The organism is Vibrio sp. B1REV9 (genome assembly GCF_905175395.2).
Lineage (GTDB): Bacteria > Pseudomonadota > Gammaproteobacteria > Enterobacterales > Vibrionaceae > Vibrio > Vibrio alfacsensis.
In genome coordinates this window covers 1,036,607-1,094,277 of sequence record NZ_HG992745.1, presented here as the reverse complement: position 1 = coordinate 1,094,277, position 57,671 = coordinate 1,036,607, and the positions used below count along the sequence as shown (strand labels likewise).

Genomic DNA, 57,671 nt, shown 5'->3' with positions numbered 1-57,671 from the left:
CGCAAGGGGAAGTGAAATAATGGCCGTTGTCACACCGCCAAATACATCCCCTTTCAAATTGATATCCTTAAAGCGATGACCGAACATCCCGCTTGCTCCCTGCAATAAAAACAAAATACGTTCAATTTACCAAATATTTCGATAAAGAAAAAAACCAAAAAGGCTCTTATAACTTTAGGATTATTCAGTTTGCGAATGATGTCAGCACAATTTATGATTTTAACAGCGAGAACTCGTCAGATGAGTCATCTTGGACAAATATTTAACGAGATTGAATTTGTAACATTGTGTATAGTTACGGCGCTGATCGCTTTATTGGCAAGAGGTTGGTTTTTTCATTTTTAGGGAAGTAGATTGTCAGATGCCGGAAATTAAACAGTTATTCGAAAACAATTCGAAATGGTCAGAAGAGATCAAATCTGATCGTCCAGAATATTTTGCTAAACTCGCAGAGGGCCAAAAACCCGATTTTCTTTGGATTGGATGTTCCGACAGTCGCGTACCTGCTGAGCGATTAACCGGACTATTCTCAGGTGAATTATTTGTTCATCGTAATGTCGCTAACCAAGTTATTCACACCGATCTTAACTGCCTTTCCGTTGTCCAATATGCTGTCGACGTTCTTAAAGTAAAGCATATTATTGTTTGTGGTCACTATGGCTGTGGAGGTGTAAACGCTGCGATCGATAACCCTCAACTTGGCCTCATCAACAACTGGTTACTACACATTCGTGATATCTACTTTAAACATCGTACGTACCTTGACCAAATGCCTCCTGAAGATCGCGCCGACAAACTTGGTGAAATCAACGTCGCAGAACAAGTCTATAACCTTGGCAATTCAACCATTATGCAAAACGCGTGGGAGCGCGGCCAAGAAGTCGAAATCCATGGTGTTGTATATGGTATAGAAGACGGGCGACTAGAATACTTAGGCGTTCGTTCTCACTCACAAGAAACCGTTGAAGCGTCGTATCAAAAAGCATTATTTGCCATATTAAATGACGACAAGAAATTGCTTTGTCGATAAATAAATCATTAAAAAAGCGCCGCTTGAAATCAAGCGGCGCTTTTTATTGTCTGTTTGTTATGTCGACGATATCGGCATTTATTCTTGTGGTACAACCTTACCGATGAATGGTAGATGACGGTATTTTTGAGCGTAATCAATACCCACACCAACAACAAATTCATCAGGGATAGCGAAGCCAAACCAATCAACTGGTACTTCGACTTCACGGCGAGATGGCTTATCTAAAAGCGTACAAATCGCGATAGATTTTGGCTCACGTAGTGAAAGAATTTCACGAATTTTATTTAGCGTATTACCAGTATCAATGATGTCTTCAACGATCAGTACGTCCTTACCTTTAATATCATCATCAAGATCTTTCAAAATACGTACATCACGAGAGCTTTCCATGGTGTTACCATAACTAGAAGCTGTCATAAAATCGACTTGGTGAGTCAGTTCGATTGCGCGAGCCAAATCGGCCATAAATACAAATGAACCACGCAGCAAACCTACCATTACAAGATCTTCACTGCCTTGGTAATGCTCTGTGATTTGTTTGCCTAATTCACGAATACGATCCTGAACTTCTTGCTCAGAAATCATTACTTCTATTGTATGTTTCATACTGTGCTCAATTATTTTGTGGGTTGAGGTTGGTCGTACGCAAACGATCACCTTGTCTTACAACATCTAGTGTAACACCCTGCACAAAAGGTGGAAAGAGCCATCCAAGTTCTGAGAATTGTGGGGCAAACGTCTTATTTTTGAAACTTTCATCCGCAAATTAAGCATCCACAATGACATTATTGTCTATAAAGTAACCACAAGATATTGACCTTAACCATATGCACCATTACACTCATTGTCGGTTTAAGTAACTATTATAACAATTAATTAGGGGTAAACCCCTGAGACAAATATCAACTCAAATGGCAAGGATAATGGATATGGATTCAATCGCGAAGAGACCTCGCACTAGGCTTTCCCCTCTAAAACGTAAACAGCAACTTATGGAAATTGCGTTAGAAGTATTCGCACGCCGTGGTATTGGCCGCGGTGGCCATGCAGATATCGCAGACATCGCTCAAGTTTCTGTTGCAACAGTTTTCAATTACTTCCCAACTCGAGAAGACTTGGTTGATGAAGTTCTAAATCATGTTGTTCGTCAATACTCTAACTTCTTATCTGACAATATCGATTTAGATCTGCATGCTCGCGAAAATATCTCAAATATTACCAACGCGATGCTTGAGCTAGTGAGTCAAGACTGTCATTGGCAGAAAGTATGGTTTGAATGGAGCGCATCGACACGTGATGAGGTTTGGCCTCTATTTGTCTCTACAAATAGAACGAACCAACTGCTAGTTCAAAACATGTTCATTAAGGCCATTGAGCGAGGTGAAGTCTGCGATCAGCATGAGCCAGAACACTTGGCAAACCTGTTCAATGGTATTTGTTACTCGTTGTTCGTCCAAGCTAATCGAACTAGTAATGATAGCGAGCTAGCGACGCTTACCGCCTCTTACTTAAATATGCTTTGTATTTATAAGCATGAGCACTAAGCACGAACGCTAAACATCCGTTAATCACGAAACGAAGCTCATCAATATGGTGAGCTTTTTTCTTCTCCAATGATCGATTCATAAATATTAAAAACAAAAAAAACCGCTGATGAATCAGCGGCCTTTATCATTAATTCTTCAAGACATCAGGTCTTTAAGCGAAGTTACTTTTTCTTTTTCACTGCTTTTTTGTTTGGCAGGTCAGTAATTGAACCTTCAAACACTTCAGCTGCTAGCCCCACAGACTCATGCAGAGTTGGGTGAGCGTGAATAGTTAGTGCGATATCTTCAGCATCACAACCCATTTCGATTGCTAGGCCAATTTCACCAAGCAGTTCACCACCGTTAGTACCAACGATAGCACCACCAATTACTCGATGAGTTTCTTTATCGAAAATTAGCTTAGTCATACCATCAGCACAGTCAGATGCGATTGCACGACCTGATGCTGCCCATGGGAATGTTGCCACTTCGTAGTTGATGCCCTCAGCTTTCGCTTCTTTCTCAGTCTTACCAACCCATGCCACTTCTGGCTCAGTGTAAGCGATTGATGGGATAACTTTAGGGTCGAAGTAGTGCTTCTTACCAGAAATAACTTCTGCAGCAACGTGACCTTCATGCACACCTTTGTGAGCAAGCATTGGTTGACCAACGATGTCACCGATAGCGAAGATGTGAGGTACGTTCGTACGCATTTGCTTATCAACGTTGATGAAGCCACGGTCATCAATTTCAAGACCTGCTTTTTCACCGTCAATTAGCTTACCGTTTGGCACTCGGCCGATAGCAACGAGAACAGCGTCGTAGCGCTCAGCTTCTGCTGGTGCTTTCTTGCCTTCCATCGAAACGTAGATGCCGTCTTCTTTCGCTTCAACTGCTGTTACTTTCGTTTCTAGCATTAGGTTGAATTTGTTCTTGATACGCTTAGTGTAAACTTTAACGATATCTTTATCCGCAGCTGGGATAACTTGATCGAACATTTCAACTACGTCTACTTGAGAACCTAGAGAGTGGTAAACCGTACCCATTTCTAGACCGATGATACCACCGCCCATAATAAGCAGTTTTCCTGGTACTTCTTTCAGCTCTAGTGCGTCAGTTGAGTCCCAAATGCGAGGATCTTCATGCGGGATAAATGGCAGTTTGATTGGGCGAGAACCGGCCGCTACGATCGCATTGTCGAAGTTAACGGTTGTTGCTTCACCCTCGCCCTCTACAAGAATAGAGTTAGGACCTGTAAATTTACCGTAGCCGTTTACGACAGTCACATTACGCATCTTAGCCATACCGCTAAGACCACCAGTCAGTTGATTAACAACTTTCTCTTTCCAAATGCGGATCTTGTTGATGTCTGTTTGTGGTTCGCCAAAAACGACACCGTGATCAGCCATCGCTTTCGCTTCTTCAATAACTTTTGAAACGTGAAGAAGCGCTTTAGATGGGATACAACCCACGTTAAGACATACACCACCTAGAGTGCTGTAGCGCTCGATAAGTACTGTTTCAAGACCTAAGTCCGCACAGCGGAATGCAGCGGAGTAACCGGCAGGACCAGAACCAAGTACAACAACTTGGGCTTTAATTTCTTTGCTCATTTTGACCTCTTGTAGTCATTATCCCTAACAGGCTGAGTGAGTATCGATTCTTTATATTTAAAGTCAGTTCGTTATAAACCGTTATTTTCAGACCGTCATCAGTTTACAGAGATGTTAATGGTGTGAAAAGTAAATCAATTTAGCCTGTGAGCTAGACAACAATTCGACAGTGAAACAATGCTGCTCCAGCATCCAATTGTTCGATAATTCTATTAACAGAGGCGGCAAAATTGCCGCCTCTCTAGTGTCTATTCTTAATTAAAGAACTAGACGACGGATATCTGATAGACACTCGTTTAGGTAAGTGATGAAACGCGCACCTTCAGCACCATCGATCACACGGTGGTCGTATGATAGAGACAGTGGAAGCTGTAGGCGTGGTTCGAACTCTTTACCGTTCCATACTGGCTTCATTTCAGACTTAGATACACCAAGGATACCCACTTCTGGCGCATTCACGATTGGCGTAAACGCCGTACCGCCGATACCGCCAAGGCTAGAGATTGTGAAACAACCGCCTTGCATATCAGCAGCTGTTAGCTTACCAGCACGTGCTTTCTTCGATACTACCATCAATTCTTCAGATAACTCGTAGATGCCTTTCTTGTTCACGTCTTTAAATACAGGAACAACCAGGCCGTTTGGCGTATCGACTGCGATACCTACGTTTACGTACTTCTTAAGAATGATGCTTTCACCATCTTCAGAAAGTGAAGAGTTAAACGCTGGGAATGCTTCAAGTGCTTTAGCAACAGCTTTCATGATGAACACAAGAGGGGTGATCTTCATGCCAGTGTCTTTCTTCGCTTCGATAGCATTCTGCTCTTTACGGAATGCTTCTAACTCAGTGATGTCAGCGTTGTCCCACTGTGTAACGTGAGGGATCATTACCCAGTTACGGTGTAGGTTAGCACCTGAGATCTTCTTGATCTTAGAAAGCTTCTGAACTTCAGTCTCACCGAACTTGCTGAAATCAACTTTTGGCCAAGGTAGTAGACCAAGCGCTGCGCCGTCGCCTTTACCAGATGCTGCTGCACCTGCGCCAGACTCAAGACGCTTAAGCGCATCTTTAACGTAAGACTGAACGTCTTCTTTAAGGATACGGCTCTTACGACCAGTACCTTTAACCTTAGATAGGTTAACGCCAAATTCGCGAGCTAGACGACGAACAACTGGAGACGCGTGTGCGTAGTCGTTGTTCTCTTGGAAGTCACCCGTTGCTGCTGGTGCTGCCGCTGGAGCTTCTGCTTTAGGAGCTGGCGCTGCCGCTGGTGCCGCCGCTTGAGCTTGTGCTGCAACTGGAGCTGCTGCTGGAGCCGCGCCTGCAACTTCGCCTTCCGTTGTAGAGAAAATCATGATTAGAGAACCAGTCGTTACTTTGTCGCCTTCAGCAATCTTGATCTCTTTAACCGTGCCAGCGAATGGAGCTGGTACTTCCATTGAAGCTTTGTCGCCTTCTACAGTGATCAAAGATTGCTCTTCTTCCACTGTATCGCCAACTTTAACCATGATCTCAGTAACTTCTACTTCGTCACCGCCGATGTCTGGTACGTTTACTTCTTTGTCAGCTGCTGCCGCCGCAGATGCAGCTGGCGCTTCTACTGCTGCTGGAGCTGGAGCCGCTGCGCCTGAGCCAGCAACCGGAGTGCCGGCCACTTCGAATACCATCACTAGAGAACCAGTTGTTACTGAATCACCTTCAGCAATCTTGATCTCTTTAACCGTACCTGCAAATGGTGCTGGTACTTCCATAGAAGCTTTGTCGCCTTCTACAGTTAGAAGTGATTGCTCTTCTTCTACTTCATCGCCAACTTTAACCATGATCTCAGTAACTTCTACTTCGTCGCCACCGATATCAGGTACGTTAACTTCTTTTAGTTCTGCCGCTGCAGGAGCTGAAACTGGTGCAGCTTCAACTGCTGGAGCTGCCGCAGGAGCCGCTTCTGCAGCGGCACCCTCAGCTTCGAAAATCATGATAAGAGAACCCGTTGTTACAGAATCGCCTTCCGCAACTTTGATTTCTTTTACGATACCTGCTTGAGACGCTGGAACTTCCATAGAAGCTTTGTCGCCTTCAACAGTGATTAGAGATTGTTCTTCTTCAACCTTGTCGCCAACGCTTACAAGAATCTCAGTAACTTCAACCTCATCCGCACCGATGTCTGGTACATTAATTTCGATTGCCATTGCTTATCTACCTTTTACTTAAGCGTTGTCTTATGCGTATAGCGGGTTAGTTTTTTCAGTGTCGATGTCGAATTTCTTAATCGCTTCAACAACTACTGATTTCTCAACTTCACCACGTTTCATTAGTTCAGTTAGGGCTGCAACTACGACGTAACCTGCATTCACTTCGAAGTGACGACGTAGGTTGTCGCGGCTGTCTGAGCGACCAAAACCGTCAGTACCCAGTACTTTGTAAGACTCAGCAGGAACGAACGCGCGTACTTGCTCTGCGTAGTTCTTCATGTAGTCAGTCGCTGCGATTGCAGGCTCTTTACCAAGTACAGTTGTGATGTAAGGTACTTTCGCTTCCGCTTCTGGGTGAAGCATATTGAAGCGCTCTGCATCTTGGCCGTCACGAGTTAGTTCGTTGAATGATGTTACTGAGTAAACATCAGACGCTACGCCGTAATCTTCGCTTAGGATTTGAGCTGCTTTACGTACTTCATTCATAATAGTACCAGAGCTCATTAGCTGAACTTTCGCATTTGAACCTGCGTAAGTTTCTAGCTTGTAAATACCCTTACGGATGCCTTCTTCAGCGCCTTCTGGCATTGCTGGCATTGCGTAGTTTTCGTTCATTAGCGTTAGGTAGTAGAACACGTTCTCTTGGTTCTCACCGTACATGCGACGGATACCGTCTTGCATGATTACTGCTAGCTCGTAAGCGAATGTTGGGTCGTAAGAAATACAGTTAGGGATAGTGTTCGCTTGAATGTGCGAATGACCATCTTCGTGCTGTAGACCCTCACCGTTCAGTGTTGTACGACCAGCTGTAGCACCTAGTAGGAAGCCACGAGCTTGTTGGTCACCTGCTAGCCATGCCATGTCGCCAATACGTTGGAAACCGAACATTGAGTAGTAGATGTAGAACGGGATCATTGGCAGATCGTTTGTGCTGTAAGAAGTAGCAGCAGCAACCCAAGATGCCATTGAACCTAGTTCGTTGATACCTTCTTGAAGAACTTGACCAGATGTCGCTTCTTTGTAGTAAGAAACGATGCCTTTATCTTCAGGCGTGTACTCTTGACCGTGTGGGTTGTAGATACCCACTTGACGGAATAGACCTTCCATACCGAACGTACGCGCTTCATCACAGATGATAGGAACGATGTTCTTACCGATGTTCTTGTCTTTAAGTAGGATGTTCAACGTACGTACGTAAGCCATCGTCGTTGAGATTTCACGCTTCTGAGCACCAAGTAGAGGAGCAAACTCTTCTAGCTCAGGTACTTTGAACTCTTGTGTGAACTTAGGCAGACGCTGTGGCGTGTAACCTTTCAGTGCTTTACGACGAGCATGTAGGTATTCGTATTCAGCAGAACCTTCTTCCAATTTCAGGTAAGGCAGTTCAGCCACTTTCTCATCAGATAGAAGATCTTGTAGGCCTAGACGGTCACGTAGGTATTGTACGTGAGTCATGTCCATCTTCTTAACACCGTGAGCAATGTTCTTACCTTCAGCCGCTTCACCCATGCCGTAACCTTTAACAGTCTTAGCTAGGATTACTGTTGGCTTGCCGTTTGTTTCTTTTGCATTGTTAAATGCAGCAAACAGCTTAGAAGAATCGTGACCACCACGCTTCAATTCGAAGATTTGGTCGTCAGTCATGTCTGCAACGAGTGCTGCCGTCTCAGGGTACTTACCAAAGAAGTGCTCACGTACGTATGCGCCATCTTTAGATTTGAATGTTTGGTAGTCGCCATCGATCGTTTCGTTCATAAGCTGCAGTAGCTTACCAGTCGTGTCTTTAGCTAGTAGTGCATCCCAGTTGTTACCCCAGATAACTTTAACTACGTTCCAACCTGCACCTTTGAATAGACCTTCAAGCTCTTGAATGATCTTACCGTTACCCATTACAGGGCCATCTAGACGCTGTAGGTTACAGTTGATTAGGAAACATAGGTTGTCTAGCTTCTCACGAGCAGCGAAAGAAATTGCACCACGTGATTCTGGCTCATCCATCTCACCGTCACCTAGGAACGCGTATACACGTTGAGCAGAAGTATCTTTAAGACCACGACCTTCTAGGTACTTAAGGAAACGCGCTTGGTAGATCGCAGAGATCGGACCAAGACCCATAGATACAGTAGGGAACTGCCAGAATTCAGGCATCAGTTTAGGGTGCGGGTAAGAAGGGATACCTTTACCATCCACTTCTTGGCGGAAGTTATCTAACTGCTCTTCAGTTAGACGCCCCTCAACGAATGCACGAGAGTAGATACCAGGAGAGATGTGACCTTGGTAGTAAACTAGATCGCCACCGTCCGTCTCATTTGGAGCACGGAAAAAGTGGTTGAAACATACTTCGTAGAACGCTGCCGCTGACTGGTAAGAAGCCATGTGACCACCTAGGTCTAGGTCTTTCTTAGAAGCACGCAATACGATCATGATTGCGTTCCAGCGAATGATTGAGCGAATACGACGTTCAAGCGTTGTGTCACCAGGGTAAGCTGGCTCTTGCGCTGCAGGAATCGTATTGATGTAGTTTGTGTTGATGCCAGTTGGCATATCAACGCCGTCTAGACGTGCTTTTTCTAGAACAGTTTCTAGCAAAAACTGTGCACGCTCTACACCTTCTTCACGAACAACGGATTCAAGAGCTTGTAGCCAGTCTTGAGTTTCCAATGCGTCTACGTCATGCTTCATGTCAGACATGGCGATCTATCCTTCTGTTGGTTGGATCTACTTATTAAGTAACCGTTTCTTGTTTAAGATTCGTTACCTTGCTGGATTCGACGCAGAGAACGCTCTCGTCGAGACTCTTCTCGAGTCAAATCCAACAATGTTTCTTCGATATAAGCCAAATGTGAGTGAGACATTTCTCGCGCCTTTTCCGGCTGACCAGAAACAATCGCATCCACAATATTGGCTCGGTGCTTACTTACTTTCTCCACCACTTCTTCACGGCGGTGTAGTAATTTCAAATTTTGTAGAACATTTTGCTCTAATAAAGGCGCAAGGCTACGAACGATATGAAGTAACACAACATTGTGTGCAGCTTCTGTTAGAGCAATAAGGAACTGCATAACTGCCGCCGCTTCTGCTTCAACGTTGTCGTCTTTTTGCTCTTCACTGATCTGATTCAAGCAAGCCTGAATACGAACAAAATCTTCATCGGTACCACGCAATGCTGCAAAGTACGCAGAAATCCCTTCCATCGCGTGGCGCGACTCAAGTAGGTCTAACTGCGTCTCTGAGTGGCTAGACAATAAATTCAGCAGCGGATCTGAAAAACTTTTCCAGATGTTTTCGCTAACGAATGTTCCACCGCCTTGACGGCGAGTCAACAAGCGCTTCGCTTCCAAACGCTGAATGGCTTCACGGACAGATGGACGGGACACATCGAACTGTTTGGCGAGTTCGCGCTCTGGTGGCAATTGTTGCCCCGGAGAGAGTGTTCCTTCCACAATCAACCTTTCCAACTCTTGTTCTATAACATCAGAGAGTTTTGGCTGACGAATCCTTTGATAAGCCATATTTATCGTTCTTCTACTCTTGCAGGTAATTGGTCATACCAATTTTAAGTTGATGCAGAAATTAACATAATTAAAACGCAACTGTCCAGCCAAAAGTTGACCTAAATCATAGAACATGGCACGAACCAACACCCTGATAACAAATGGACATTAAAACAGCAATAAAATTGGTCTTACCAATTACAAAAAAAGAACAGCCACAGTGAGGTTCATGAGACTTTTTTGATCAATTAATTCAGAAAAAGACGAAATTTCTGTGCTTCATTTGCACCAAACCGACACAATCACAAAAATGTGTTGTTATTTATTAACAAATGAAATTTTTTGTCCGATTCAAAAAAGGCATACCTAAATGTATGCCTTATTAATAATCATGAGCGTCACTTACAATTTTGCTACAAACCGTGTTTTAACTGCCCTCGGTACTTTATCCAGTCAAAGCTTAGACCAGGATCGGCTTTTCTCAAGGGAGCAATATACTGATGCCCAGTGATTCTAGGTAAGGTGATTCGGGGATAATAGTGCATAATGGCTTGAGTCAATGCAGTAAGTGATTGATACTGCTCTTCTGTATAAGCAACAAATTCAGTACCTTCTAACTCCACACCTATCGAATAATCATTACAGCGCTCACGCCCTGCGAAGCTCGATTGGCCTGCATGCCATGCTCGATCTAGAAAAGAGACAAACTGAACAATCTCGCCATCACGCTTGATCAAACAATGTGCAGAAACGCCCATTTTGTGAATTACCTCAAAAAATGGGTGCGCATTAGGATCCAAATTGCCAGTAAAAAAGTCCTCTATATAAGAGCCACCAAATTGGCCTGGCGGTAAACTGATGTTATGGACCACCAGCAGAGAGATATCTTCTTTATTCAAACGCGCATCAAAAAATGGTGATGGCATATGCTTCGCTTGCATTAACCATCCATTGTCAATTTTTAGGCCCATACCAACCTCTCTACTTTGCAAATTAACTGCTGAAATTATTGCCACCGGAGAGTATCATTCGTTGCCATCTCCCTTTCAAGACAAGATTTGCGATGAAGAACACACACAACAGCCAAGAACGCCTAGAATACCTGAAACAACAACTTCCGCTAGAAATCACTCGTGCCGTAGCCGATACCCTAAAAGAAGATTTAGGTGGCACTTTGGATGCCGATAAAGACATCACCGCATCGCTTATCCCAGCTGACGCTATTAATACTGCAACCATCATCACGCGCGAGTACGGTGTGTTCTGTGGTCAAGCATGGGCAGATGAAGTATTCAAGCAACTAGGTGGCAAAGTCACCATTGAGTGGCATGTGAACGATGGCGACAAGGTAGAACCAAACCAAACACTTTGCACGCTGACGGGACCTGCTCGTGATCTGTTAACAGGCGAGCGCAACGCAATGAACTTTATCCAAACCCTTTCAGGTTGCGCGACCATCACAGCAGAATACGCAGAAAAAATTGCTCACACTGAGTGTCGTCTATTAGATACGCGTAAGACTATTCCAGGTCTACGTAGCGCACTTAAATATGCAGTGGCATGTGGTGGTGGTTTTAACCACCGTATTGGTGTCTTCGACGCTTACTTAATTAAAGAGAACCACATCATTGCATGTGGTGGCATCACTCAAGCTATCTCGACGGCAAAAGAGTTAAATCCTGGAAAGCCTGTTGAAGTCGAAACAGAAAGCCTAGATGAATTAAAAGAAGCTATCGAAGCTGGTGCAGATATCATCATGTTAGATAATTTTACTACCGATATGATGCGTGAAGCGGTAGCAATCAACGCAGGTCGTGCCGCATTAGAGAACTCGGGTAATGTGACGCTAGAAACCATCGCAGAGTACGCTGAAACCGGCGTCGACTATATCTCTGTAGGCGCGCTAACAAAACACTTGAAAGCCTTAGACCTTTCAATGCGTTTTAAATAGACCGCCCTGCAAAGCAAGAAGAAAGAGAGCCTCATCGCTCTCTTTTTTAATTCTCCGCGATCAACACCCCTCGCAAAACCTTGTGTATTTATTGCAATAGCTTATTAAAGACTATTAGTTCCCTCGTACCCACCTACCCTTATCATTTTTAATCCTGTCTGCGTCCATTACTTTTTCCCACCGATTACATGCAAGATCTTTCACTTGTACTTAAGGAAAAGTAATGAGAACGAATAAACATATGAAACAAAAAGGCTTTACGCTTATTGAGCTAATGATGGTTGTCGCTGTAATTGGTGTATTGGCTATGGTCGCGATACCTCAATATCAAAAATATGTCGCAAAAGCTGAAGTAGCCGCTGCGTTATCGTTAATGACCGGAGTAAAAACCAATGTTGAAGCGTATACCGCTGAGTATGGTGCATTTCCAGCAGCATCAGAATCCTCAGCTTTAGGAGTACCAAGTATCATCCCCCAAGGCACTATCGCATTTGAGCCAGATGCATCATCCGCGTCTGGCTCAATCAGGTTTACTTTTGCCACAGACTCCAGTCCCAAATTAGTCGGCAGCGACTTTGCGTTGGTAAGAAGCATCAATGGAGGATGGACTTGCACTGCGTCTGGAGCGACCTCTGCCGTTGAGAGTGCTTTACTTCCTAAAACCTGCAAATCTTAGTGAAAATATTGTCTCACGATATGCAAACCAACCTCTTAACGATTCTTCGCCAATCTGGAATCATCACATTGACTCAAGAAGAATCCTTAACCCAACAGACCATCGCTTCCGGTATATCTGTATCAGAAGCTTTGATCACCAGTGATTTATTTCAAGCAGACGAAATAACGGAGCAGTTGAGTCTAATATTTGGTTTATCGCGCACTGCTCTTCACCAATACGATTATGCTGCACTGTGTCAGCAATTGGGGCTTCGCGATCTAATCACTCGACACAATGCACTACCACTTAGCCAAAATAACAATACACTCATGTTGGCGGTTTCTGATCCCACCAACTTTCAAGCTGAAGATGACTTTCGTTTTGCTACAGGTTTGCAAATCGAATTGGTTCTTGCTGATTTTAGAGAACTCACTTCTGCGATTCGACGCTTATATGGCCGCGCCATTATTGAAGAGAAGTCTGGATTAAAGGAGATCAATCAGGAAGAACTCGCCAATCTCGTCGACATCAGCCAAGAAGAAGTTGAGCATATTGAAGACCTGAGCCAAGACAATTCTCCAGTGAGTCGCTATATCCACCAGATCTTGTTGGACGCCGTACGAAAATCTGCCTCTGATATACATTTCGAACCCTATGAGAATCTATATCGAGTTCGCTTACGCTGTGATGGCATCTTAGTCGAAAGCCAACAACCCCCTAGCCACCTGAGCCGCAGGCTTTCTGCCCGTATAAAAATCCTATCAAGACTCGATATATCTGAACGGCGCTTACCTCAAGATGGACGGATCAAGCTCAAACTCAACCAAGAAACGGCAATCGATATACGCGTATCCACACTGCCAACCTTGTTTGGTGAAAAGCTCGTCTTGCGTCTACTTCATAGTAATGCCAGCGATTTAAACATTGATAAGCTCGGTTATAACAAACACCAAAAACAACTGTATCTAAATGCGCTGCAACGGCCTCAAGGGATGATCCTCATGACGGGACCGACTGGCAGCGGAAAAACGGTATCGCTTTACACTGGCCTCAACATTCTCAACAAGCCAGAAATCAATATCGCGACAGCAGAAGATCCGGTTGAAATTAACTTACCCGGCATTAATCAGGTTCAAGTTCAGCCCCAAATCGGCTTTGGGTTCTCCGAGGCTCTGCGTGCTTTTTTACGACAAGATCCTGACGTCATCATGCTTGGGGAGATCCGAGATCTCAATACAGCTCAGAATGCGATCAAGGCCTCTCAGACTGGCCACTTAGTGTTATCAACCCTTCATACAAACTCAACGGCTGAAACAATTATACGGCTATCGAACATGGGCGTTGAACGATTTAATCTCGCAGGATCACTGAGTTTAATCATTGCTCAGCGTCTTGTGAGAATACTGTGTTCCCATTGTAAAACCCCTCAACCACTCGATGTTCAACTACGGCACATTGGCATCGTTGCGACCGATCTTATTTATCAAGCAAACCGAGATGGCTGCAATGAATGCACACAAGGTTATGTAGGACGTACAGGGATCTACGAGATGATGCATTTTGACGAGTCATTATCTGAGGCACTCATGACAGGCGCATCAATACACGAAATAGAAAAGCTCGCTATCGCAAATGGTATGCAAACACTACAAATGTCAGGAGTAGAAAAGCTTCGACAAGGGGTTACCAGCTTGAGTGAGTTAAAACGTGTCCTCCACTTTTAACGTGTAAAGCATAAACCAACCGCTACCTAACTTATGAAAAACAAAGATTTACAACTGAGCAACTATTTCTGGAAAGGCATTAATAGCTCCGGAAAGAGAACCTCTGGCCATACTCTGGCTCTCAGTGAATTCGAAGTTCGTGAACGCTTAGCTGCGCAACATATAAAAGTCAGAAAACTAAAAAAGCGTCGTATCTCTTTGCTTAAGAAATTTACCCAGCGTGTAAAAGGTAAAGATATCACAGCTTTTACCCGTCAGATTTCGACCATGCTAATAACAGGGGTTCCCATTGTTCAAGCATTACATCTTGTCGCTGAAAGCCATAAAAAAGCAGAAATGAAGTCGATTCTGCTCAGTGTTACTCGAGCGATAGAAGCCGGAACCCCAATATCAAAAGCCATGCATAACACCAACAAGCATTTTGATCCGTTTTATACCGATCTAATCGCCACAGGTGAACAATCGGGTAACTTACCTCTTGTTTTCGAACGTCTCGCCACTTATCGAGAAAAAAGCGAACAGTTGCGCTCAAAAGTCATCAAAGCCTTAATTTATCCAGCGATGGTCGTATTCGCAGCGCTTGCTGTCTCTTATTTGATGTTGACGCAAGTGATTCCCGAATTTGAAAAGATGTTTGCAGGCTTTGGCGAAGAGTTACCGCTATTTACTCAGATAGTACTATTGGTGTCTGCTTGGACGCAAAAATGGGGAGCGTATATTAGTTTCGGATTCTCGAGCTTAGCTATCACTTCACGTTTTGTAAGCCAGCGCTCTCAATCATTCCGGCTAATGATTGCGCGTATCAGTATAATGCTTCCCATTTTAGGTCCCGTGTTATCTAAAGCCGCCATTGCTAAATTCAGCCGAACGCTTGCGACGAGCTTTAGTTCAGGGATCCCTATTCTGCTCTGTCTAAAAACCACCGCAAAAACCTCAGGTAACCTTCATTATCAACTCGCCATTAATGACATTTATCACGATACAGCAGCAGGAATGCCCTTGTATATTGCTATGCGAAATAGCGGAGTCTTTCCTGAATTGGTACTACAAATGGTGATGATTGGTGAAGAATCCGGACGCTTGGATGATATGCTAAACAAAGTCGCGACCATTTATGAGTTTGAAGTCGACAGTACCGTCGATAATTTGAGTAAAATTTTAGAGCCTCTACTCATTGTTTTTCTCGGGGTTGTCGTAGGCAGTCTTGTTACTGCAATGTACCTCCCTATCTTTAACTTAATGAGCGTATTGGGATAGAATGCAGCTTTAATCCCATCAAAACAGCATCCTGCTAATTTGGTCAATTGTTCAAGAGAAAGATATGGAAGTATTCCTGTACTACCCATGGCTATTCGTTGTATTTGCCACGATTTTCGGTTTAATCGTGGGAAGTTTCCTCAACGTTGTTATTTATCGCCTACCAAAAATCATGGAAATCGAATGGCGACACGAGTGTGCGGAATCTTTTCCTGAATGCAAAATAGAACCACCAAAAGAGAAGCTGACACTTAGTGTTCCACGCTCTTCTTGTCAACAATGCGGCACGCCTATTCGTGTTCGAGACAACATTCCCGTGATTAGCTGGTTATTATTGAAAGGAAAATGCCACAACTGCCAATCTTCGATTAGTGTTCGCTACCCTCTCATTGAACTTCTCACCGCGCTCTGTTCGGGTTTTCTCGCGTTTTACTTCGGTTTTAGCTACTTCACCATCGCATTAATTTTCTTTACCTTTGTACTTATTGCCGCCACATTTATCGATCTTGATACCATGTTGCTGCCAGATCAACTGACCTTGCCTTTAATGTGGTCAGGCATTGCGCTTGCGCTCACTGGTATTAGTCCTATTAGTTTACAAGATGCCGTCATTGGTGCGATCGCCGGCTACCTCTGCCTTTGGAGTGTCTATTGGGGGTTCAAACTCCTAACAGGTAAAGAGGGAATGGGATATGGTGATTTCAAGTTACTCGCCGCGTTAGGAGCTTGGTTAGGTTGGCAATCACTCCCAATGATCATTTTGCTTTCATCAATCGTCGGCATCATTTTTGGTCTTATTCAATTACGTTTGCAAAAACAAGGTATCGAAAAAGCTTTTCCATTCGGACCATACCTAGCAATAGCAGGTTGGGTAAGCCTAATTTGGGGTGAACAAATTCTAAACTGGTACTTTACGTCAATTTTAGGAGTGTAAATGACTTTTGTTATTGGGTTAACTGGTGGTATTGCCAGCGGTAAAACCACCGTTGCAAACTTGTTTAAGCAGCAGTTCAGCATTGATATTGTCGATGCTGATATCGTTGCCCGAGAAGTCGTTGAACCCGGGACTCCTGGTCTCAATGCGATTATTCATCACTTTGGTCAAGACATCGTTAGAAGCGATCAAACTCTCGATAGATCGAAGCTACGCGAGCGTATCTTTTCCAATCCAGAAGAAAAAGCTTGGCTTAATGCTTTATTACACCCAATTATTCGTGAAAAGATGATCGAGGATTTGCAACAGGTCACATCAGAATACGCACTTTTAGTCGTGCCTTTACTCATTGAAAACAAATTAGATAGTTTGTGTGATCGTGTACTTGTGGTAGATGTAGCCGCCGAAACACAGATTTCAAGAACCGTTAAACGCGACAACGTTAGTGAAGAACAAGCTTGTGCGATCTTAGCCTCTCAAGCATCTCGTGAACAAAGGCTCGCGCTGGCTGACGATGTGGTTAAGAACAACCCAAATGACCCTAATCTTTTGCTTCAAATCACAGATTTACACCAAAAGTACCTAGCCATATGTAAGAAAAATCTGTCAGAATAGAGGGGATTCTAACCAAGGCTTATGTCGATGACCACGCACAAATTTGAACATCCTTTAAATGAAAAAACTCGCATCTATTTGCGAGTTGAGTCTTTGTTGCGTCAGGCTCACTTAGCCTCTGGCTTTACCGATAACCATCAGTATCAGCTATTCTTTCGTGCCCTTTTCGATATGGTCGAGATCTTTGAGCAAATTCAACTCAAAAGTGAACTAGCTAAAGATCTAGAAAAGCAACGCCTCACTTACCGTAATTGGTTCAATGTCGAGGGTGTAGATCAAGAAGCACTGACTGCCTTACTGCGTGATATTGATGCTATTCATAGCCAATTAATGAATGCAGAGCGATTTGGTCAGTCACTCAAAGAAGATCGCTTCTTGAGTTCTATTCGCCAACGTTTTAACCTACCTGGTGGTTCTTGCTGTTTCGATTTACCAGCGCTGCATTATTGGTTACACCTACCAATCGAGCGGAAAAAGCATGATGCCGCGAAGTGGCAAGGGAGTTTGAAACCACTCTCTGATGCGCTAAACCTTTGGTTGAAGCTCACGCGTGAAACTGGCCATTTTAAAGCCCAAATCGCTCGTGCTGGTTTTTTTCAAAGTGATGCTGACGAAGCCAATATACTTCGCTTACATATCCCAATGGAATACGGTGTCTACCCAATGATCTCCGGTCATAAAAACCGCTTTGCGATTAAATTTATCGCTTTTGAAAGTGGCCAAGCGTGCAGCCAAGATATTGAATTTGAACTTGCCGTTTGTAGCTAAACGATAATCGCACTACTATTTCCATACTGTCTTTATACACCTTAACAAACAGGACGATTGACGATGTCTAAAATTACTGTCGTTCCATGCCCACAATGTGGTGCTGATGTAGAATGGGGAGAGCAAAGTCCTCATCGCCCTTTCTGTAGTAAAAAGTGCCAAATGATTGATTTTGGTGAATGGGCAGATGAAGAAAACACCATTGCTGGCGCACCCGACATGTCAGATAGTGATGGCTGGTCTGAAGACCCATATTAATGCGCTAGATGTGGCACATTTATAATGAGAGAAAGGTTGATGTATACACATCAGCCTTTTTTATTGCTCGTTAATCGAGAAATATAGCATTCAAAGCGTTGCTGATGGTTTAGACCATGAAAATCGCGCGGAATATTGATATTACAAATGGAAATTACAAACAAAAAAACGGGGTCGATTGCTCGACCCCGTTATTTACTATGAGAACGCTAGTTATAGCATTACTTCTTAGCAAGTTTCTCTTTAATACGAGCTGACTTACCAGAACGCTCACGTAGGTAGTACAACTTGGCACGACGTACTGCACCGCGGCGTTTAACTTCGATGCTATCAACAACTGGAGAGTGAGTTTGGAATACACGCTCAACACCTTCACCGTTAGAGATCTTACGTACAGTGAAAGCAGAGTGAAGACCACGGTTACGGATTGCGATTACAACGCCTTCGAAAGCCTGTAGACGCTCACGTTCACCTTCTTTTACCTTAACTTGAACTACAACAGTGTCACCTGGTGCAAATTTAGGTAGGTCTTGCTTCATTTGCTCTTCTTCAAGAGCCTTGATGATGTTACTCATTTTATAAATTCCTAGAATAAACTGATACTAAATAAATTAGGTTACTTTGCGTTATGTTCACTGATGAACTCAGCAAGTAATTGTTCCTGTTCGTCAGTCAGAGCTAGGTTTTCCAGGAGCTCTGGTCTTCTTAGCCAAGTACGGCCTAACGACTGTTTTAGTCGCCAGTGACGAATATCCTTATGGTTACCTGACATCAGTACCGCTGGTACTTCTTTGCCATCTAACACTTCAGGACGCGTATAGTGAGGGCAATCTAACAAGCCATTTGCAAAAGAATCTTCTTCTGCTGACGCGAAATCCCCTAGTACCCCCGGAATAAACCGCGAGACAGAATCGATTAACGTCATGGCTGGTATCTCACCACCCGTCATCACAAAATCCCCAATCGACCATTCTTCGTCGACTTCAGATTGAATGATGCGCTCATCTACCCCTTCATAACGACCACAAATAAGAAGTAAATTCTCATTCGTTGCCAGTTCTTCAACCCCTTTCTGGTCGAGCTTGCGACCTTGAGGAGAGAGGTAAATGACTTTCGTCTTACCCGGTGAGGCTTCTTTCGCGGTATGAATGGCATCGCGCAAAGGCTGAACCATCATTAACATACCAGGACCACCACCGTAAGGTCGGTCATCGACAGTGCGATGTTTGTCATGAGTGAAATCTCGAGGATTCCAAGTCTCAATAGACAAAAGACCTTTTTTAACCGCTTGACCTGTTACCCCAAAATCAGTAACAGAACGGAACATTTCAGGAAAAAGGCTAATTACGCCAACCCACATGTTTATCTCGCTCTGTAATTTTGGAGATTAGAATCCAGGATCCCAGTCAACTTCGATCCGTTGAGCTTCGCGATCAACTTTGATGATCACTTGCTCTTCAAGGAACGGAATTAATCGTTCCTTCTGCCCGAAAGCATCTTTAAGATTTGCTTTAACCACCAAAACATCGTTTGAGCCAGTTTCTAGAATGTCAGAAACGACACCCAGATCGTAACCTTTATTGGTTACCACTTGCATCCCAAACAATTCGCGCCAGTAGAATTCATCTTCTGACAATTCAGGTAGTACCGCAGGGTCAATAGCAATTTCAAAGTTTGTCATCAGTTGTGCGTCTTCACGAACATCTAATTCAGCTAGTTTACAGACATAACCTTGGCCATGACGTTTCCAGCTTTCAACTTTGTACTCAACCCACGAACCCTTTTGGTTAACAAACCAAGGGCTGTAATCGAAAATGCTCTCAGCATTGTCTGTGTAGGAAAAAACCTTGAGCCAACCACGAATGCCGTAAGTAGCACCAAACTTGCCTACAACAATTCTATTGTCACTCATTGTTTCTTTACCTTTCATCGACATAAGCTAATTTCTACTTCTTAGTAAGAATTAAGCCGCTTTTTGAGCGTCTTTAACTAGCTTAGCAACGCGGTCAGATAGAGACGCGCCTTGACCAACCCAATGGTTAACGCGGTCTAGGTCTAGACGTAGACCTTCTTCTTGACCTTGTGCAGTTGGGTTAAAGAAACCAACTTTCTCGATGAAACGGCCAGTTGCTGCGTTACGGCTATCCGCAACTACGATTTGATAAAATGGACGCTTCTTCGCGCCGTGACGTGCCAAACGAATGGTTACCATGTCGTCCTCTTTGCTTTCTCAAAAATAAAATTAACCCCAAAAACCATTTATGAATGAAACAGTCTGGGGTCTCGTGCCAAAATAAAGCTCCGGAATTTTACTCTTATCCCGGTTCAATGCAAGGGGTTTAGCTACTTTTTCGCCAACATAAATTAAAATTTAAGTTTGTGATGCAGCTAACAGCCTGAAACTAAAGTCTAGGCAATCGATTAACGACCAAATGGATTGAAGCCACCGCCACCCATTCCGCCCATCATGCCTTGCATATTGCGCATCATGCCTTTCATGCCGCCTTTCTGCATTTTCTTCATCATCTTCTGCATTTGGGTAAACTGTTTCAGTAGACGGTTAACATCTTGAACCTGAACACCAGAACCCGCAGCGATACGCTTTTTGCGCGAACCTTTGATGATTTCTGGGCGTTGACGCTCTTTCATTGTCATGGAGCTGATGATTGCTTCCATTTGCTTGAACATCTTATCGTCAACTTTATCTTTTACATCCGATGGCAGCTGAGACATACCTGGTAGCTTGTCTAGCATGCCCATCATGCCGCCCATGTTTTGCATTTGACCTAGCTGTTCACGGAAGTCTTCAAGGTCGAAGCCTTTCTTCTCTTTGAACTTCTTCGCTAGCTTCTCTGCTTTTTCATGGTCAACATTGCGCTGTAGGTCTTCAATCAGTGACAGTACGTCACCCATGCCCAGAATGCGCGATGCAACACGATCTGGATGGAATGGTTCTAATGCGTCGGTCTTTTCACCCACACCCAAGAATTTAATTGGTTTGCCTGTAATATGACGTACCGATAGCGCCGCACCACCACGTGCATCACCATCCACTTTCGTCAGAATCACACCGGTTAGCGGTAGCGCATCACCGAACGCTTTTGCTGTGTTCGCCGCATCTTGACCCGTCATTGCATCAACAACGAACAGTGTCTCTACAGGGTTAATCGCTGAGTGAAGATCTTTAATTTCACCCATCATCTCTTCATCGATAGCCAAACGACCCGCTGTATCGACAATCAATACGTCATAGAATTTCTTCTTCGCGTGGTCGATTGCCGCATTCGCAATATCAATTGGCTTTTGATCTGGTGAAGATGGGAAGAAATCCACACCAATGTCTGATGCGAGTGTTTCGAGCTGTTTGATCGCAGCTGGACGGTAAACGTCGGCAGACACAACCAAAACTTTCTTCTTATCACGCTCTTTAAGCAGCTTAGATAATTTACCTACCGATGTGGTTTTACCCGCACCTTGTAGACCCGCCATTAATAGTACTGCTGGCGGCTGAGCAGCTAGGTTAAGCGCCTCGTTAGATTCACCCATTACCGCTTCAAGTTCTGCTTGAACGATCTTGATGAACTCTTGACCAGGCGTCAGTGATTTAGATACCTCTACGCCGACCGCTTTTTCTTTTACGCGATTAACGAATTCGCGTACAACAGGAAGCGCAACGTCAGCCTCAAGTAGGGCCATGCGAACTTCGCGTAGGGTTTCTTTAATGTTGTCTTCAGTCAGACGACCTTTGCCACTGATATTCTTCAGCGTTTTGGATAATCGATCCGTTAAATTCTCAAACATCTTTGTCTCTTCGCTAGAATGGCGATTAATTAGTATGAGTATACCTTAGCCAACGTCACAGTCATACCCGTTGAGCTTGTCTATTGTTATATCGTGGGCAAGCTTATGAATTTCAATATCTCATCTCTCATGATTGTTGAGGCATTCGGCATAGCCCCAACGTCCAATGCAAGGTATAATTTTCACCACAGAGCACAACTACCTTTAGGATTCATGGATAGCTTAATTGCCATCGCAGCGGCCATTCTTTACGTCTTGGCGATTGCGACCATTATACCCGGACTCTCTCAGCAGTCTGGCATCAAAGTAAAAACCGTGTTTGCCAGTGCGGCATGCGCGCTTGTCTTTCATGCTTGGATTTTGGGTGATTTGATTTTTCACGGCTATGGACAGAACCTCAGCATTCTTAATGTCGCATCACTCATTAGCTTTATTATCTCGCTAGTGATGAGCGTAGCGATGTTAAAGAACCGCTTATGGTTTTTATTACCCGTCGTTTATAGCTTTGCCGCGATTAACTTAACCGCAGCGACATTTTTGCCAAGTACTTTCATCAAGCACTTAGAAAACGATCCTAAACTGCTCATCCACATATCTTTTGCGCTGTTCTCATATGCCACACTAACGATTGGCGCGTTGTATGCACTGCAACTCGCTTGGCTTGATCACAAACTGAAAACAAAGCAATCTCTTGCAATCAATCCCAATTTGCCCCCTCTCATGATGGTAGAACGTCAGTTATTTAAAATCATTATGATCGGGAACCTGTTGCTCACTGCAACACTCATTACGGGATTTGGTTTTGTTCATGATATGTTTGCTCAAGGCAAGGCTCATAAAGGCGTATTGTCTTTCATTGCTTGGATTGTCTACTCTGTTTTGCTTTGGGGCCATTACCGCAAAGGTTGGCGAGGCAAAAAGGTAACATGGTTTGCCGTTGCCGGAGCTACCCTGCTCACATTAGCCTACTTCGGCAGTCGATTTGTGAAAGAGATCATTTTAAGCTGATGCTCTATCGGCTAAATAGAATAAGTAAGGAGCCTTGTGCTCCTTATCCTTTATATTGGCCTGCAAATAAAATAGAGTAACGCTTACTTATCTCTGTGATTTTGATAAACGGCTCTCTTGAGAGCACCTAACTCGACACTTAGCTCGATAGCACTTAGATAGACAATACTTGAATAAAGCTCATTGACGAAGTGACCATGGTCGGTCATAAATTAAATAAACACATACAAGGAACTGCAGCGTTTTGGACGACATATCTACGGGTATCTTATTTGCGCTACTCGCGTGTCTGATCGTCATATCAGGTTACTTCTCAGGTTCAGAAACAGGGATGATGTCTTTGAACCGCTACCGCTTAAAGCACTTAGCCAATAATGGGCATAAAGGGGCAAGGCGAGTCGAAAAGCTTCTCGACCGGCCCGATCGCCTTATTGGTCTCATTCTTATCGGCAACAACCTCGTTAATATTCTTGCTTCTGCTATCGCAACCATCTTAGGCATGCGTTTGTATGGTGATTTAGGTGTGGCGATAGCAACAGGTGCACTGACCATGGTGGTTTTAGTCTTCGCAGAAGTCACACCAAAAACGATCGCATCCCTTTATCCCGAACGCGTATCCTATGCGAGTAGTATCCTCCTGACGATACTGATGAAAGTGCTGTCACCACTGGTAATGCTCGTCAACTTCATTACCAACGGTTTTATCCGTTTAATTGGTGTAAAAGCCGATCACACCACGGAAGATCACTTGAGCTCGGAAGAGCTGCGTACCGTCGTTAATGAAGCCGGAGGTCTTATTCCTCGACGCCACCAAGACATGCTGGTATCTATTCTCGACTTAGAACACGTCACTGTAAATGACATCATGGTGCCTCGAAATGAGATAACTGGCATTGATATAAACGATGATTGGAAATCGATCGTTCGTCAGCTAACTCACTCTCCACACGGCCGCATTGTTCTCTATCGTGATCAAATTGACGAAGTCGTCGGCATGCTACGATTACGTGAATCCTATCGTTTGATGTTAGAAAAAAACGAGTTCACTAAAGAGACCTTATTGCGAGCGGCGGATGAGGTTTACTACATTCCAGAGGGAACACCTCTCAATGTTCAGATGTTGAAGTTCCAGCGCAACAAACAACGTATCGGCCTCATTGTTGATGAATATGGTGACATCAATGGTCTCGTCACATTAGAAGATATCTTGGAAGAAATTATTGGCGAGTTCACTACCTCTATCGCACCAAGTCTTTCTGAGGAAATTACTCCCCAAGGTGATGGGAGCTTTTTGATAGAGGGGAGTACGAATATCCGTGACATCAACAAAGGCTTGAAGTGGAAACTGCCTACTGACGGCCCAAGAACTCTCAATGGCCTGATCCTTGAGCATTTAGAAGATATACCCGAAAGCCACCTGAGTGTGCATGTTGCCGGCCACCCGATGGAGATCGTCAACATCGAGGAAAACCGTATAAAGCTTGTCAAAGTTTTTCCGAAACTTAAAAAGAGCAGCTAGCTTGACTAAGCAAAGAACAAAACCAAGCAAAGAACAAAAAGAGCCTGGCAATGTGTCAGGCTCTTTGTTATCCAAACTTTTTGTTATTAAAACCTGTCTCTAAGCAAACCTGGTATTAAGCAAGCCTGGTATTAAGCAAACTTGACACTAAACAAACCGATAGAGCTTAATCAATACGAAGTTCTTTCAACATCGATTCTGGTAAGGCAAGTTCATCGTTCTTGTTGACTAAAATTCCCGCATCAAGAATATTTTTCGCGATTAGCTTTGCTTCATCTAATGAATGCATCGCAGCCGTACCACATTGGTATTCATTCAGCTCTGGGATTTTATTTTGACTCTCAACCTTTAGCACATCTTCCATTGCTGCAACCCAAGCCTCAGCCACTTGTTGCTCTGAAGGCGTACCAATTAGGCTCATGTAAAAACCTGTACGGCAGCCCATTGGCGAAATATCAATGATTTCAACGCGGTCACCATTTAGGTGATTGCGCATAAAGCCAGCATACAAGTGCTCTAACGTATGAATCCCTTTCTCAGAAAGAATGTCTTTGTTTGGGGCGGTAAAACGTAAATCAAAGACTGTGATCGTATCCCCTTTTGGAGTTTGCATTGTTTTTGCCACGCGAACCGCTGGGGCATGCATACGAGTGTGATCTACGGTAAAACTGTCTAATAAAGGCATTACGTCTCTCCTGGTTGTAACCACCAACACTCAACATATTGAGGCATTGGCATTGCTTTCCATTTATTCCCCAACTCGACTATTAGGGGTTAAAAGAACCAGCTACTGCTGTTTTCTAATTCTTGGCGGCACTGCTTAAGCTGCCAGCCATACGTTTTTGCGGTTTGTTCAACTCGCCTTGCGACCTTTACCAAACTCGGCTTACTCTTATATGTTCCTCGTTTATAACCACCTCGCCCCTCATGATAAGCAAGGTATTGGTTATATGGGTCCCACAAAGAGATACCTAATTGGCGACGCGTTTCGTGGGTATACCAACCAACAAACATCATTGAATCATCGAAGTTGGTACGTGAACCACCTTGACCTGTTGCTTTCTGAAAGTCTTCCCAAGCAGGGTCTTGAGCTTGTGCATAGCCATATGCACTACTTACGCGCCCCCAAGGGATAAAGCCAAGGATATAATCTTTGGGTGGTTTGGCATCATGACGGAAGCTACTCTCTTGCTTAATAATCGCCATGGCGACATTAATTGGGGTTCCCCATTCTTCTTCCATGTCTTTGGCATCGTCATACCAACCCGATTTTTCGCGGAATATTTCACATAGGTTGTCCTGTTGTTTTGGGGGCGCAGTAGCGCAACCAGCTAACAATACGCTCCCAAGCACAGACACCACTAACGGCTTAATGTCCAATCCCTGTCCTTATTATGTTTATACCTATTTAGGTAAGCATTGGTGTTATTTTTTCAGGTACGCGAAGTAGTCTTCAAGAAACTCATCAAATGACAATGTGTCACTCAGCTCGGCTTGTTGCTGTTTCTCAACTGAAGCGCTCACTTCCGCTTCCATCATGGCTTCTGAATATTGCTCATAACCGTGAGCTAAATTTTCCTCACGGACTTTCATGCCTAACGCACAACCTACTTTGCCTAAACCACCATACTCTTTTGTTAGTTCTAAAATTTGACCAGAGATGGTTAATTCAGGATTATCAATCCACTCTTCTAATTTTTCACATACAGCTTGGTAGGCACTTCCGCCTGTTGCCGCATCCATCTCGACCGCAATTTGACGTAATTCAGCAAACACTCGATGCGCCCAGTCTTGCAGAGACAAACGCTCACCTTGACAACCAATTTGCAGCATTAAGCCTTTCTCACGACCAGATACAATGACCTTGTTCCAGTTATCACGCCAGCACTCAAGTTCGCAACCATCCATTGGGTCTGAATCTGACAATGCTGCCCATGTTAAGAACAGATCGAGGAAGCGAACTTGTTCTTCACTTACGCCAACAGCACTAAATGGGTTAACGTCAAGAGAACGAACTTCAATGTATTCCACACCGCCACGCTGTAATGCTTCAGAAGGTTTTTCACCGCTCTTCGTTACGCGTTTTGGACGAATTGGGGCGTAAAGTTCATTCTCAATTTGCAGAATATTTGAGTTAAGCTGACGATATTCACCATTCTCTTTCACTCCAATCTTTGCAAACTCTTCAGATGGACGACGAATCGCATCACTCAAACCATCAAGATACTGCTCGATGCTGTTAAAGCCAATCTTAAGTACACTTTGCGCACTATTGGTGTAACCGAGATCACTCAAGCGTAACGAGGTCGCTTTTGGGAGGTATAATGTGCCACCTACGCTCTCGAATGGCAGATCTGTCTCACGACCTTGAATGAAAGAACCACACAGCGCCGGAGATGCACCAAAGAAGTATGGAATCATCCAACCAAAGCGGTAGTAGTTACGAATCAAAGCAAAGTAAGCCGCCGATCTTGTCTCTTGACGCGTCTCTTCATCTTGCTCACCATGCAGCGCGTCCCAGAATGTTTCCGGGAAAGAAAAGTTAAAGTGCACACCAGAGATAATTTGCATCAAACTACCGTAACGGCGTTTTAGCCCCTCACGGTAAAGCGTTTTCATTTTGGCTGAATTTGATGAGCCGTATTGAGCAAGCTGAATATCATCTTCGCTTCCCACAAAACATGGCATGGAAAGTGGCCACATTTTTTCTTCACCCATTTTAGTTTGTGTGAAGTGGTGGATATCTTTTAATTGCCCCATCAGTTCAGGGATCTCATGCGACACCGGCGTAATAAACTCCAGTAGAGACTCAGAAAAGTCTGTCGTGATCCATTTATTTGTGAACGCTGAACCCAACCCCTCAGGATGAGGCGTGGTTGCTAGGTGTCCATCCTGACGATAGCGCAAAGTTTCTCGCTCAACACCGCGTCCAAACTGCGTAAATACTTCCGGGTTTGATGCAACTTGTTTTAGTCGCGCAGCAAAATCAGTCAAAATGAGGTTCGCTTATATTGGGAGCAGGTCACTTACATCATGGCAAGTGAAAGCTAAGTTATTGATATGTAATCCATCTAGATAAATAACCCATCAAAAAGTCATTTATCTAGTCAGAAACGAATAGCGGAGAGTCTCCTCTCCGCTATTAAATGTGTGCTCTATCGAATGATTTCAAGCTCTTCCACATCTTTCCCTAACTTTTCTAGTTGAGGACGAAGTGATTTCGCATCCCCGACAACAATGATTTGATAGTCGTTCGGGTCAAACCATTTTTGCGCAAGCGCATCCAGTGTCCGTTTATCAACGGTATCGACGATGGCATTTCGTTGCTGCAAATAGTCTTGGTCTAAATCGTATTTCAAAATATCACTGATAAGTTTGCCTTTCTGTGTTGGCGTCTCATATTTCAGCGCATCTTTTTGACCGACTGCTTGTCGCATAAATTTCAATTCATCATCCGTCATACCAGCTTGGGAGTACTCATTAAGCTCATTTTCGAACTCAATAATGGACTCAACGGTTGAATCTGCACGCACTTGAGCAGTAAAGACAACAGAGCCAGTTTCCACATTTCCTGAGAAGTAACCAAAGGCTCCATAAGTGTAGCCTTTATCTTCACGAAGGTTTTGGTTGATGCGGCTATTGAAGTTACCAGACAAGTTAAAGTTCGCTAATTGAGCAAGATAGAAATCACCTGTTGCATCGTAAGGCATTCCCTGACGCACCAACATCACCACACTCTGCGGCGCTCCTGGTTTATCAACCAAATGAATTTTTTGCTCACCTAAAGAGGCAATACTTTGAGGCTCATAGCTTGGATTCGCCTCATCTTCCCAATTCGCCCAAAACGTCAGTTGTTTTTCAAGTTCGACTTTGCTTACATCACCAACGACAATGATCTGAGCATTTTGCGGCGTGTAGTGCTGAGTATAAAACTCACGAACATCATCTAACGTCAGTGCAGTTAAACCTGCTTGCGTACCGTCTTGAGGACGAGCAAATACAGAATCCCCATAAAGCACTTGTCGACTTGCTTGTGCAGCCATCCAACTCGGATTTTGTTGTTCATAAACAAGCCCTTCTAGCGCTTGCACTTTCACACGGTCAAAATCTTCTTGCTTAAATGCTGGTGATAATAGCATCTCTTCAACAATGTTAAGTGTGGGAGCTAGATTCTTCTCTAGCGCCGATACGCTAATGTCTGTCGTGTAACCTGAAGCATCAACAGAAATAACGCTGCCAAGCTTATCTAATTCTGCTTGAATTTGCTCTACGCTGCGCTTAGTCGTCCCTTCTTGAAGCATCGCGGCAGTCAGCTGAGCAAGCCCTTCTTTACCTTTATCGACATAACGAGTACCCGCTGGTAGGCTAAATTGCATCATCACGGTTGGCGTTTCATCACTCACTGTACCGAGTAATTTAGAGCCATTGCCAAATTGAATGTCATACAGTTTAGGCATTGTCGCTTCGACTGGTTCGCCAACTGGTGGCTGTACTGAACGATCAAAGTTGTCCGTGGCACGGCGGTAGGCTAACTGATCATCGGTGATTTTTTCGTATTCCGGTAATGTCCGTTTTGGTGTAACGAAAGTGGCAGGTTTAACCGCGAGATCCGTTTTCCCCTTAGGGACCACGCTCAACGTAACTTTATTTTTTCCTTGGATAAAATCACGATACGCTTTCTCGACAGATTCCGGTGTCACAGCACGAATTTGCTCAAGTTGCTTTTCAATTAAGTCTGGTTGGCCGAAGAAAGTTTGGTTCGATGCCAACTGAGTGACTTTTCCTTTGACACTCTCTAGCGCAAAAATGGCATCCGCTTCTTCTTGCCCTTTTAATTGCTCTAAACGATCTTTGGTCACGCCGTCTTGAGCAAATTTATTAAGCGATGACATTAACTCGTCATATAGCTTAGCGAGATCGCCTTTATCGCCAGAATCACCCATGGCGTACACGTAGAAATTACACGACAACTCTGCACAGTCATGAAAAGAACCGGCATCTACCGCTTTTTGTGTTTTCACCAAGTCTTGATATAGCACACTATTCGTACCACTACCCAGCACACTTGATAGAGTATCAAGTGACGTTTGGTTAGCTTCACCGCTGTAGGTGGTTGGCCATGCGATCATGACCATAGGCTGTTGGATTCGATCTTCCAGCGTAATGTACTTACTCTCTTCTAGCTTCGCAGGTTGTTTCGGTGCATTTTCAACTTCAGGACCACGAGGGATAGATCCAAAATATTTATTTACCCAATCAAGCGTTTGTTTAACGTCGATATCACCACCAATGGTGATGACCGCGTTATTTGGACCATACCAACGTAAGAAGAATGCTTTCAAATCGTTGACATCGACACGATCGAGATCGTCAACATAGCCGATGGTTTGCCATGAATATGGGTGCCCTTCTGGGTATAAGGCCTCTGCCATGCGCTCCCAAATCAAACCATATGGACGGTTATCGTAACGTTGAGCGCGTTCATTCTTAACGGTTGAACGTTGAATTTCAAACTTATGTTGCGATACGGCATCAAGCAAAAAGCCCATGCGATCAGACTCAAGCCACAACATTTTTTCTAACTGGTTCGCCGGCACAGTTTCAAAGTAGTTAGTGCGGTCACGGTTAGTGGTACCGTTAAGTGTGCCACCCGCTTCAGTGATAATTTTAAAGTGCTGTTGATCACCGACATTTTCAGAACCTTGGAACATCATATGCTCAAAGAAGTGAGCAAAGCCTGATTTTCCGATATCCTCACGCGCAGAGCCTACATGGTAGGTGACATCAACGTGTACAAGTGGGTCTGAACTTTCTGGTGCCAGAATCACCGTGAGACCATTATCCAGTAGATATTTCTGGTATGGGATTTTAACTTTCCCATCTTCTGCTTTCGACGATTCGACAAAAGTAACACCATCCGGTAATGATACCGGAGCGTTTGATGCACAGCCCGTGATCACTAACAGTGAACACGCACCAACCCAAAACATTCTCATGCGCTTTCCTTAAAATAATCCGAGATAGATGGCCGCTAACAAGCTATATCTTGCCGCTTTGCCTAAAAATATAAGTACTAAACACGGCAGAAATTTCATCCTTAACCATCCTGCCGCTAACATAGCGGGTCACCAATCACAGGCAACCAGCTAAAAAATAAACCCCAGTAACCGTATTTCGATAGCCACTTCAACGCTGTATGGCCGTGCTTCTCATCTTGCGTTTTGTTCGGAATCCACAAACCGAGCCAATAATTAGTTAAACCGCCAAGGGTATTACCGATCGTGGCAACCATGATGATAGAAGATACGGAATACTGGTTTAAAGAAAGGGTTGCGATCAATCCTGCTTCAGAGCCACCCGGTAGTAAGGTGGCACTGAGAAAGCCAGTCATGAACAATACCCACAATGCAGAATCAGAAAACCATAATGCTAGGTTTTCAAAGGCAGCATTGAATGCCTCTAACATGTCATATCAAGCAAGATCTTGCCTCGCGTCCGTCCTGATTCAACTTGCTTGTGAGCCTCAGCTACTTCATTGAACGGATAGATGTGTTGTACTTCAGTTTTCAGCAGCCCGACCCCAACCATATAAAGTAAGGTATCGAGTTGCTCACGGTCTGGCTCAACCAACATCCCACTGGCTTCAAAACCAAGTAATTTTGCTTTTTCACAAATCAATTCAGCGGTAATTGTCGGAACAGTGATAACTCGAGCATTGTCTGTTAGACACTTCAGCGCATCTAGTGCCGCATCGCCGCCAACAAGATCAATCAACACGTCTACATCTTCAACACGTTCTGACACTGGCGCAAATTGATAGTTCACTGCATGTGCGCCCAGCGTTGCAAGGTAGTCTAAATTTCGTTCACTGCACGTTGTAAAGACCTCCGCTTTGGTCGCAACCGCTATTTGAACAGCGAGGTGCCCGACGCCACCAGCACCGGCGAGAATCAACACTCGATCCCCCTCTGTGACGTTGGCTTTGCTTAGCGCTTGAGCGGCGGTTTGACCCGCTAAAGGTAAAACCGCTGCAGCTTCAAGCGTGACCGTATTTGGCACACGGCTGAGTTCAGACTCTGGAACACAAATGTATTGGCTATAGCCACCACCGCGAACAGGAAAGCCGATAAAACCAGCCACAGCATCACCGATTTCAAAACGTGACGTCTGCTCACCACAGGAGACAACCTTGCCTGAAATATCATAGCCAGGCACCCAAGGTAAATTGTCTTTGTTCTGTGCAGCCGCCCATCCTAATCCAGCACGCGTTTTTACATCGATAGGATTGATGCCCGAAAAGGCAACTTTCACGAGGATTTCCCCCGTTTTAGGTATTGGTGTTGACGTCGTTTGAATCGCAAGAACGTCGGCATCGCCGAATTTGGTAATCGCTATCTGTTTGTGTTCCATAACCCATTCCCTGAGAGAAAACAAAAAGGGATGCGAAAGCATCCCTTTGACTATAAACCATTTTGTTTGTCGAAGTTAATCGTCAATTTGTAAATTGGTGGATAATTCTATGTCGCCGATTTCCCACCAGACTCTTTAATATTCCGATTAACCAACCAATGCTAATAATATACCAGCAGCGACAGCCGACCCCAGTACGCCAGCAACGTTAGGACCCATTGCGTGCATCAGCAAAAAGTTCTGTGGGTTTGCTTCTAAACCAACCTTATTCACGACACGTGCCGCCATCGGTACTGCAGAAACGCCTGCTGCACCAATAAGAGGGTTAATGTCTTCTTTAGAGAACTTATTGAGAAGCTTCGCCATCAGGACGCCCGCCCCTGTACCGATACTGAAAGCCACTGCACCAAGCCCCAAAATACCTAATGTTTCTAAGTTGAGGAATTGTTCAGCTTGGAGCTTAGAACCAACACCAAGACCCAAGAAGATCGTGACGATATTGATTAGCTCATTCTGTGCGGTTTTAGAGAGACGATCCACGACACCCGCTTCTCGCATCAAATTCCCTAAACAGAACATTCCAACCAATGGTGTCGCAGACGGTAAGAACAAAATCGTCATGAGTAACACCGCAAGTGGGAACAGCACTTTTTCCCACTTACCAACATGGCGTAACTGAGCCATTTTGATTTGGCGCTCTTCTTTCGTCGTCAATGCTTTCATGATCGGCGGCTGAATAATCGGCACCAACGCCATGTAGCTGTATGCTGCCACGGCAATCGCACCAAGCAGATCTGGCGAAAGCTTACTAGCTAAGAAGATCGCAGTAGGGCCGTCAGCGCCACCAATGATCGCGATAGACGATGCATCCGCCATGGAAAACTCCATACCCGGTACATAGTTCAATAAGATCGCGCCAAACAAGGTAGCGAAAATACCAAACTGAGCGGCTGCACCTAGCCAAAGCGTTTTCGGGTTCGCGATCAAAGCACCAAAGTCGGTCATCGCACCTACACCCATAAAGATCAGGAGCGGGAACACGCCCGATTCGATCCCTATGTAGTAAACGTAGTACAGCAGACCACCCGGCTCAGTAAAGCCAGCATTGGGAATGTTTGCCAAGATGGCACCAAAACCAATTGGTAGCAATAGCAGTGGCTCAAAGCCTTTTTTGATCGCCAAAAACAGCAAAGTACAACCAACCAACATCATACAGATTTGGCCGAACTCAAAGTTCGCGATCCCCGTTTCTGACCATAAGGTCATCAATCCGTCCATGATGCTCCCTTACGCCAGACTCAGAAGAGGAGAACCAACTGTAACTGCATCTCCCTCTTTCACATTTAACTCTTGCACCACGCCTCCACGAGCGGCACGGACTTCTGTTTCCATCTTCATTGCTTCAAGAATCAAAAGAACATCCCCCTCCGCAACTTCCGCTCCCGGTTGAACATTGACTTTAAAAATGTTCCCCGCAAGAGGAGCCGGGACCGCTTCTGCGGCACTGTTTGCTTGAACCGCAGGCACAGCAGATTGAACAGGTGCAGACGCTGAGCTTGGCGTAACGGAAGTTAACTGTCCTTGAGGACCAACTTCGACTTCATACACTTGCCCATCAACACGTACACTGTATGTCTCCACACCACCAGCGGTAGGCTGAGTCGCTGGCGCAGCAACAGGTTTGGCGACTTCTACTGTAGGTGCTGGCTCAAATGCATCTGGATTTCCGCGGTTTTTCAAGAACTTCAAGCCAACTTGAGGGAACAGTGCGTAGGTTAACACATCATCAACACGCTCACTTGCTAACTTAATGCCATCGGATTGTGCTTTTTCCATCAGATCAACCGTTAGCGTTTCCATTTCTGCGGTAAGCAAATCAGCAGGGCGACATGTGATCGCTTCTTTGCCATCAAGTACTTTTGTTTGCAGCTCTGCATTCACAGGTGCCGGCGCCGCACCATATTCACCTTTTAGTACTCCCGCCGTTTCCTTAGTGATGTTCTTGTAGCGCTCACCAGTTAGAACGTTGATCACCGCTTGAGTACCCACGATCTGAGACGTCGGTGTAACAAGAGGAATGAAACCGAGATCCTCACGTACACGTGGAATCTCTTCTAAAACTTCATCAAGGCGATCGGCAGCACCTTGCTCTTTTAGCTGACCTTCCATATTAGTAAGCATGCCACCAGGAACCTGTGCAATAAGAATGCGAGAGTCGACACCTTTTAGCTGCCCCTCCCACTTCGCGTACTTCTTGCGAACATCACGGAAATAAGCGGCAATAGGCTCAAGTTGTTCAAGTTTTAGATTCGTGTCGCGCTCCGTACCTTGCAGCATCGCAACAACCGTTTCTGTTGGTGTATGACCATAAGTACAACTCATCGAAGAAATGGCGGTATCAAGAATATCGATCCCTGCTTCAACGGCTTTCACCGCTGTTGCCGTCGATAGACCTGTTGTTGCGTGGCAGTGCAGCGCTAATGGGACATCACATGAAGCTTTAATACGTGTGATCAACTCTTCTGCTTCATAAGGTTTAAGCAGGCCAGACATATCTTTAATACATAGAGAGTGACAACCTAAATCCTCTAGGCGTTTCGCGAGATCGACCCAAGTATCGGCATTGTGTACCGGACTTGTCGTGTACGACAACGTGCCTTGCGCGTGCGCGCCAACATCTACCGCAGCTTTGACCGCAGTCTGAAAGTTGCGTACATCATTCATCGCATCAAAAATTCGGAAAACATCCATACCGTTAGCGTGAGCACGCTCCACAAACTTCTCAACTACATCGTCAGCATAATGGCGGTACCCTAAAAGGTTTTGCCCACGAAGTAGCATTTGCATTGGCGTGTTCGGCATTGCTTTTTTCAATTCACGTAGACGATCCCATGGGTCTTCTCCTAAGAAACGAATACACGCATCAAATGTCGCTCCCCCCCCAGGTCTCTAGCGACCAATAACCAACCTTATCTAACTCAGCTGCGATCGGCAGCATATCTTCGATACGCATACGCGTAGCAAATAGGGACTGATGGGCGTCACGAAGGACCACATCGGTAATAGCTAGTGGTTTAGACATGCTCTTAAACTCCTTTTTAATCCTATCTTTCGGCTACTTCGCAACCGCGGCACGATGCTGATGAATCGCAGCCGAGATCGCCGCCACTACTTGTGGACTAACAGCGGAAGAGGTTGGTTGAATATTGGTATTTGTTTTTGGTGCTGCGATCGGCTCAGGTACTTCTTCTGGTACCAATTTAGACAGTAGCCGAACGAGATAAACGAGAATAGTGAGGAAAATAAATACGACTGCCATCCCTGTAATCATTAGAGTGGCCGCATCTACTAGCAGGCTTCCTATATTTGTCATGTTGCTTCCTTTCTTTGTCATCCTGACAATACGCAGGACTTTAATAGCGTTAAATCCCGACCATTGGATTATCTCGATTGGTTAAATTTTGTCAATTTTGTTTAAGGAAGCTTCTAAATAACCTCAAATTTTGACTATTTATTCACCACACAGATCACAATTCGAGAGAAAATCCTCTTTCTCAATGGTATTGTTCAACATATAACCACATTAAATGAAAGTAATAACAAAAACTGCGATTCGGATTTCAAAATCCAAATGAACACACAAAAAAAAGTGAAATAAAAACAGAGATGTACAGTAAGGAAACATATTCAAAACAATGAATTAACATTGATTGGCGATAATGCTGAGTTGGAAAAGAAAGGTAAGGTAGGGCGAAGAATGTTATCAGAAAAAATTCTCCTCTCAATGAAATAGAATAATAGTTCCATTTAATGCTACATGACTAATTACGCATTGAATAAACCTCTCCCCTCGATTACCCACTGTTTTAAACACATTCACTAGGTAGTTAGCCCTCCATTCATTCTAGCCATCTTGATAGCATCATGCCGTGAATGAACATCGAGCTTTTTGTATAGTTTATAAATATGACTTTTAACCGTACTCTCAGACAGAAACAATTGCGAAGCGATTTGCTGATTCGAAATACCGTAGGCGAGCAATTCCAAAATCTGCCTTTCACGGCTAGTTAAATCATCATGATGACATTCCATCGCGACATTTGAATGACGATAGTTATTGATCAGTGTCTCTAAGTAACTTCTCGGTAACCAAAGGCCCCCTTTAAAAATATACCCCACACTTTCACTGATGTGCGCAACGGATGCGTCACGCAATAAAATGCCCTTTAGTAATTTCCAACGCAGTAACTGGTTATCTACTTGGTCACTTGGTACGTTATGGATCATCAATGGCCAACCAAAGAGATCAAAATCTGGTAGACAATTTGTAGATTCCAATTGCAGCATATAATCGTAATCGATAAACACTAAATCCACGTTCATACTGTGGCTACGAAACACCGCTTCTTGTGGCAAACAAATTGTTATTTTCACTTCGCTTATTGATGAAAGCTGCTTCGCAATCAAACTGGTTTGTAAGTTATTTTCTGCAAGTAGGAGAAGGTATTTTGTTCCCATGTATCCTCCATCTTGTCGGCACTTTTACTGCTCCCTCCAAGCACCGAACATTACGTTTATGTTTTAACCATAATAGAAATCAATAGATGAAATATAGCACCTCAGTCTGACTTTATAACAAGGAAACAACGAAGAGATACATTAGAAAGGCCTACCGTATTCCTTTCCACAATCAGTCAATCTCATGCTTTTAGCCACTAAACCCTTGTTATAAATAAGGGCTTTTTCTGAACCAAACGCCGCAGCCACAAATGCGTATAACACAGATTGCTAAAAGGCTAGCAACGTACGTACTTTTTCAACCTTTTTACCGTTCAAAACTCATACTCGAAGCATTCTTAACCAAACCCACTTACCTAACTTGATGACTATAAAACGCTTTCATATATGGGAGAAATACAACCCAACCTTATTCAATCAACGGAGCAGTGAGTTTTCTCATTATTGAGAAACTGCCTGGTGATCTTATTCCTATACTTCCAGCGCTTCCAAGCCAAAAGAGGCAGCAAGAAGTTTACATGCAGTCATTTTTAAACAGGAACACAGGAAACGGAGTGATCAATTATGACGCTTAACAAGACAGGGCTTGCTATCGCAATGTCGGCGATTTTATTGAGTGGTAATGCATTAGCTAACAATGATGTCGATGATGGCAAAAATAACAATCAGTGGGATGACAGTGCTAACACGCTTTCAGTCACTGATAGCATGAATGACAACAGTAACAATAGTGACAATAGCAATAACAGTGACAACAGCGATAACAGCAATATGCAGTCGATAGGTCTTGCTGATAGCTTTAATGACAACAGCGACAATAGTGCTAGTAATGCTAATGACAACAGCAATAACAGCGATAACTCAAATGCGAGTACTAACGCTAGTTACAATGACAATAGCGCTACTGCTGCTAACGACAATAGCAATAATAGCGACAACTCAAATGCAAGTACTAATGCGAGCTACAACGACAACAGTACGAGCAACGCAAATGACAACAGCACTCATAATGCTAACGACAACAGCAACACCCAATCACTAGGCCTTGCTGATAGCTTCAACGATAATAGTGACAACAGCAATAACAGTGATAACAGTAACAATAGCGACAACTCTAACGCGAGTACGAATGGTAGTTACAACGACAACAGCACTCACAATGCTAATGACAACAGTACGAGTAATGCCAATGACAATTCAAATTCGAGTATGAATACTGCTAACAGTTACAACGATAACAGCACTAGCAACGCGAATGACAACAGCAACAATAGTGACAACAGTAACAATAGTGACAACAGTAACAATAGCGACAACTCAAATTCGAGTATGAATACTGCTAACAGTTACAACGACAACAGCACTAGTAACGCCAATGACAACAGTAATAACAGTGATAACTCGAACTCGAGTGTGAACACTGCTACAGCTAATAGTCATAACGATAACAGTAACAACAGTGACAACAGTGATAACAGCGACAACAGTATCGCTAGTAGCTTTAACGACAACAGCGACAACAGCGATAACAGCGATAACAGTGACAACAGTGACAATAGCATCGCGAATAGCTTCAACGACAATAGCGATAACAGCAATTCAAGCACTAACACTGCGAATAGCTTTAACACGCTAGAAATCGACACTGATATGGTCGTTGCAAACTCTGAAGTGATGGGCTCTGTTAGTTCAACGTCGGTTAACTACTCAGCAATGGACAAAGATTCTACTGTTCGTGTTGATAATGTGAATAACCTAGGCGGTATGGGTAGCGCAGCGGGTATTACCACTGTGGCACAAAGCGCTGGCGGTAATGCACTGATTCAACAATCTGTAGCAACCAATGCGAGTGTCTTTACTGGCGACTAATGAGCATTATTAGGAGAAAGCGATGCGTTTGGCACTGTGTACCTTGGGTATGATAATTGCCGTTTCCGCCAACGCTGATGAGATAACGTTGTCTGACGAAAGTGTTAGCCTCGAAACAATGAGTGAAGCAAGAGGTGGTCAACATGTCGATATCGATCTTGACCTTGTCTATGCAGAATCAGATGTTTATGGGATATCGTCAGATAACGTCGCCAATAACACCATTAGCGGAAATAATATTTTATCTCCAGGTGCGTTCGCAGACAGTTCAGGGATATCGAGCGTGATTCAAAATACTGGGAATAACGTACTTATCCAGAACTCAACCGTCGTTAACCTGACACTCAAGTAAATACTATGAAATTAGTTCATAACCTCACTTGGCTGATGCTGGCAATTTCAGCATCGGCCAGTGCTTTAGAGTTTCTTCCTCATAGAGCGCATTACTCTGTGCCCGTAAAGAGCTACAAAGAAATTGTGTTTGGAGATGTGTTTCGTCAACAGTACGACTTCAGTTGTGGCTCGGCTGCACTGGCTTCATTGTTGACTTACCACTATAAAGCACCATCTACGGAAGAGCAGATTTTTCAAAGTATGTACGACAGAGGTGATAAAGAAAAAATCAAAGAAAAAGGATTCTCCCTTCTTGATATGAAAGTCCATCTTGCTTCTCTCGGTCTAAATTCTGACGGTTTTCAGATTGGGTTAGAGAAGATAAAAAAGCTTGGGGTGCCCGGCATCACATTGGTGAACTTTGACGGCTACATGCATTTTGTCGTGATCAGGGGGATGAATAATGACTCTGTTATATTGGGCGATCCCTCTCGGGGCACAATGGTCATGAAAATCGATCAATTTGAAAAATACTACCAAGGCATTGTGCTATTAGTTAGAAATGAAGCAGAAATCGGGCGAACCAGTTTTATCACTGACGATGAGTTTTCAATTTACCATTCACCACCACTGGGAAACGGTATCGAACGTGGAGCTTTAGGTGTATTCAGTAATTCTCTACCTATTGACGGTGAGAACTTTAACTATAGATAGGCAAACATCGGAGGTAGATGGGCATGAGCTTAATAAAAGTAACGCTGGTACTTATCACCGCTATGTTAAGTTTATTGACTAAAGCAGATAGCTTATCGATTGACGCACTCAAGCCTGTGACAAACGAGGCTTTATCTCAATATCGCGGCGGCTTTAAAATTGCAGACGACTACGTGATCAATATTGGCCTGAGCATCTCAACAACGATCAATGGTGAAAGTCTATTGAATACCACCATCGCGAACTTAGTCATCGAAAATGGCAACCTTACCAATATCCACGCCATAAATGGTTCTGGTTCGATCAACAGCGAACAATTTGATCAAGGTATCGTAAATATCATTCAATTTGGCGATGGCAATCTTATTGGTGACAGTACATCGAATAGTCCTGATATGTCTGCCCCACAGAGTCCTACCATTATCAGCTCTGAACTTATCAACTCAAGCATCATTAACATCATTCAAAACACCACCGATAACAGCGTAATCGGATTAAATACACTTGTTGATATAGATGCCCAAGTCAGTGGTGTAATGCAGCAAATTCGAAATAATCAGCGACTAGAAGATGCCTTACTCAACCACTGAATAAATCAAAATCACTGAACAAATGGGAATAATAGCGATAATTTATTCTCTGCGACAAATCAAGCTTTCGACTTCGACCCCCGTTCATCCTCAGACGATGGGCAACAAGCTAACCTTTCTTCATTGCTACCTTTCTTTATCTTCGCATCCACGTTCACAGGCCCTAATATGTAAGATGTCAACATGTGAGATGTCAGTGCCGTATTCATAGCCATTTTGATATCGCAGCATTCCCTGCCCTAAAGGTTGTACGGAACTCGGATCGTCAACTGAAAATCTGGCGTGTCTTCGGTTAATCCCGCTTGAGCACTCACATTAATTGACGTTTGTTTGTTGAAGGCATAGTTAACACCAAACGTGAATGAGTCGAGTTGAAGCAATTTTGCTTCATCCGACGTTGACCCGTTTATTTTACTTTTTAAGATCGTTTTATGACTCAATCCTAGAGAAAAAGACAAACTAGGATTAACAGAAAACCCCATCCCTCCGGATAGTGAAATGGTATCACCAAGGTCGATATCAGCCTTGGAATCACCTATCGACACCGTATCCTTTAATGTATAAATATAACTAACATTAGCAAACAACACGGCGGGTGCGGTTGGATAGATCATCGTCACACTGGGCTCAAAGCTCCAAAAACCGGAGCCAGTTGGCACGTCACTGAACGAATTACTACCTTGATCTATGGATACTTCATAAGGGGAACGGCCAGTATCCGACTTAACTCGAAAGCCACCAATCCAATAAGGGGCGCTTTCAAAATTAAATTGGTGACGTATCGCGAATTCGAGATCCCCTAACCCACCACCATCAATCGTCGTGTTAATCACATCATCATTGGAACCATCTTGAATCGGACGGACTGAAAGCTGATCATTGCGATAAACATACGGTAATCTAAATTCCAGCTCAGTCGCATTAGTAAGACCATAACGAGTCGTCAAACCAAAGGTCATCGTCGTTCGATCAGCATCACTCACTTCAATACGCCCAACAATCAGCGTTGGCAACACGGTATAACCAACCACAGAGACCTTATTTGAGGAGTTTTGCGTATAGTTGAATGATGAATCGAATGACCACGTTCCTTTCGGCGTAAGCACGCCAGGACGGTCTATGACGTCCCCAACCGTTTGTGCTCGTTGTGGTACGTCATCCCCTTCGGCAGCAGAGGCCACTTGAGCCACACATAACATTCCTAACGCACCACTCGTCAATATCTTACCTATCATTGAAGCATCCTTTCTTAATGGTAGTGATTCCCAAGTAACCTTGGGGTGCAGGGTATATAAACGATTAGGTCAATTTTCTTTATTTCGCAATGTGTTGGCATGAATAACTGCGGTTTTCTTAGAACAAAAGCATTGAGAAAAGGCGAATTACATCCAAAGTAGATATCCATCAAAATTCGGCCACAAAGAAAGCGTAGGGAGAGAGAACAAAAACTAAATTTGAAGAAGGCAGATACAAAAAAGCCTCGCAATAAGCGAGGCTTTTAATAAGTGGCGCGTCCTGGAGGATTCGAACCTCCGACCGCCTGGTTCGTAGCCAGGTACTCTATCCAGCTGAGCTAAGGACGCGCAGTTTTCGATATCAACCTTGTTTAACACTAGTATCAATATCAGGATTCCTTTCGTATAAGAAGAAACCCTAAAGAGTGGCGCGTCCTGGAGGATTCGAACCTCCGACCGCCTGGTTCGTAGCCAGGTACTCTATCCAGCTGAGCTAAGGACGCGCAGTTTTCGACATCAACCTTGTTTAACAACAAGATTCATCAATATCAGGATTCCTATCGTATAAGAAGAAACCCTAAAGAGTGGCGCGTCCTGGAGGATTCGAACCTCCGACCGCCTGGTTCGTAGCCAGGTACTCTATCCAGCTGAGCTAAGGACGCGCAGTTTTCGACATCAACCTTGTTTAACAACAAGCATCAATATCAGGATTCCTATCGTATAAGAAGAAACCCTAAAGAGTGGCGCGTCCTGGAGGATTCGAACCTCCGACCGCCTGGTTCGTAGCCAGGTACTCTATCCAGCTGAGCTAAGGACGCGCAGTTTTCGACATCAACCTTATTTAACAACAAGTATCAATATCAGGATTCCTATCGTATAAGAAGAAACCCTAAAGAGTGGCGCGTCCTGGAGGATTCGAACCTCCGACCGCCTGGTTCGTAGCCAGGTACTCTATCCAGCTGAGCTAAGGACGCGCAGTTTTCGATATCAACCTTGTTTAACACAAGTATCAATATCAGGATTCCTATCGTATAAGAAGAAACCCTAAAGAGTGGCGCGTCCTGGAGGATTCGAACCTCCGACCGCCTGGTTCGTAGCCAGGTACTCTATCCAGCTGAGCTAAGGACGCGCAATAATCTTTATATTTTACTTTGTATAACCCGTTTATCAAACGAATTATTAAATAGTGGCGCGTCCTGGAGGATTCGAACCTCCGACCGCCTGGTTCGTAGCCAGGTACTCTATCCAGCTGAGCTAAGGACGCGCAGTTCTTCTTGCTAAAGAAGCTGTGAAGCATATCACATTTTATTTCTTACGAAACAAAAAAAGGCCAATGGCCAATCAATGAATGGCGGTGAAGGAGGGATTCGAACCCTCGATACGGGATAAACCGTATACTCCCTTAGCAGGGGAGCGCCTTCAGCCTCTCGGCCACCTCACCGTTTTCATTGTTATATCTCCGAAGAGATATGGCGCGTCCTGGAGGATTCGAACCTCCGACCGCCTGGTTCGTAGCCAGGTACTCTATCCAGCTGAGCTAAGGACGCACATTTTTTTTGTGTTGATTTCTCAACGTTGCAAGAGTGGCGGTGAAGGAGGGATTCGAACCCTCGATACGGGATAAACCGTATACTCCCTTAGCAGGGGAGCGCCTTCAGCCTCTCGGCCACCTCACCGTCTTGCGGAGGCACATATTACGTTTTACCGAAAATATGTCAAACACTTTCTTTGAAAAAAAACGCAAAAATCGTTTAAGCGTTGAGGTTTTAATCAAAGTGATCATAAAACAAACTTTATCACTCTATTGTGATGAAAAAAAGAGAGTCTTCTCTTAAAAAATAACATTAATTCCCAAGTATCTGCGAACAACACAATTCAACGAAATTCTATTAAAAATTATCTAGGCCAAACCGCTTTCAGTTTCTTGGCGCTTAGATCGGGGAGCTCCCCCAACCCAAAATATCGCTCTCAGTTCACAAATTGCAAAACCAAAAACCAAAAACCAAAAACCAAAAACCAAAAACCAAAAACCAAAAAGGCTAGCCCATTGGCTAGCCTTTTACATTCAAACTAAGCTCTATATCTAGGAGCGGCTTAGTAGTTACCAGAAGCAACGTTACCATTGCCCTTTTCAGCTTGAATGCGCATGTAGATTTCTTCACGGTGAACAGAAACCTCTTTCGGAGCGTTAACACCGATACGCACTTGGTTACCTTTAACGCCTAGTACAGTTACAGTAACTTCATCACCAATCATAAGTGTTTCGCCTACACGGCGAGTCAAAATTAGCATTCTTTGCTCCTTGAGTAATCTCTAAATTTTCTTGCTACTAAGCTATTATCCAACAAAAGTTATATTTTCGTAAACTACCTTGTTACGGAAAATTAGCCTAAAAAGGCATGTTTTTGCTGAATCTTCAATACTTCACTGGATGAAATGTAAGCATCATGAAGAATATTTGCTGCTGAGTCCACATTTTCAGGAGATAAGACCAGCATCATAGTGAGTGCTTCTACTGCACAGAAATTGACGATAATATCTCGCTGTGCTAACAAATCACGAGCATGTTCTACCATTCCATTGGCTTCTAGCCCGACTGCAGTAAGCATGCTTACCACTTCACTATTACGGATTTTGTCGCTGAACACCAGATCCAACTTGGCACATGCATCTTGTTTTATCATGATACCTGTTCGTTCTGTTTCATCGATCACATTCCAAATGTCGATTCCTAACATTTGACATTGTTTTGTCACGCTAGATAAATGTTCATTATCAACTTCAATAAAGGCAAGATCTCGTTGGATTGCGATACCAGAGATCGCATGATGACCAGATTCACCTTTAACTAAGCTACCGTCATTGACATCAAATGTTGACAGTACGCGTAAAGGAACGTTGTTTTTCCACGCATACTGAACAGAGGGTAAATGTAGGACTTTCGCACCACGACTCGCCATTGCTTCCATTGATGGAAAGTCAATCACTGGCATTTTTTGCGCGTTTTCTACGACTCGCGGATCACAAGTATAAATCCCATCAACGTCGGTAAAAATTTGGCATTCATCCGCGTTCAATGCACCTGCCAATGTGACGGCACTCGTATCCGAACCGCCCCGCCCCAATGTGGTGATATCTCCGTTTTCATTCACACCTTGGAAGCCCGCTACGATAACAATTTGGTCTTGCTCAAGCAGTTCCAAAATTGCGGTTGTATCAATGTGAGTAATCGTAGCTTCATTGTGATGATTATCCGTCACAATGTTTGCTTGAGCTCCGGTGAGTGAGCGTGCCGCACAGCCTAGCTTATTGAGAGCCATCGCCAACAGTGCCATAGAAACCTGCTCGCCAGCAGCTAGTAATACATCAAGCTCACGAGCTGTTGGAACGCTATCTACTTGCATCGCGAGATCCATCAAGCGATTTGTTTCACCTGACATAGCAGATACAACAACGACAACTTGATTGCCATCATTCTTTGCTTTAATGATGTGTTCTGCAACCTGATGGATTCTTTCAATTGAACCGACTGAGGTTCCACCAAATTTTTGCACGATAAGGGGCTTTTTCACCTGTTTTCACCTTCCCAAGATCAAAGTCTCATTCAGACTACTCATACTCTATTGAGCTAATGATATAAGCAGTCGTTGCAACAAAAACCAAATCACATCGGTAACTTGGTCAAGATAACGTCAATTAAACCACTTGGTTCCAAAAAAAAATTACGCTCAATCAAACAAGCTTGATTGAGCGTAAATTATGTTTAAATGATTATAGACGTTCTTCTAACCAAGGCTGAACAGACTGAATCGCTTGCGGTAGTGCAGCAACATCTGTACCACCCGCTTGCGCCATATCTGGGCGACCACCGCCTTTACCGCCAACTTGCTCAGCAACCATCTTAACTAGGTCACCCGCTTTCACTTTGCCGATTAGGTCTTTCGTCACACCAGCGATCAAGCCGATCTTGTCATCGTTCACGTTTGCAAGAAGGATAACGCCGCTGCCTACTTGGTTTTTGATGTCATCAACCATAGTACGTAGGTTCTTGTTATCCGCGCCTTCTAGAGCTGCGATCAGTACTTTAGTACCGTTGATGTCCTGAACTTTGCCCATGATGTTTGCGCTTTCTGCTGCAGCCATCTTGTCTTTCAATTTTTGGATTTCTTTCTCTAGAGATTTCGCTTTCTGTGCTGATTCAGCCAGTTTCTCTTCGTACTTAGCCGCTTGAGCTTCGATTGCGTCTAGCGCACCTTCACCCGTTACCGCTTCGATACGACGAATACCTGCTGCAATACCGCCTTCAGAGACGATCTTGAATAGACCGATGTCACCAGTGTTTGAAGCGTGGATACCACCACAAAGCTCTGTTGAGAAGTCGCCCATTGATAGTACGCGAACTTCGTCATCGTACTTCTCACCAAACAATGCCATTGCGCCTTTCTTCTTAGCAGACTCAATGTCCATCACATTAGTTTCAATCTTATGGTTGCGACGAATTTGAGCATTCACTAGGCGCTCAACTTCTTTTAGTTCTGCCGCCGTTACTGCTTCTAGGTGAGAGAAGTCAAAACGCAGGCCGTCAGCTTTTACTAGCGAGCCTTTCTGCGTAACGTGCTCACCAAGCAATTGGCGAAGTGCTGCATGCAGCAAGTGCGTTGCTGAGTGGTTTAGAGAGATAGCTGCGCGACGCTCAGCGTCAACGATCGTTGCGACTTCGTCACCCTTCGCTAGAACGCCCTCCGCCATCACACCGTGGTGCGCAATCGCATTGCCTAGCTTGTGCGTGTCTTGTACGCGGAACACGCCAGACTCAGTGCGGATCTCACCAGCGTCGCCACATTGACCGCCTGACTCTGCGTAGAATGGAGTTTCACCCAGTACGATGATGGCTTTATCGCCTGCAGATAGTGAATCGACTTCATTACCTTCAACGAACATCGCTGCGACTGAGCTAGAACCTTTAGTCCCAGTGTAACCACAGAATTCTGTTTGCGTATCAACTTTGATTGCAGCGTTGTAGTCAGTACCGAAGTTACCTGCTTCACGCGCACGTTGACGCTGCTCTTCCATCGCTTTCTCGAAACCTTCTTCGTCGATAGCGAACTCACGCTCACGTGCAACGTCGTTAGTTAGGTCAGCAGGGAAGCCGTAAGTGTCGTAAAGTTTGAATACGGTTTCGCCGTCGAGTACTTTACCGTCCGTTCCTTGCGAAGAAATGCTATCTAATGCTTCATTTAGAATCGCCATACCGCGTTCAAGTGTACGACCGAAGTTTTCTTCTTCGATACGCAGTACTTTTTCAACCACAGCTTGTTGACGCTTCAGCTCTTCACCAGCCGTACCCATGATATCTGCTAGTACACCAACCAATTTATGGAAGAATGCACCTTGTGCGCCCAGCTTGTTACCGTGACGAACCGCACGACGGATGATACGACGTAGAACGTAACCACGACCTTCGTTTGAAGGCATAACGCCATCAACGATCAGGAATGAACATGAACGGATGTGGTCAGCAATAACGCGTAGCGATTGGTTTGATAGGTCTTCATAGCCAATCGTTTCAGCTGCTGCTTTGATCAGCGCTTGGAACACGTCGATTTCGTAGTTAGAGTGAACGCCCTGCATGATCGCAGAGATACGCTCAATACCCATACCGGTATCTACAGACGGTTTTGGTAGCGGCTCCATCGTGCCATCAGCATGACGGTTGAACTGCATGAATACGTTGTTCCAGATCTCGATGAAACGGTCACCATCTTCTTCAGGAGTACCAGGGCGACCACCCCAGATGTGCTCACCGTGATCATAGAAGATTTCAGTACATGGACCACAAGGACCAGTGTCCCCCATTTGCCAGAAGTTATCTGACTCGAATGGCTTACCACCTTTCTTATCGCCAATGCGGATAATTCGGTCTGCAGGAACACCTACTTTTTGGTTCCAGATATCGAATGCTTCGTCATCTGTTTCGTAAATTGTTACTAGTAGACGGTCTGCTGGCAGCTTAAGCGTTTCTGTTAGGAATTCCCAAGCAAAAGCAATGGCGTCTTCTTTGAAGTAATCGCCAAAGCTGAAGTTGCCTAGCATTTCAAAGAACGTGTGGTGACGAGCTGTGAAACCAACGTTTTCCAGGTCATTGTGCTTACCACCAGCACGTACACAACGTTGAGCCGTAGTTGCTCGAGTGTAGGCGCGTTTTTCCAAGCCTAGGAAGCAATCTTTAAATTGGTTCATACCTGCGTTTGTGAACAGCAGTGTTGGGTCGTTATGTGGAACTAACGATGAACTTTCTACGATTTGGTGTCCTTTGCTTTCAAAGAACTTGAGGAACGCGTTACGAACCTCGTCAGTGCTCATGTACATGCAGCTCTTCCTGAAAATAGTCGAGTTAGAATTTTGCCGTATTGTAGATCATGCAATCAGCTACGACTAGTTTTCTTGCGGAAAAGAGGAGCTAGAAGAAAAAATTTGAAGCAAAACAAAAATCAGCGTGAACCATTCATCGCTAATCTTCGTCCTCAAAGCTCAGTGCATAGCTGATTTGGTCAAAACTGTAGCCACGATATTGCATAAATCGCACCTGTTTAGCGTACTCTTTCTGGTCTTTGGCTTTGATTCCTTTAAATTTCTTCTCAGCTGCCATTCTTGCTAGTTCAAACCAGTCCTGCGGCTCTTCTGCCATCGCCATATCAATGATCGATTCCGCGACACGTTTTTGATTAAGCTCTTGACGAATGCGGCGCTCACCGTGACCTTTATAAACATGTTGACGTACTTGGCTTTTGGCATAACGCAGGTCATCCAAATAATTATGGTCGAGACAAAAATTAATGGCCGCGTCAATGTCTGTCTCTTCATAACCCTTTAGAGCCAACTTTTGGTATAACTCGTATTGCCCATGGTCTCGACGGCCCAATAATTGGATAGCCGCCTCTTTACTAGATAGAGTCGGCGCTTGACGCTTTTGGTACATGATGATCCTAAAACTGTTTTTGCTGTACAGGCTCTATAACAATCGTAGTAAATAACCGTTCACTCTAGCTTGCTAAGGGCGCTAGTTCTGATCGCTTGCCTACCCTAATTGATATGAATCTACCCTTTGTTTTTCGATTTTGATTTCAGCAGATACAACAAAGCCCCGCATAGCAGGGCTTTGTTCAATATGATTCAATCAGAAGATTAAAACTCTTCTTCTTGCTCTGATTTTTCATCTGATTCTGGCGCATCAGGGAGTGCCGGAGAAAGCAGCATTTCACGAAGTTTGGTATCGATAGTCTTAGCAATCTCAGGGTTTTCACGTAGGAAGTTACAAGAGTTCGCTTTACCTTGACCAATCTTATCACCGTTATAGCTGTACCAAGCACCTGCTTTCTCTACTAGCTTGTGCTTCACGCCTAGGTCGATCAATTCACCTTCGCGGTTGAAACCCTGACCGTACATGATTTGCGTGTTTGCTTCTTTAAACGGGGCAGCAATCTTGTTCTTAACCACTTTGATGCGAGTTTCGTTACCAACAACCTCATCACCTTCTTTGATTGCACCAGTACGACGAATATCTAGACGAACAGAAGCGTAGAACTTAAGTGCGTTACCACCCGTGGTCGTCTCTGGGTTACCAAACATCACACCAATCTTCATACGAATTTGGTTGATGAAGATACACATACAATTAGACTGTTTTAGGTTACCTGTAAGCTTACGCATTGCTTGAGAAAGCATACGAGCTTGAAGGCCCATGTGGCTGTCGCCCATTTCACCTTCAATTTCTGCTTTTGGTGTCAGTGCGGCTACTGAATCGACAACCATAACGTCGATAGCACCAGAACGTGCCAGTGCGTCACAGATTTCTAGCGCTTGCTCACCCGTATCTGGCTGAGAAACTAACAGTGCGTCGATATCAACACCAAGCTTCTTCGCGTATACAGGGTCTAGCGCGTGCTCTGCATCGATAAACGCACAAGTTTTACCCTCACGTTGTGCAGCAGCAATAAGCTCTAGTGTTAATGTTGTTTTACCTGAAGATTCTGGACCGTAGATTTCTACGATACGACCCATTGGCAGGCCACCAGCACCCAAAGCGATATCAAGAGAAAGAGAACCCGTTGAAATGGTTTCTACGTCCATTGTGCGGTTGTCGCCAAGACGCATGATAGAGCCTTTACCGAATTGCTTTTCAATTTGACCTAGCGCAGCGGCGAGCGCTTTCTGTTTGTTCTCGTCCATTACTTTCTCCGATTTATTCATCTTCTTTGGGCGATGAATCGTAATTCATTTTTCTTAAGCAGAAGAACTGCTCAGCAATGAAAGTTATTATACTGTTGATTCATACAGTGTCCATACCTGTATGAAAAAAATTGGCTTACACAAAGCAACGATTTGCTCTAGCCCTTATCAACGTTGGGCTAAGGCAAATTGAGAAATTTTAACTAAGATGCTGATGCAGTTGAGTCAGTGCATGTTCCACTGCTTTTTTGCGAACTTGTGCACGATCACCAGTAAAATACATAGTTTCAACCAGTTGCCAACTTTGATTGTCAGCGAAAGCAAAGCAGACCGTCCCTACGGGTTTCTCTATACTGCCGCCACTTGGCCCAGCGATCCCACTGATCGAGACCCCGATCGTTGCATTCGAGTTTTTCAACGCACCATGAACCATTTCAATCACAACAGGTTCGCTCACAGCACCATAGGCTGCTAATGTTGAAGCTTGCACACCCAGCATTTCTATTTTTGCTTCATTGCTGTAAGTCACGAATGCACGATCTAACCAAGCTGAACTACCTGCAATATCGGTAATCGCAGTGGCAACCCCACCGCCAGTACACGATTCTGCCGTGGTTAGCACGTGAGAATACTTAGTCAGCAACGCCCCTAAATCTGCACTCAATTTTGTGGTTCTTTCCATCGTCAAAATGCCCTTTGTCTCTTTTTACTTGATAGGGTTTCACGTATCCTAAGCCGCTACGGAAATAAACAAAAGTACTTACCTGTGAAAGCTGAACAAAAACACACTCCGATGATGCAGCAATATCTCAAGCTAAAGGCTGAGAACCCAGAAATCTTGCTGTTTTACCGCATGGGCGACTTCTACGAACTCTTCTACGATGATGCGAAGCGCGCATCTCAATTGTTGGATATTTCGTTGACCAAACGCGGCGCATCAGCAGGTGAACCTATCCCAATGGCTGGTGTTCCATTCCATGCGGTTGAGGGGTATTTAGCAAAACTTGTTCAGCTAGGGGAATCTGTCGCGATCTGCGAACAAATCGGCGATCCTGCAACCAGTAAGGGACCAGTTGAACGTAAAGTAGTACGTATTGTTACGCCAGGAACAGTGACTGACGAAGCACTGTTATCTGAGCGTATCGACAACCTGATTGCTGCCATTTACCAACATAACGGTAAATTCGGTTACGCGACATTGGATGTAACTTCGGGCCGCTTCCAGTTGGTTGAGCCAGAAACTGAAGAAGCAATGGCGGCAGAACTTCAACGTACTGCACCACGTGAGCTTTTGTTCCCAGAAGATTTTGAATCGGTTCACTTGATGTCGAGCCGCAATGGGAATCGTCGTCGCCCAGTATGGGAATTTGAACTCGATACCGCCAAACAACAATTAAATCAGCAATTCGGTACAAGAGATCTGGTTGGTTTTGGCGTAGAAAAAGCCAACCTTGGTTTATGTGCTGCTGGTTGTTTAATTCAATATGTAAAAGACACTCAGCGTACTGCCCTGCCGCACATTCGTTCACTGACCTACGATCGTCAAGATCACTCCGTCATTCTCGACGCTTCGACGCGACGTAACCTTGAACTCACTCAAAACTTATCTGGTGGTACAGACAATACTCTCGCAGCAGTTTTGGACCACTGTTCAACACCAATGGGTAGTCGGATGCTAAAGCGTTGGTTGCACCAACCAATGCGCTGTGTAGATACGTTGAACAATCGCCTAGATGCAATTGGTGAGATCAAAGATCAAAGCTTGTTCAGCGACATTCAACCTATCTTCAAGCAGATTGGTGATATTGAACGTATCCTTGCTCGTTTGGCGCTTCGATCTGCACGTCCTCGTGATATGGCCCGTCTGCGCCATGCGATGCAACAGCTGCCTGAGCTTGAATCGATTACTTCTTCCCTAGCACATCCATACTTGGTTAAGTTGGCCCAATTCGCCGCTCCAATCGACGATGTTTGTGATTTGTTAGAACGAGCAATTAAAGAAAACCCACCAGTGGTTATTCGCGAGGGTGGCGTGATTGCTGAGGGTTATAATGCTGAGCTCGACGAATGGCGAAAACTCGCAGATGGTGCAACCGAGTATCTGGAAAAACTCGAAGCGGATGAACGTGAGCGTCATGGTATCGATACGCTAAAAGTTGGTTACAACGCCGTACACGGTTTCTTCATTCAAGTAAGCCGTGGTCAAAGCCATCTTGTTCCACCACACTATGTGCGTCGTCAAACGCTGAAAAACGCGGAACGCTACATCATCCCTGAACTGAAAGAGCATGAAGACAAGGTACTAAACTCTAAGTCGAAAGCGCTAGCAGTTGAGAAAAAACTGTGGGAAGAGCTATTTGATCTGTTGATGCCAAATCTTGAGAAGATGCAAAACCTTGCTTCGGCGATTTCTCAGTTAGACGTACTACAAAACTTAGCCGAACGTGCCGATTCACTTGATTACTGCCGCCCAACGTTAGACAAAGAAGCGGGCATCACCATTCAAGCAGGTCGTCATCCGGTCGTAGAGCAAGTAACGAGTGAACCTTTTATCGCAAACCCAATCGAGCTTAGCTCAAACCGTAAGATGCTGATCATCACCGGTCCAAACATGGGTGGTAAATCGACCTACATGCGCCAGACTGCATTGATCGCTTTGATGGCTCACATTGGTTCATACGTACCTGCAGAATCAGCTCATATCGGCTCTTTGGATCGCATCTTTACCCGTATAGGTGCGTCTGATGATTTAGCTTCTGGTCGTTCTACTTTTATGGTTGAGATGACGGAAACCGCAAATATTCTTCACAATGCCACTCAAAACAGCTTGGTATTAATGGACGAAATTGGGCGCGGAACCAGTACTTATGACGGCCTTTCTCTAGCATGGGCAAGTGCCGAGTGGCTTGCAACACAAATTGGCGCAATGACGCTGTTTGCGACCCACTACTTCGAATTGACTGAGCTACCAAACCTACTGCCAAACCTAGCCAACGTTCACCTTGATGCGGTTGAGCATGGTGACAGCATTGCCTTTATGCACGCAGTTCAAGAAGGTGCAGCAAGCAAGTCTTATGGTCTAGCGGTTGCTGGTTTAGCGGGGGTTCCGAAACCAGTGATAAAAAATGCTCGTATGAAGCTCTCTCAGCTCGAACAATTAGGCCAAGGTAAAGACTCTCCGCGTCCTAGCGCAGTAGATGTGGCAAATCAGTTAAGCCTGATTCCAGAGCCAAGTGATGTAGAGCAAGCTCTGTCGAACATCGATCCTGACGACCTAACACCGCGTCAGGCACTGGAAGAGCTTTACCGCTTGAAGAAGATGCTCTAACTTCTGAACCTATCTAGTACAACGTAAAAATCCAGTAAAACGCAAAAAGGCTATGGTCCCCCCATAGCCTTTATTTGTTCTAAATTCGCCTCTACTTGAGGTGTCTATTTTTAGTCGTCTTCTACGTTGAATAGGTTTTCCATATTCAGACCTTGTTTGATCAAGATCTCACGTAATCGACGCAAACCTTCAACTTGTATCTGACGAACACGCTCACGTGTTAGACCAATCTCACGTCCCACTTCTTCAAGTGTTGATGGCTCATAGCCTAATAAGCCAAAACGACGCGCTAGTACCTCTTTTTGTTTCGGATTTAGCTCTTCTAGCCAATGGATCAGTGAAGACTTAATGTCATCATCTTGCGTTGATACTTCCGGATCAGAGTTACTTACATCAGGGATAATGTCGAGGAGAGCCTTTTCTCCATCCCCACCAATCGGTGTATCAACCGAACTAATACGTTCGTTCAGACGCAGCATCTTACTGACATCTTCAACAGGGATATCCAACTGTGCGGCAATTTCTTCTGCCGTTGGTTCATGATCGAGCTTCTGAGAGAGTTCTCGCGCGGTGCGCAGATAAATGTTCAGCTCTTTCACAACATGAATTGGTAGGCGAATCGTGCGAGTTTGGTTCATCAATGCGCGTTCGATAGTTTGGCGGATCCACCATGTCGCATAAGTAGAAAAACGGAAGCCGCGCTCTGGGTCAAACTTCTCTACCGCGCGGATCAAACCAAGATTGCCTTCTTCAATAAGATCAAGCAGCGCTAAACCACGGTTGCTGTATCGACGAGAAATTTTAACCACAAGACGCAAGTTACTCTCGATCATTCGTTTGCGCGCAGCTTCATCACCTCGAAGCGCGCGACGAGCATAAAGAACTTCTTCTTCTGCAGTAAGTAGTGGAGAGAAACCTATCTCACCAAGATACAGTTGCGTGGCATCTAGGCTTTTGTTGCTCGCGTCAAGCTCTTCGCGTACAACCGTTTTGGTTTGTTTAGTCGGAGTTTTTTCAAGTTCGCTTGCTGTACTTTGCACTGCCGTTTTGTCATAACCGAACTCTTCAACTTTGGTTACTGTGTTGCTGATACTCATAACGCCTCCCCCTGGCGAGTTAGCAAGACATTACAACTCAATATGTCGCTAAATGATTTCGCAAGTTGTTGTTCAAAGTTTTAAGGCAAATAGCGTTTAGGATTGACTGATTTACCTTGATAGCGAATTTCAAAGTGCAATTTGACGGATTTAGATCCTGAACTACCCATAGTTGCAATCTTCTGCCCGCCTGTAACACTTTGTCCTTCTGACACCAGCAGTCTGTCATTGTGTGCGTATGCGCTTAAATAATTATCGTTATGCTTCACTATAATAAGATTGCCATAACCTCGTAGCGCATTACCCGAGTAGACTACTGTGCCCGGAGCGGTTGAAACAATGGATTGACCCCGCTGTCCTGCAATATCAATACCTTTATTTCCCTGTTCTCCCGCTGAGAAGTTACTAATTACTCTCCCTTTTGTCGGCCACAACCACTTCGATACTTTATCACTCTTCGCCGTGGTCACTGGCGGCTTTGGTTTGACATTTTGGTTAACTTTTGTACCAACATACTCCTTTGATTTGGATTGTTCAACCGTCTTTGGCGGCTGTTTTTTTACGACATTGGTAGTAGTCTTCGTAGGCTTTTGAGTAGAGCTTTTACTTGAATTCGACGACTTAGCAACCGTAGTTGGTTTACTCACTGGTGCCGGTTTCTTTGCAACTACAGGAACAACAACGGGTTCCACTTTATGCCCAAATTTAGGGGAGACATATTTCGCAGCCCAAAGTTTTAGTCTTTGGCCAGGAAAGATCGTGTAAGGTGCTGTCAAATCATTGTAACGAACTAGTTCTTTTACATCTCTATCTGTGACGTAGGCTATAAAATAAAGCGTATCTCCTTTCTTTACTTCATAGTAACTGCCTCTATAACTGCCTCGTTCAACGCTAGAATAATCCTTATTGAGACTAGAAACCGGCGCAGGTGAGTGCGCCGCACAACCAATAAGTCCTGCAGCGAGTAAGCAGCTAATAGAAAAATGACGTAATAAACTATTCACCTAGTGTAAAACCCTTAAGCCAAATCACCTGCAACGAGTGGTACAAATCTTACCATTTCCACAACGGTAGAAAGATACTGTTCACCTTTTCGTTCTATTTTTAATAATTGCTGTTCTTCTTCACCAACAGGGATAACCATTTTTCCACCGTCGTTAAGCTGAGCTAACAGTGCTTGGGGAATGCTTTCTGCCGCTGCGGTAACGATAATGGCATCAAATGGTCCCCTCGCTTCCCAGCCTAGCCAACCGTCTCCATGCTTCGTTGAAACATTGTAGATATCCAGTTGTTTTAGGCGTCGCTTTGCGTCCCATTGTAAAGACTTGATACGCTCTACTGAGTATACATGCTCAACCATCTGAGCAAGCACAGCGGTTTGGTAACCTGAGCCTGTGCCAATTTCCAAAACGTTACTCTCCCGCGTGAGATCAAGTAACTCTGTCATCTTTGCCACAATATAAGGCTGAGAAATAGTTTGCCCCTGACCAATGGGTAATGCGTTGTTGTCATAGGCTTGATGCATCATCGCTTGCGAGACAAAACTTTCTCGAGGTAATCGGTAGATGGCATCCAATACACGTTGATCCGTAATGCCACTGGAGATAAGAAATGCTATCAACCGGTCAGCATGTGGGTTACTCATTATTTCTCTTCCTTTAACCAACTATCCATTGCTCGCAATGATTCATGAGCGGTGAGATCGACTTGCAATGGGGTAATAGATACTCGCCCCTGCTCAATCGCATAAAAGTCTGTTCCCAGACCAGCATCTTGCTCTTTGCCTGGAGGACCTAACCAATAAATGTCATGACCACGTGGATCTTTCTGTTTAATCATACTCTCAGCGTGGTGGCGAGCACCTAGACGAGTCACTTCTATTTCACCAAGTTCATCGAGTGAGAGATCCGGTATGTTCACGTTCAATAATCGATTGGTTGGAATAGGACGCTGCAAATGTTGTTCAACCAATCGACGGGCTATTTTTGCTGCTGATTGGAAATTCTGTTTGCCGACGAGCGAAAACGCAATGGCCTGCACACCAAGAAAGTGACCTTCCATCGCTGCGGCAACCGTACCAGAATACAGCACATCATCCCCAAGGTTAGCGCCATGATTAATGCCAGATAACACAAGATCGGGCAGATCATCTTTCATTAGCTCATTAAGCGCAAAATGCACACAATCTGTTGGCGTGCCCTGAACTGAGTATGTTCTATCGGCAATCTCTGTTACGCGCAATGGCTGCTCTAATGTCAGCGAATTGGACGCACCAGAACGATTTCGATCCGGTGCGACAATGGTCACTTCTGCAATGGCTTTTAACTCATCAGCAAGAGCATGAATGCCTTGAGCATGAACGCCGTCATCATTGCTGAGTAAAACTCTTAAAGGCTTTGCGTCAAGTGAGTCAGGTTTCATTAATACTCTCTTTCTACTTTTTCTTCGTTAACCAACTCTCGCACGATTGAGGTAGCAAATGAGCCTGCGTCAAGTGAGAATGTCAACGTAATGTTGTTTCCATCAACCGTCCAAGTTAAGTCTTGCGGCTTAAGCGCAATATCACGTCGGTCATGACGCATTCGGTTACCACGAATCAGCGCCATTAAATCAGGTTCTTCATCTAAAAACGGTTGCTCTAATACCAGAGCATCACTTTGGGTAGGTAGCGCATTATCGCCAGCGAGTGCAGCTGTAATAGAGACCTCACCTTGCATCAGTTGAACTTGTAGCTCTGCAATGTTGCTTGCATCAATGAGTTGAGTGCCAGATTGGGTCTGTGCAATATCACCATCGATGAATTTATCAAATACACCATTCTCTAAACGAGCAGAAACAATACGGTTGAAGATCCAAGAACGCGCAGCAGATAAGTACATGCTACGTTTGTTTTGATTACGTGTACGAACGTTTTCACGCCCCCATCGACGCGCTTCTTCAAGGTTGTTGCCATCGTTACCAAAACGCTGGCTGCCAAAGTAGTTTGGCACACCAACTTGTTTCACTTTTTCAAGACGTTGCTCGACATCGGCCACGTCACTCACCTCAGACAAGGTAACCACAAACTCGTTCCCTACTAGGTCACCTGGACGTAACTTTTTGTTGTGACGATCTGTGGCAATAATTTCAATGCTCGGATATTGCGCCAAGAACTCAGAAAAATCTGGTGTCTCACCTTTTGGTAGGTGAACACTTAACCATTGCTCGGTCACTGCGTGGCGATCTTTAAGACCGGCCCAGCTAACGTCTTTCGACTTCACGCCACAAGCTTTTGCTAATTCGTTTGCAACAAAGCTGGTATTTTCTCCGGTTTTACGAATACGCACCATCAGGTGCTCACCTTCACCAGTAAAGGCAAAGCCAAGGTCTTCACGTACTTGGAAATGCTCTGGTTGTGCTTTAATTTTTGCTGATGCTACAGGCTTACCAGTTAGGTAAGCGAATGATGATAAAATGTCTGACATGATCTTTTTCCGCTGCTACTGCAGCTCTTAGGAGCAAATTGCTAGGTTATTGCTTAAAGAGAAGTACAACTGCTTCCGTTGCAATGCCTTCTTTGCGTCCAGTAAAACCAAGACGTTCTGTCGTCGTTGCTTTTACATTGATATTACTAATGTCGGTTTCCAAATCTTCGGCAATAGCGGCGCACATTGCATCAATGTGCGGTGCCATTTTTGGCGCTTGAGCCATAATGGTCACATCTGCGTTACCCAATCGGTACCCTTGTTCTTTAACTCGGCGGTAGACGTCTTTCAACAATTCACGACTGTTTGCACCTTTCCACTTGTCATCGGTATCAGGGAAATGACGGCCAATATCGCCAGCAGCAATCGCGCCCAATAGCGCATCGCTTAATGCATGAAGCGCGACATCACCATCTGAGTGCGCAATGAGGCCTTGTTCATAAGGAACGGCCACGCCACCAATAATCACAGGGCCTTCACCGCCAAATTTATGTACGTCGAAACCATGACCAATTCGAATCATTTTCTATCCTTT

General features: G+C 44.4%; 49 protein-coding genes, 10 tRNA genes and 3 pseudogenes (1 of these 62 cut by a window edge). 17 read left to right on the top strand and 45 right to left on the bottom strand.

The window, feature by feature from the left end:
* A pseudogene (locus KHN78_RS10675) lies at nt 1-87 on the bottom strand (SulP family inorganic anion transporter) (it extends 1,583 nt beyond the left edge of the window).
* Between the two features lie 274 nt (nt 88-361).
* Between KHN78_RS10675 and can the strand changes: the two are divergent.
* Nucleotides 362-1,030, top strand: a complete 669-nt coding sequence (can, locus tag KHN78_RS10670; protein ID WP_211916008.1) for a carbonate dehydratase — start codon at nt 362-364, stop codon at nt 1,028-1,030.
* A 78-nt stretch (nt 1,031-1,108) separates the two neighbouring features.
* Here can and hpt read toward each other — a convergent pair whose 3' ends face one another.
* Nucleotides 1,109-1,639, bottom strand: coding sequence for a hypoxanthine phosphoribosyltransferase (gene hpt / locus KHN78_RS10665; RefSeq protein ID WP_211916007.1), 531 nt, complete (start codon nt 1,637-1,639; stop codon nt 1,109-1,111).
* 323 nt (nt 1,640-1,962) lie between these two features.
* Here hpt and KHN78_RS10660 point away from each other — a divergent pair, with 323 nt between their 5' ends.
* Nucleotides 1,963-2,577: a LuxR/HapR/OpaR family quorum-sensing transcriptional regulator gene (locus KHN78_RS10660; protein WP_128810226.1), complete on the top strand. Its 615-nt coding sequence runs from the start codon at nt 1,963-1,965 to the stop codon at nt 2,575-2,577.
* Nucleotides 2,578-2,741: 164 nt separating this feature from the next.
* Here KHN78_RS10660 and lpdA read toward each other — a convergent pair whose 3' ends face one another.
* The 5 genes from lpdA to ampD form a co-directional block, all read right to left on the bottom strand.
* The gene (gene lpdA, locus KHN78_RS10655; RefSeq protein WP_211916006.1) at nt 2,742-4,172 is read right to left on the bottom strand and encodes a dihydrolipoyl dehydrogenase; all 1,431 of its coding nucleotides are present in this window, start codon (nt 4,170-4,172) and stop codon (nt 2,742-2,744) included.
* Between the two features lie 258 nt (nt 4,173-4,430).
* A complete protein-coding gene (gene aceF, locus KHN78_RS10650; protein ID WP_211916005.1) occupies nt 4,431-6,359 on the bottom strand; it encodes a pyruvate dehydrogenase complex dihydrolipoyllysine-residue acetyltransferase in 1,929 nt (642 codons plus the stop codon).
* Nucleotides 6,360-6,389: 30 nt separating this feature from the next.
* Entirely contained in the window at nt 6,390-9,053 is a 2,664-nt protein-coding gene (gene aceE / locus KHN78_RS10645; RefSeq protein ID WP_211916004.1) for a pyruvate dehydrogenase (acetyl-transferring), homodimeric type, read from the bottom strand.
* A gap of 53 nt (nt 9,054-9,106) precedes the next feature.
* Nucleotides 9,107-9,874, bottom strand: a complete 768-nt coding sequence (pdhR, locus tag KHN78_RS10640; protein ID WP_128810222.1) for a pyruvate dehydrogenase complex transcriptional repressor PdhR — start codon at nt 9,872-9,874, stop codon at nt 9,107-9,109.
* A 395-nt stretch (nt 9,875-10,269) separates the two neighbouring features.
* Entirely contained in the window at nt 10,270-10,827 is a 558-nt protein-coding gene (ampD, locus tag KHN78_RS10635; RefSeq protein ID WP_211916003.1) for a 1,6-anhydro-N-acetylmuramyl-L-alanine amidase AmpD, read from the bottom strand.
* A gap of 92 nt (nt 10,828-10,919) precedes the next feature.
* On the opposite strand from ampD, the gene nadC reads away from it, so the two are divergent.
* The 8 genes from nadC to yacG all read left to right on the top strand — a co-directional run bounded on the left by nadC (nt 10,920) and on the right by yacG (nt 18,021).
* Complete coding sequence (nadC, locus tag KHN78_RS10630) at nt 10,920-11,807, top strand: carboxylating nicotinate-nucleotide diphosphorylase (protein WP_211916002.1); 888 nt, start codon at nt 10,920-10,922, stop codon at nt 11,805-11,807.
* 223 nt (nt 11,808-12,030) lie between these two features.
* The gene (locus KHN78_RS10625; protein WP_211916001.1) at nt 12,031-12,483 is read left to right on the top strand and encodes a pilin; all 453 of its coding nucleotides are present in this window, start codon (nt 12,031-12,033) and stop codon (nt 12,481-12,483) included.
* A 20-nt stretch (nt 12,484-12,503) separates the two neighbouring features.
* A complete protein-coding gene (gene pilB / locus KHN78_RS10620) occupies nt 12,504-14,189 on the top strand; it encodes a type IV-A pilus assembly ATPase PilB (protein WP_211916000.1) in 1,686 nt (561 codons plus the stop codon).
* 33 nt (nt 14,190-14,222) lie between these two features.
* Nucleotides 14,223-15,446, top strand: a complete 1,224-nt coding sequence (locus KHN78_RS10615; protein ID WP_211915999.1) for a type II secretion system F family protein — start codon at nt 14,223-14,225, stop codon at nt 15,444-15,446.
* Nucleotides 15,447-15,510: 64 nt separating this feature from the next.
* Nucleotides 15,511-16,380 carry a prepilin peptidase gene (locus tag KHN78_RS10610; RefSeq protein WP_211915998.1) on the top strand — a complete coding sequence of 290 codons (870 nt, stop codon included), beginning with the start codon at nt 15,511-15,513 and terminating at the stop codon, nt 16,378-16,380.
* A complete protein-coding gene (coaE, locus tag KHN78_RS10605; RefSeq protein WP_211915997.1) occupies nt 16,381-16,995 on the top strand; it encodes a dephospho-CoA kinase in 615 nt (204 codons plus the stop codon).
* Nucleotides 16,996-17,022: 27 nt separating this feature from the next.
* Nucleotides 17,023-17,763, top strand: coding sequence for a cell division protein ZapD (gene zapD, locus KHN78_RS10600; RefSeq protein ID WP_128810214.1), 741 nt, complete (start codon nt 17,023-17,025; stop codon nt 17,761-17,763).
* A 63-nt stretch (nt 17,764-17,826) separates the two neighbouring features.
* Nucleotides 17,827-18,021: a DNA gyrase inhibitor YacG gene (yacG, locus tag KHN78_RS10595; RefSeq protein ID WP_211915996.1), complete on the top strand. Its 195-nt coding sequence runs from the start codon at nt 17,827-17,829 to the stop codon at nt 18,019-18,021.
* 221 nt (nt 18,022-18,242) lie between these two features.
* On the opposite strand, the gene rplS is transcribed toward yacG, so the two are convergent.
* The 5 genes from rplS to ffh all read right to left on the bottom strand — a co-directional run bounded on the left by rplS (nt 18,243) and on the right by ffh (nt 21,822).
* Nucleotides 18,243-18,596 carry a 50S ribosomal protein L19 gene (gene rplS, locus KHN78_RS10590; RefSeq protein WP_128810212.1) on the bottom strand — a complete coding sequence of 118 codons (354 nt, stop codon included), beginning with the start codon at nt 18,594-18,596 and terminating at the stop codon, nt 18,243-18,245.
* Nucleotides 18,597-18,637: 41 nt separating this feature from the next.
* A complete protein-coding gene (trmD, locus tag KHN78_RS10585) occupies nt 18,638-19,381 on the bottom strand; it encodes a tRNA (guanosine(37)-N1)-methyltransferase TrmD (protein ID WP_211915995.1) in 744 nt (247 codons plus the stop codon).
* Nucleotides 19,382-19,408: 27 nt separating this feature from the next.
* Nucleotides 19,409-19,957, bottom strand: coding sequence for a ribosome maturation factor RimM (rimM, locus tag KHN78_RS10580; RefSeq protein WP_128810210.1), 549 nt, complete (start codon nt 19,955-19,957; stop codon nt 19,409-19,411).
* 27 nt (nt 19,958-19,984) lie between these two features.
* On the bottom strand, nt 19,985-20,233 hold the full coding sequence (gene rpsP / locus KHN78_RS10575; protein ID WP_004410028.1) for a 30S ribosomal protein S16: 249 nt from the start codon (nt 20,231-20,233) through the stop codon (nt 19,985-19,987).
* A gap of 209 nt (nt 20,234-20,442) precedes the next feature.
* The gene (gene ffh, locus KHN78_RS10570; RefSeq protein ID WP_128810209.1) at nt 20,443-21,822 is read right to left on the bottom strand and encodes a signal recognition particle protein; all 1,380 of its coding nucleotides are present in this window, start codon (nt 21,820-21,822) and stop codon (nt 20,443-20,445) included.
* A 213-nt stretch (nt 21,823-22,035) separates the two neighbouring features.
* Between ffh and KHN78_RS10565 the strand changes: the two genes are divergently transcribed.
* The gene (locus tag KHN78_RS10565) at nt 22,036-22,830 is read left to right on the top strand and encodes an inner membrane protein YpjD (protein ID WP_128810208.1); all 795 of its coding nucleotides are present in this window, start codon (nt 22,036-22,038) and stop codon (nt 22,828-22,830) included.
* 244 nt (nt 22,831-23,074) lie between these two features.
* Nucleotides 23,075-24,349 (top strand): HlyC/CorC family transporter, encoded by a 1,275-nt coding sequence (locus tag KHN78_RS10560; RefSeq protein ID WP_128810207.1) that lies wholly within the window; start codon nt 23,075-23,077, stop codon nt 24,347-24,349.
* Nucleotides 24,350-24,515: 166 nt separating this feature from the next.
* Here KHN78_RS10560 and luxS read toward each other — a convergent pair whose 3' ends face one another.
* From luxS to KHN78_RS10510, 10 genes and pseudogenes are all read right to left on the bottom strand, one after another.
* On the bottom strand, nt 24,516-25,034 hold the full coding sequence (gene luxS, locus KHN78_RS10555; protein ID WP_211915994.1) for an S-ribosylhomocysteine lyase: 519 nt from the start codon (nt 25,032-25,034) through the stop codon (nt 24,516-24,518).
* An 89-nt stretch (nt 25,035-25,123) separates the two neighbouring features.
* Nucleotides 25,124-25,729 (bottom strand): hypothetical protein, encoded by a 606-nt coding sequence (locus KHN78_RS10550; RefSeq protein WP_211915993.1) that lies wholly within the window; start codon nt 25,727-25,729, stop codon nt 25,124-25,126.
* A 45-nt stretch (nt 25,730-25,774) separates the two neighbouring features.
* Nucleotides 25,775-27,343 (bottom strand): glutamate--cysteine ligase, encoded by a 1,569-nt coding sequence (gshA, locus tag KHN78_RS10545; RefSeq protein WP_211915992.1) that lies wholly within the window; start codon nt 27,341-27,343, stop codon nt 25,775-25,777.
* A 161-nt stretch (nt 27,344-27,504) separates the two neighbouring features.
* The gene (locus tag KHN78_RS10540) at nt 27,505-30,345 is read right to left on the bottom strand and encodes a M16 family metallopeptidase (protein WP_211915991.1); all 2,841 of its coding nucleotides are present in this window, start codon (nt 30,343-30,345) and stop codon (nt 27,505-27,507) included.
* Between the two features lie 9 nt (nt 30,346-30,354).
* A pseudogene (locus tag KHN78_RS10535) lies at nt 30,355-30,815 on the bottom strand (YqaA family protein).
* A complete protein-coding gene (locus KHN78_RS10530; protein WP_211915990.1) occupies nt 30,809-31,759 on the bottom strand; it encodes an NADP-dependent oxidoreductase in 951 nt (316 codons plus the stop codon). The pseudogene KHN78_RS10535 and the gene KHN78_RS10530 overlap by 7 nt, the downstream one beginning before the upstream one ends.
* A gap of 147 nt (nt 31,760-31,906) precedes the next feature.
* Entirely contained in the window at nt 31,907-33,037 is a 1,131-nt protein-coding gene (locus KHN78_RS10525) for a sodium ion-translocating decarboxylase subunit beta (RefSeq protein ID WP_010450222.1), read from the bottom strand.
* Between the two features lie 9 nt (nt 33,038-33,046).
* Nucleotides 33,047-34,841: pseudogene (gene oadA, locus KHN78_RS10520) on the bottom strand (sodium-extruding oxaloacetate decarboxylase subunit alpha).
* 33 nt (nt 34,842-34,874) lie between these two features.
* Nucleotides 34,875-35,132 carry an oxaloacetate decarboxylase subunit gamma gene (locus KHN78_RS10515; RefSeq protein WP_211915989.1) on the bottom strand — a complete coding sequence of 86 codons (258 nt, stop codon included), beginning with the start codon at nt 35,130-35,132 and terminating at the stop codon, nt 34,875-34,877.
* A 506-nt stretch (nt 35,133-35,638) separates the two neighbouring features.
* Nucleotides 35,639-36,277, bottom strand: a complete 639-nt coding sequence (locus tag KHN78_RS10510; protein ID WP_211915988.1) for a helix-turn-helix transcriptional regulator — start codon at nt 36,275-36,277, stop codon at nt 35,639-35,641.
* Nucleotides 36,278-36,841: 564 nt separating this feature from the next.
* Between KHN78_RS10510 and KHN78_RS10505 the strand changes: the two genes are divergently transcribed.
* The 4 genes from KHN78_RS10505 to KHN78_RS10490 are packed head-to-tail and all read left to right on the top strand — an operon-like array spanning nt 36,842 to nt 39,783.
* Entirely contained in the window at nt 36,842-38,146 is a 1,305-nt protein-coding gene (locus KHN78_RS10505; RefSeq protein WP_211915987.1) for a hypothetical protein, read from the top strand.
* Nucleotides 38,147-38,168: 22 nt separating this feature from the next.
* Nucleotides 38,169-38,498, top strand: coding sequence for a carbon storage regulator (locus KHN78_RS10500; protein ID WP_128810198.1), 330 nt, complete (start codon nt 38,169-38,171; stop codon nt 38,496-38,498).
* A 5-nt stretch (nt 38,499-38,503) separates the two neighbouring features.
* Complete coding sequence (locus KHN78_RS10495; protein ID WP_211915986.1) at nt 38,504-39,193, top strand: C39 family peptidase; 690 nt, start codon at nt 38,504-38,506, stop codon at nt 39,191-39,193.
* A 23-nt stretch (nt 39,194-39,216) separates the two neighbouring features.
* Nucleotides 39,217-39,783 carry a hypothetical protein gene (locus KHN78_RS10490; RefSeq protein ID WP_223917778.1) on the top strand — a complete coding sequence of 189 codons (567 nt, stop codon included), beginning with the start codon at nt 39,217-39,219 and terminating at the stop codon, nt 39,781-39,783.
* 239 nt (nt 39,784-40,022) lie between these two features.
* Here the strand turns inward: KHN78_RS10490 and KHN78_RS10485 are convergent, their stop codons facing one another.
* The 17 genes from KHN78_RS10485 to pncC all read right to left on the bottom strand — a co-directional run bounded on the left by KHN78_RS10485 (nt 40,023) and on the right by pncC (nt 49,929).
* The gene (locus KHN78_RS10485) at nt 40,023-41,018 is read right to left on the bottom strand and encodes a transporter (protein ID WP_211915985.1); all 996 of its coding nucleotides are present in this window, start codon (nt 41,016-41,018) and stop codon (nt 40,023-40,025) included.
* A 271-nt stretch (nt 41,019-41,289) separates the two neighbouring features.
* Nucleotides 41,290-41,366, bottom strand: a tRNA-Arg gene (locus tag KHN78_RS10480).
* A gap of 78 nt (nt 41,367-41,444) precedes the next feature.
* A tRNA-Arg gene (locus tag KHN78_RS10475) sits at nt 41,445-41,521 on the bottom strand.
* A gap of 82 nt (nt 41,522-41,603) precedes the next feature.
* Nucleotides 41,604-41,680: transfer RNA gene (locus KHN78_RS10470), tRNA-Arg, on the bottom strand.
* Between the two features lie 79 nt (nt 41,681-41,759).
* Nucleotides 41,760-41,836 (bottom strand) — tRNA-Arg (locus KHN78_RS10465).
* Nucleotides 41,837-41,915: 79 nt separating this feature from the next.
* Nucleotides 41,916-41,992 (bottom strand) — tRNA-Arg (locus KHN78_RS10460).
* A 78-nt stretch (nt 41,993-42,070) separates the two neighbouring features.
* Nucleotides 42,071-42,147 (bottom strand) — tRNA-Arg (locus tag KHN78_RS10455).
* A 58-nt stretch (nt 42,148-42,205) separates the two neighbouring features.
* Nucleotides 42,206-42,282, bottom strand: a tRNA-Arg gene (locus KHN78_RS10450).
* An 85-nt stretch (nt 42,283-42,367) separates the two neighbouring features.
* A tRNA-Ser gene (locus KHN78_RS10445) sits at nt 42,368-42,459 on the bottom strand.
* Between the two features lie 29 nt (nt 42,460-42,488).
* Nucleotides 42,489-42,565 (bottom strand) — tRNA-Arg (locus KHN78_RS10440).
* A gap of 37 nt (nt 42,566-42,602) precedes the next feature.
* A tRNA-Ser gene (locus KHN78_RS10435) sits at nt 42,603-42,694 on the bottom strand.
* 418 nt (nt 42,695-43,112) lie between these two features.
* A complete protein-coding gene (csrA, locus tag KHN78_RS10430; protein WP_004415691.1) occupies nt 43,113-43,310 on the bottom strand; it encodes a carbon storage regulator CsrA in 198 nt (65 codons plus the stop codon).
* A gap of 92 nt (nt 43,311-43,402) precedes the next feature.
* A complete protein-coding gene (locus KHN78_RS10425) occupies nt 43,403-44,590 on the bottom strand; it encodes an aspartate kinase (protein ID WP_211915984.1) in 1,188 nt (395 codons plus the stop codon).
* Between the two features lie 199 nt (nt 44,591-44,789).
* Complete coding sequence (gene alaS, locus KHN78_RS10420) at nt 44,790-47,387, bottom strand: alanine--tRNA ligase (RefSeq protein WP_211915983.1); 2,598 nt, start codon at nt 47,385-47,387, stop codon at nt 44,790-44,792.
* Nucleotides 47,388-47,529: 142 nt separating this feature from the next.
* Nucleotides 47,530-47,997 (bottom strand): recombination regulator RecX, encoded by a 468-nt coding sequence (gene recX / locus KHN78_RS10415; RefSeq protein WP_211915982.1) that lies wholly within the window; start codon nt 47,995-47,997, stop codon nt 47,530-47,532.
* 206 nt (nt 47,998-48,203) lie between these two features.
* Nucleotides 48,204-49,247, bottom strand: coding sequence for a recombinase RecA (gene recA / locus KHN78_RS10410; protein ID WP_211915981.1), 1,044 nt, complete (start codon nt 49,245-49,247; stop codon nt 48,204-48,206).
* A gap of 199 nt (nt 49,248-49,446) precedes the next feature.
* Nucleotides 49,447-49,929: a nicotinamide-nucleotide amidase gene (gene pncC / locus KHN78_RS10405; protein WP_211915980.1), complete on the bottom strand. Its 483-nt coding sequence runs from the start codon at nt 49,927-49,929 to the stop codon at nt 49,447-49,449.
* Between the two features lie 84 nt (nt 49,930-50,013).
* On the opposite strand from pncC, the gene mutS reads away from it, so the two are divergent.
* Nucleotides 50,014-52,575 (top strand): DNA mismatch repair protein MutS, encoded by a 2,562-nt coding sequence (mutS, locus tag KHN78_RS10400; protein WP_211915979.1) that lies wholly within the window; start codon nt 50,014-50,016, stop codon nt 52,573-52,575.
* A gap of 110 nt (nt 52,576-52,685) precedes the next feature.
* On the opposite strand, the gene rpoS is transcribed toward mutS, so the two are convergent.
* From rpoS to ispF, 6 genes are all read right to left on the bottom strand, one after another.
* A complete protein-coding gene (rpoS, locus tag KHN78_RS10395) occupies nt 52,686-53,672 on the bottom strand; it encodes an RNA polymerase sigma factor RpoS (protein ID WP_128810188.1) in 987 nt (328 codons plus the stop codon).
* Nucleotides 53,673-53,752: 80 nt separating this feature from the next.
* A complete protein-coding gene (locus KHN78_RS10390; RefSeq protein WP_211915978.1) occupies nt 53,753-54,676 on the bottom strand; it encodes a peptidoglycan DD-metalloendopeptidase family protein in 924 nt (307 codons plus the stop codon).
* 14 nt (nt 54,677-54,690) lie between these two features.
* On the bottom strand, nt 54,691-55,317 hold the full coding sequence (locus KHN78_RS10385) for a protein-L-isoaspartate(D-aspartate) O-methyltransferase (RefSeq protein WP_211915977.1): 627 nt from the start codon (nt 55,315-55,317) through the stop codon (nt 54,691-54,693).
* Nucleotides 55,317-56,093, bottom strand: coding sequence for a 5'/3'-nucleotidase SurE (gene surE, locus KHN78_RS10380; protein WP_128810185.1), 777 nt, complete (start codon nt 56,091-56,093; stop codon nt 55,317-55,319). The genes KHN78_RS10385 and surE overlap by 1 nt, the downstream gene beginning before the upstream one ends.
* Complete coding sequence (gene truD, locus KHN78_RS10375) at nt 56,093-57,136, bottom strand: tRNA pseudouridine(13) synthase TruD (protein ID WP_211915976.1); 1,044 nt, start codon at nt 57,134-57,136, stop codon at nt 56,093-56,095. The genes surE and truD overlap by 1 nt, the downstream gene beginning before the upstream one ends.
* Before the next feature lie 46 nt (nt 57,137-57,182).
* A complete protein-coding gene (ispF, locus tag KHN78_RS10370) occupies nt 57,183-57,659 on the bottom strand; it encodes a 2-C-methyl-D-erythritol 2,4-cyclodiphosphate synthase (protein WP_211915975.1) in 477 nt (158 codons plus the stop codon).
* Nucleotides 57,660-57,671 lie beyond the last annotated feature (12 nt).

Excerpts from the sequence above, each read along its gene's own strand:
- can (WP_211916008.1), top strand. The coding sequence starts at position 362 with ATGCCGGAAATTAAACAGTTATTCGAAAACAATTCGAAATGGTCAGAA.
- hpt (WP_211916007.1), bottom strand. The coding sequence starts at position 1,639 with ATGAAACATACAATAGAAGTAATGATTTCTGAGCAAGAAGTTCAGGAT.
- KHN78_RS10660 (WP_128810226.1), top strand. The coding sequence starts at position 1,963 with ATGGATTCAATCGCGAAGAGACCTCGCACTAGGCTTTCCCCTCTAAAA.
- lpdA (WP_211916006.1), bottom strand. The coding sequence starts at position 4,172 with ATGAGCAAAGAAATTAAAGCCCAAGTTGTTGTACTTGGTTCTGGTCCT.
- aceF (WP_211916005.1), bottom strand. The coding sequence starts at position 6,359 with ATGGCAATCGAAATTAATGTACCAGACATCGGTGCGGATGAGGTTGAA.
- aceE (WP_211916004.1), bottom strand. The coding sequence starts at position 9,053 with ATGTCTGACATGAAGCATGACGTAGACGCATTGGAAACTCAAGACTGG.
- pdhR (WP_128810222.1), bottom strand. The coding sequence starts at position 9,874 with ATGGCTTATCAAAGGATTCGTCAGCCAAAACTCTCTGATGTTATAGAA.
- ampD (WP_211916003.1), bottom strand. The coding sequence starts at position 10,827 with ATGGGCCTAAAAATTGACAATGGATGGTTAATGCAAGCGAAGCATATG.
- nadC (WP_211916002.1), top strand. The coding sequence starts at position 10,920 with ATGAAGAACACACACAACAGCCAAGAACGCCTAGAATACCTGAAACAA.
- KHN78_RS10625 (WP_211916001.1), top strand. The coding sequence starts at position 12,031 with ATGAGAACGAATAAACATATGAAACAAAAAGGCTTTACGCTTATTGAG.
- pilB (WP_211916000.1), top strand. The coding sequence starts at position 12,504 with ATGCAAACCAACCTCTTAACGATTCTTCGCCAATCTGGAATCATCACA.
- KHN78_RS10615 (WP_211915999.1), top strand. The coding sequence starts at position 14,223 with ATGAAAAACAAAGATTTACAACTGAGCAACTATTTCTGGAAAGGCATT.
- KHN78_RS10610 (WP_211915998.1), top strand. The coding sequence starts at position 15,511 with ATGGAAGTATTCCTGTACTACCCATGGCTATTCGTTGTATTTGCCACG.
- coaE (WP_211915997.1), top strand. The coding sequence starts at position 16,381 with ATGACTTTTGTTATTGGGTTAACTGGTGGTATTGCCAGCGGTAAAACC.
- zapD (WP_128810214.1), top strand. The coding sequence starts at position 17,023 with ATGACCACGCACAAATTTGAACATCCTTTAAATGAAAAAACTCGCATC.
- yacG (WP_211915996.1), top strand. The coding sequence starts at position 17,827 with ATGTCTAAAATTACTGTCGTTCCATGCCCACAATGTGGTGCTGATGTA.
- rplS (WP_128810212.1), bottom strand. The coding sequence starts at position 18,596 with ATGAGTAACATCATCAAGGCTCTTGAAGAAGAGCAAATGAAGCAAGAC.
- trmD (WP_211915995.1), bottom strand. The coding sequence starts at position 19,381 with ATGTGGGTTGGCGTAATTAGCCTTTTTCCTGAAATGTTCCGTTCTGTT.
- rimM (WP_128810210.1), bottom strand. The coding sequence starts at position 19,957 with ATGTCGATGAAAGGTAAAGAAACAATGAGTGACAATAGAATTGTTGTA.
- rpsP (WP_004410028.1), bottom strand. The coding sequence starts at position 20,233 with ATGGTAACCATTCGTTTGGCACGTCACGGCGCGAAGAAGCGTCCATTT.
- ffh (WP_128810209.1), bottom strand. The coding sequence starts at position 21,822 with ATGTTTGAGAATTTAACGGATCGATTATCCAAAACGCTGAAGAATATC.
- KHN78_RS10565 (WP_128810208.1), top strand. The coding sequence starts at position 22,036 with ATGGATAGCTTAATTGCCATCGCAGCGGCCATTCTTTACGTCTTGGCG.
- luxS (WP_211915994.1), bottom strand. The coding sequence starts at position 25,034 with ATGCCTTTATTAGACAGTTTTACCGTAGATCACACTCGTATGCATGCC.
- KHN78_RS10540 (WP_211915991.1), bottom strand. The coding sequence starts at position 30,345 with ATGAGAATGTTTTGGGTTGGTGCGTGTTCACTGTTAGTGATCACGGGC.
- KHN78_RS10530 (WP_211915990.1), bottom strand. The coding sequence starts at position 31,759 with ATGGAACACAAACAGATAGCGATTACCAAATTCGGCGATGCCGACGTT.
- KHN78_RS10525 (WP_010450222.1), bottom strand. The coding sequence starts at position 33,037 with ATGGACGGATTGATGACCTTATGGTCAGAAACGGGGATCGCGAACTTT.
- KHN78_RS10515 (WP_211915989.1), bottom strand. The coding sequence starts at position 35,132 with ATGACAAATATAGGAAGCCTGCTAGTAGATGCGGCCACTCTAATGATT.
- KHN78_RS10510 (WP_211915988.1), bottom strand. The coding sequence starts at position 36,277 with ATGGGAACAAAATACCTTCTCCTACTTGCAGAAAATAACTTACAAACC.
- KHN78_RS10505 (WP_211915987.1), top strand. The coding sequence starts at position 36,842 with ATGACGCTTAACAAGACAGGGCTTGCTATCGCAATGTCGGCGATTTTA.
- KHN78_RS10500 (WP_128810198.1), top strand. The coding sequence starts at position 38,169 with ATGCGTTTGGCACTGTGTACCTTGGGTATGATAATTGCCGTTTCCGCC.
- KHN78_RS10495 (WP_211915986.1), top strand. The coding sequence starts at position 38,504 with ATGAAATTAGTTCATAACCTCACTTGGCTGATGCTGGCAATTTCAGCA.
- KHN78_RS10490 (WP_223917778.1), top strand. The coding sequence starts at position 39,217 with ATGAGCTTAATAAAAGTAACGCTGGTACTTATCACCGCTATGTTAAGT.
- KHN78_RS10485 (WP_211915985.1), bottom strand. The coding sequence starts at position 41,018 with ATGATAGGTAAGATATTGACGAGTGGTGCGTTAGGAATGTTATGTGTG.
- csrA (WP_004415691.1), bottom strand. The coding sequence starts at position 43,310 with ATGCTAATTTTGACTCGCCGTGTAGGCGAAACACTTATGATTGGTGAT.
- alaS (WP_211915983.1), bottom strand. The coding sequence starts at position 47,387 with ATGTACATGAGCACTGACGAGGTTCGTAACGCGTTCCTCAAGTTCTTT.
- recX (WP_211915982.1), bottom strand. The coding sequence starts at position 47,997 with ATGTACCAAAAGCGTCAAGCGCCGACTCTATCTAGTAAAGAGGCGGCT.
- recA (WP_211915981.1), bottom strand. The coding sequence starts at position 49,247 with ATGGACGAGAACAAACAGAAAGCGCTCGCCGCTGCGCTAGGTCAAATT.
- pncC (WP_211915980.1), bottom strand. The coding sequence starts at position 49,929 with ATGGAAAGAACCACAAAATTGAGTGCAGATTTAGGGGCGTTGCTGACT.
- rpoS (WP_128810188.1), bottom strand. The coding sequence starts at position 53,672 with ATGAGTATCAGCAACACAGTAACCAAAGTTGAAGAGTTCGGTTATGAC.
- KHN78_RS10385 (WP_211915977.1), bottom strand. The coding sequence starts at position 55,317 with ATGAGTAACCCACATGCTGACCGGTTGATAGCATTTCTTATCTCCAGT.
- surE (WP_128810185.1), bottom strand. The coding sequence starts at position 56,093 with ATGAAACCTGACTCACTTGACGCAAAGCCTTTAAGAGTTTTACTCAGC.
- truD (WP_211915976.1), bottom strand. The coding sequence starts at position 57,136 with ATGTCAGACATTTTATCATCATTCGCTTACCTAACTGGTAAGCCTGTA.
- ispF (WP_211915975.1), bottom strand. The coding sequence starts at position 57,659 with ATGATTCGAATTGGTCATGGTTTCGACGTACATAAATTTGGCGGTGAA.